This window comes from Burkholderia sp. BKH01 (genome assembly GCF_025685725.1).
GTDB lineage: Bacteria > Pseudomonadota > Gammaproteobacteria > Burkholderiales > Burkholderiaceae > Burkholderia > Burkholderia pyrrocinia_C.
In genome coordinates this window covers 1-45,478 of the sequence record NZ_JAOTQT010000039.1, presented here as the reverse complement: position 1 = coordinate 45,478, position 45,478 = coordinate 1, and the positions used below count along the sequence as shown (strand labels likewise).

Annotated in this window: 39 protein-coding genes and 1 pseudogene; 16 read left to right on the top strand and 24 right to left on the bottom strand. The window is 68.7% G+C overall.

Annotated features, from left to right (window positions below; all coding sequences use genetic code 11):
- Window positions 1-84: 84 nt before the first annotated feature.
- On the bottom strand, window positions 85-645 hold the full coding sequence (msrA, locus tag OEJ37_RS33215; protein WP_175919193.1) for a peptide-methionine (S)-S-oxide reductase MsrA: 561 nt from the start codon (window positions 643-645) through the stop codon (window positions 85-87).
- Window positions 646-1,224: 579 nt separating this feature from the next.
- Here msrA and OEJ37_RS33210 point away from each other — a divergent pair.
- The 3 genes from OEJ37_RS33210 (at window position 1,225) to OEJ37_RS33200 (ending at window position 4,112) form a co-directional block, all read left to right on the top strand.
- Complete coding sequence (locus tag OEJ37_RS33210; RefSeq protein ID WP_263349223.1) at window positions 1,225-2,631, top strand: selenium-binding family protein; 1,407 nt, start codon at window positions 1,225-1,227, stop codon at window positions 2,629-2,631.
- Entirely contained in the window at window positions 2,628-3,293 is a 666-nt protein-coding gene (locus OEJ37_RS33205; RefSeq protein WP_072442840.1) for a hypothetical protein, read from the top strand. The genes OEJ37_RS33210 and OEJ37_RS33205 overlap by 4 nt, the downstream gene beginning before the upstream one ends.
- Before the next feature lie 309 nt (window positions 3,294-3,602).
- A complete protein-coding gene (locus OEJ37_RS33200; protein WP_034178871.1) occupies window positions 3,603-4,112 on the top strand; it encodes a flavin reductase family protein in 510 nt (169 codons plus the stop codon).
- On the opposite strand, the gene OEJ37_RS33195 is transcribed toward OEJ37_RS33200, so the two are convergent.
- Complete coding sequence (locus tag OEJ37_RS33195) at window positions 4,099-4,599, bottom strand: Lrp/AsnC family transcriptional regulator (RefSeq protein WP_006477992.1); 501 nt, start codon at window positions 4,597-4,599, stop codon at window positions 4,099-4,101. The two genes, OEJ37_RS33200 and OEJ37_RS33195, sit on opposite strands and share 14 nt — an antisense overlap.
- A gap of 130 nt (window positions 4,600-4,729) precedes the next feature.
- Here OEJ37_RS33195 and kynB point away from each other — a divergent pair, with 130 nt between their 5' ends.
- The 3 genes from kynB to kynA all read left to right on the top strand — a co-directional run bounded on the left by kynB (window position 4,730) and on the right by kynA (window position 7,678).
- Window positions 4,730-5,371, top strand: a complete 642-nt coding sequence (kynB, locus tag OEJ37_RS33190; RefSeq protein ID WP_263349219.1) for an arylformamidase — start codon at window positions 4,730-4,732, stop codon at window positions 5,369-5,371.
- Between the two features lie 25 nt (window positions 5,372-5,396).
- Complete coding sequence (kynU, locus tag OEJ37_RS33185) at window positions 5,397-6,650, top strand: kynureninase (protein ID WP_217443140.1); 1,254 nt, start codon at window positions 5,397-5,399, stop codon at window positions 6,648-6,650.
- Window positions 6,651-6,742: 92 nt separating this feature from the next.
- Window positions 6,743-7,678 carry a tryptophan 2,3-dioxygenase gene (gene kynA, locus OEJ37_RS33180; RefSeq protein WP_174419837.1) on the top strand — a complete coding sequence of 312 codons (936 nt, stop codon included), beginning with the start codon at window positions 6,743-6,745 and terminating at the stop codon, window positions 7,676-7,678.
- Between the two features lie 30 nt (window positions 7,679-7,708).
- Here the strand turns inward: kynA and OEJ37_RS33175 are convergent, their stop codons facing one another.
- The 4 genes from OEJ37_RS33175 to mdlC all read right to left on the bottom strand — a co-directional run bounded on the left by OEJ37_RS33175 (window position 7,709) and on the right by mdlC (window position 13,398).
- Complete coding sequence (locus OEJ37_RS33175; protein WP_263349217.1) at window positions 7,709-9,106, bottom strand: MFS transporter; 1,398 nt, start codon at window positions 9,104-9,106, stop codon at window positions 7,709-7,711.
- A 244-nt stretch (window positions 9,107-9,350) separates the two neighbouring features.
- The gene (locus tag OEJ37_RS33170; protein WP_263349215.1) at window positions 9,351-10,295 is read right to left on the bottom strand and encodes a ketopantoate reductase family protein; all 945 of its coding nucleotides are present in this window, start codon (window positions 10,293-10,295) and stop codon (window positions 9,351-9,353) included.
- Window positions 10,296-10,309: 14 nt separating this feature from the next.
- On the bottom strand, window positions 10,310-11,761 hold the full coding sequence (locus tag OEJ37_RS33165; protein ID WP_263349213.1) for an aldehyde dehydrogenase: 1,452 nt from the start codon (window positions 11,759-11,761) through the stop codon (window positions 10,310-10,312).
- Between the two features lie 29 nt (window positions 11,762-11,790).
- Window positions 11,791-13,398: a benzoylformate decarboxylase gene (gene mdlC / locus OEJ37_RS33160; RefSeq protein WP_263349212.1), complete on the bottom strand. Its 1,608-nt coding sequence runs from the start codon at window positions 13,396-13,398 to the stop codon at window positions 11,791-11,793.
- Between the two features lie 99 nt (window positions 13,399-13,497).
- Here mdlC and OEJ37_RS33155 point away from each other — a divergent pair, with 99 nt between their 5' ends.
- The 4 genes from OEJ37_RS33155 (at window position 13,498) to OEJ37_RS33140 (ending at window position 18,699) form a co-directional block, all read left to right on the top strand.
- Window positions 13,498-14,409 (top strand): LysR family transcriptional regulator, encoded by a 912-nt coding sequence (locus tag OEJ37_RS33155; protein WP_174419781.1) that lies wholly within the window; start codon window positions 13,498-13,500, stop codon window positions 14,407-14,409.
- A 253-nt stretch (window positions 14,410-14,662) separates the two neighbouring features.
- Entirely contained in the window at window positions 14,663-16,057 is a 1,395-nt protein-coding gene (dalD, locus tag OEJ37_RS33150; protein ID WP_175941145.1) for a D-arabinitol 4-dehydrogenase, read from the top strand.
- A 104-nt stretch (window positions 16,058-16,161) separates the two neighbouring features.
- Window positions 16,162-17,643 carry a xylulokinase gene (xylB, locus tag OEJ37_RS33145; protein WP_175919185.1) on the top strand — a complete coding sequence of 494 codons (1,482 nt, stop codon included), beginning with the start codon at window positions 16,162-16,164 and terminating at the stop codon, window positions 17,641-17,643.
- Between the two features lie 57 nt (window positions 17,644-17,700).
- Window positions 17,701-18,699: a sugar-binding transcriptional regulator gene (locus OEJ37_RS33140; protein ID WP_174419784.1), complete on the top strand. Its 999-nt coding sequence runs from the start codon at window positions 17,701-17,703 to the stop codon at window positions 18,697-18,699.
- 75 nt (window positions 18,700-18,774) lie between these two features.
- Here OEJ37_RS33140 and OEJ37_RS33135 read toward each other — a convergent pair whose 3' ends face one another.
- From OEJ37_RS33135 to OEJ37_RS33120, 4 genes are all read right to left on the bottom strand, one after another.
- Window positions 18,775-19,488, bottom strand: a complete 714-nt coding sequence (locus OEJ37_RS33135) for a LuxR family transcriptional regulator (RefSeq protein ID WP_174419785.1) — start codon at window positions 19,486-19,488, stop codon at window positions 18,775-18,777.
- A gap of 38 nt (window positions 19,489-19,526) precedes the next feature.
- Complete coding sequence (locus OEJ37_RS33130) at window positions 19,527-22,643, bottom strand: efflux RND transporter permease subunit (RefSeq protein WP_175919184.1); 3,117 nt, start codon at window positions 22,641-22,643, stop codon at window positions 19,527-19,529.
- Window positions 22,640-23,731, bottom strand: a complete 1,092-nt coding sequence (locus OEJ37_RS33125; protein ID WP_411859305.1) for an efflux RND transporter periplasmic adaptor subunit — start codon at window positions 23,729-23,731, stop codon at window positions 22,640-22,642. Before OEJ37_RS33125 ends, OEJ37_RS33130 begins: the two co-directional genes overlap by 4 nt.
- Window positions 23,732-23,811: 80 nt before the next feature.
- A complete protein-coding gene (locus tag OEJ37_RS33120) occupies window positions 23,812-24,429 on the bottom strand; it encodes a TetR/AcrR family transcriptional regulator (RefSeq protein WP_152862872.1) in 618 nt (205 codons plus the stop codon).
- Between the two features lie 104 nt (window positions 24,430-24,533).
- Here OEJ37_RS33120 and OEJ37_RS33115 point away from each other — a divergent pair, with 104 nt between their 5' ends.
- Window positions 24,534-26,012 carry an efflux transporter outer membrane subunit gene (locus OEJ37_RS33115; RefSeq protein ID WP_263349207.1) on the top strand — a complete coding sequence of 493 codons (1,479 nt, stop codon included), beginning with the start codon at window positions 24,534-24,536 and terminating at the stop codon, window positions 26,010-26,012.
- A gap of 209 nt (window positions 26,013-26,221) precedes the next feature.
- Here OEJ37_RS33115 and OEJ37_RS33110 read toward each other — a convergent pair whose 3' ends face one another.
- From OEJ37_RS33110 to OEJ37_RS33100, 3 genes are all read right to left on the bottom strand, one after another.
- On the bottom strand, window positions 26,222-27,961 hold the full coding sequence (locus tag OEJ37_RS33110; protein ID WP_263349205.1) for an L-tyrosine/L-tryptophan isonitrile synthase family protein: 1,740 nt from the start codon (window positions 27,959-27,961) through the stop codon (window positions 26,222-26,224).
- Entirely contained in the window at window positions 27,958-28,428 is a 471-nt protein-coding gene (locus tag OEJ37_RS33105) for a protein tyrosine phosphatase family protein (protein ID WP_263349203.1), read from the bottom strand. The genes OEJ37_RS33110 and OEJ37_RS33105 overlap by 4 nt, the downstream gene beginning before the upstream one ends.
- A gap of 94 nt (window positions 28,429-28,522) precedes the next feature.
- On the bottom strand, window positions 28,523-29,539 hold the full coding sequence (locus tag OEJ37_RS33100) for an isocyanide synthase family protein (RefSeq protein ID WP_175919179.1): 1,017 nt from the start codon (window positions 29,537-29,539) through the stop codon (window positions 28,523-28,525).
- A gap of 596 nt (window positions 29,540-30,135) precedes the next feature.
- Here OEJ37_RS33100 and OEJ37_RS34975 point away from each other — a divergent pair.
- Window positions 30,136-30,567 (top strand): annotated as a pseudogene (locus tag OEJ37_RS34975) (LysR substrate-binding domain-containing protein); the annotation flags it as partial.
- Here the strand turns inward: OEJ37_RS34975 and OEJ37_RS33090 are convergent.
- From OEJ37_RS33090 to OEJ37_RS33055, 8 genes are all read right to left on the bottom strand, one after another.
- Window positions 30,542-31,651, bottom strand: coding sequence for an ABC transporter ATP-binding protein (locus OEJ37_RS33090; RefSeq protein WP_175919178.1), 1,110 nt, complete (start codon window positions 31,649-31,651; stop codon window positions 30,542-30,544). The pseudogene OEJ37_RS34975 and the gene OEJ37_RS33090 sit on opposite strands and share 26 nt — an antisense overlap.
- Window positions 31,652-31,709: 58 nt before the next feature.
- Complete coding sequence (locus OEJ37_RS33085) at window positions 31,710-32,408, bottom strand: HAD family hydrolase (protein WP_174419793.1); 699 nt, start codon at window positions 32,406-32,408, stop codon at window positions 31,710-31,712.
- Window positions 32,405-33,256, bottom strand: coding sequence for a carbohydrate ABC transporter permease (locus OEJ37_RS33080; protein ID WP_175919177.1), 852 nt, complete (start codon window positions 33,254-33,256; stop codon window positions 32,405-32,407). Before OEJ37_RS33080 ends, OEJ37_RS33085 begins: the two co-directional genes overlap by 4 nt.
- On the bottom strand, window positions 33,253-34,200 hold the full coding sequence (locus tag OEJ37_RS33075) for a carbohydrate ABC transporter permease (RefSeq protein WP_174419795.1): 948 nt from the start codon (window positions 34,198-34,200) through the stop codon (window positions 33,253-33,255). Before OEJ37_RS33075 ends, OEJ37_RS33080 begins: the two co-directional genes overlap by 4 nt.
- 114 nt (window positions 34,201-34,314) lie before the next feature.
- Window positions 34,315-35,640, bottom strand: a complete 1,326-nt coding sequence (locus tag OEJ37_RS33070) for an ABC transporter substrate-binding protein (RefSeq protein ID WP_174419796.1) — start codon at window positions 35,638-35,640, stop codon at window positions 34,315-34,317.
- A gap of 61 nt (window positions 35,641-35,701) precedes the next feature.
- Window positions 35,702-37,063: a D-tagatose-bisphosphate aldolase, class II, non-catalytic subunit gene (locus OEJ37_RS33065; RefSeq protein WP_174419797.1), complete on the bottom strand. Its 1,362-nt coding sequence runs from the start codon at window positions 37,061-37,063 to the stop codon at window positions 35,702-35,704.
- Window positions 37,051-38,007 carry a sugar kinase gene (locus OEJ37_RS33060; protein WP_263349198.1) on the bottom strand — a complete coding sequence of 319 codons (957 nt, stop codon included), beginning with the start codon at window positions 38,005-38,007 and terminating at the stop codon, window positions 37,051-37,053. The genes OEJ37_RS33065 and OEJ37_RS33060 overlap by 13 nt, the downstream gene beginning before the upstream one ends.
- A gap of 96 nt (window positions 38,008-38,103) precedes the next feature.
- Window positions 38,104-38,880 carry an L-iditol 2-dehydrogenase gene (locus tag OEJ37_RS33055; RefSeq protein WP_034178892.1) on the bottom strand — a complete coding sequence of 259 codons (777 nt, stop codon included), beginning with the start codon at window positions 38,878-38,880 and terminating at the stop codon, window positions 38,104-38,106.
- Between the two features lie 328 nt (window positions 38,881-39,208).
- Here OEJ37_RS33055 and OEJ37_RS33050 point away from each other — a divergent pair, with 328 nt between their 5' ends.
- Genes OEJ37_RS33050 through OEJ37_RS33035 form a run of 4 tightly spaced genes read left to right on the top strand, consistent with a single transcriptional unit; the run spans window position 39,209 to window position 42,309 of the window.
- Window positions 39,209-39,670 carry a Fur family transcriptional regulator gene (locus OEJ37_RS33050; RefSeq protein WP_174419799.1) on the top strand — a complete coding sequence of 154 codons (462 nt, stop codon included), beginning with the start codon at window positions 39,209-39,211 and terminating at the stop codon, window positions 39,668-39,670.
- 47 nt (window positions 39,671-39,717) lie between these two features.
- On the top strand, window positions 39,718-40,632 hold the full coding sequence (locus tag OEJ37_RS33045; protein ID WP_174419800.1) for a metal ABC transporter solute-binding protein: 915 nt from the start codon (window positions 39,718-39,720) through the stop codon (window positions 40,630-40,632).
- 14 nt (window positions 40,633-40,646) lie between these two features.
- Window positions 40,647-41,534, top strand: coding sequence for an ABC transporter ATP-binding protein (locus OEJ37_RS33040; RefSeq protein ID WP_263349195.1), 888 nt, complete (start codon window positions 40,647-40,649; stop codon window positions 41,532-41,534).
- Entirely contained in the window at window positions 41,527-42,309 is a 783-nt protein-coding gene (locus OEJ37_RS33035) for a metal ABC transporter permease (protein WP_174419802.1), read from the top strand. The genes OEJ37_RS33040 and OEJ37_RS33035 overlap by 8 nt, the downstream gene beginning before the upstream one ends.
- A gap of 111 nt (window positions 42,310-42,420) precedes the next feature.
- Here OEJ37_RS33035 and fghA read toward each other — a convergent pair whose 3' ends face one another.
- From fghA to OEJ37_RS33020, 3 genes are all read right to left on the bottom strand, one after another.
- Window positions 42,421-43,269, bottom strand: coding sequence for an S-formylglutathione hydrolase (gene fghA, locus OEJ37_RS33030; RefSeq protein ID WP_263349194.1), 849 nt, complete (start codon window positions 43,267-43,269; stop codon window positions 42,421-42,423).
- A 16-nt stretch (window positions 43,270-43,285) separates the two neighbouring features.
- Window positions 43,286-44,392, bottom strand: a complete 1,107-nt coding sequence (locus OEJ37_RS33025) for an S-(hydroxymethyl)glutathione dehydrogenase/class III alcohol dehydrogenase (protein WP_006483756.1) — start codon at window positions 44,390-44,392, stop codon at window positions 43,286-43,288.
- Window positions 44,393-44,716: 324 nt separating this feature from the next.
- On the bottom strand, window positions 44,717-45,478 hold a 762-nt coding region (locus OEJ37_RS33020; RefSeq protein ID WP_263349188.1), incomplete at its 5' end, for an FGGY-family carbohydrate kinase.

The following is a 45,478-nucleotide window of genomic DNA, read 5'->3' as shown; positions in this document are numbered from 1 at the left end:
CGGTCTCGTCGGTCTCGTCGGTCTCGTCGGTCTCGTCGGTCTCGTCGGTCTCGTCAGTTTCGCCGGTTTCCGCCGTTCACGCGCTCACGCGCCGCGCAGCGACTTCAGCCGGTGCGAGAACTTCTGCCGGAATTTCGCGAGCTTCGGCCCGATCACGACCGAGCAGTAGCCCTGCCCCGGGTTACGCGCGTAATAGTTCTGGTGATAGTCCTCGGCCGGCCAGTAGTTGCCGTCGAGCGGCACGACCTGCGTGACGATCGGCTGCCCGAACACCTGCTCGCGCTCCAGCTCGCTGATCACGTCCAGCGCGGTGTCGCGCTGCGCATCCGAATGCGTGAACACGACCGACCGGTACTGCGTGCCGACGTCGTTGCCCTGCCGGTTCAACTGGGTCGGATCGTGCGTCGCGAAGAAGATCTCGAGGATCTCGCGATAGCCGACGCGCGCCGGATCGAACGTCACGTTGACGACTTCCGCGTGGCCCGTGTCGCCTTCGCAGATGTCGCGATAACCCGGATTGCGCGTGTGGCCGCCCGCGTAGCCCGACTGGACAGCAGTCACGCCGTCGACGTCGAGAAACACGGCCTCCGTGCACCAGAAACACCCGCCTCCCAAAGTCGCGGTTTCAAGCATTTCGTTCCCCATGAAATCAGACCCTCGTTGATGACGGCGGCCGGCACGCGTGTGCCGGCGCCACCGTTCCGTCTCGCCGCTGCGCGTCCGTCGTACGGGACGCAGCGGCACTTCGGCAAGTATCTCACTCGCGCGCGAACCTGGCCGATCGTACAGGTGCCGCGCGCAACCGGCCGCCCGTTTCTCGACTACACTTAGGCACGCGTGAGCGCGACGGCAAACCCGGCCGGCGACGCAAAGCGCCCGATGCACACCCGCCCCTGATGTACCCATCATCTGCCGGAACATCGATATGCCCGTCTTGACAGACATCGCCCGCGTCGCGGGCCCGGTCGCCGCCACGTCGCGAGCCGACGCTTCAACCTCACCTTCGCGATATCGTGCACCCGTGTCACACAGGGCGTCGCGATCCGGTTCATCGTCTTCACCCGCTTTCACGATCTGATGCACGGCGCTGCACGTGTCGTCGACGCGTGCAGCCGCCTGCCGATCGCGCCCGCCGGCGAGATGCGCGCCGCGCGGCCACCTCGACCCGCACGCCCGCAACGCACGGCCGTGCGTCAGTAGTCCGATAACCGAGAGGGCATCACCATGAGCATGCGGCCTGACCCGACGTTTCACGCTTCGCCCGAGCTTGCGATGCAGGCGCCGGCGGAAGAGTTTGCCTATACGTTGTTGCTGAGCCCCGATTTTTCCAGACCCGACGCGCTCGCCGTGATCGACGTGAAGCCCGGCTCGCCGACCTACGGAAAGATCGTGCACACGGTGACGATGCCGAACACCGGCGACGAGTTTCACCATTTCGGCTGGAATGCGTGCTCGTCGGCGCTGTCGCCGCTGACCGGCCATGCGTTCCTCGAACGCCGCTTCCTGATCATCCCCGGCCTGCGCTCGTCGCGCATCTACGTGATCGACACGAAGCCGCATCCGACCCAGGCACGGATCCACAAGATCATCGAGCCCGACGAGATCTTCGCGAAAACCGGTTATTCGCGGCCCCATACCGTTCACTGCGGCCCCGAGGGCATCTACGTGAGCACGCTTGGCGGCGCGGGCAAGGACGGCACCGACGGCGCGCCCGGCATCTTCATCATGGATTGCGAAACCTTCGACGTGCTCGGCCGCTGGGAGATCGATCGCGGTCCGCAGGACAAGCACTACGATTTCTGGTGGAACCTGCCGCGCGACTACATGGTGTCGAGCGAATGGGCGCTGCCGCCGCAATTCGAGAACGGCATCGTGCCCGAAGACCTGCTCGCGAACAAATACGGGCACCGGCTGCACTTCTGGGACCTGCGCGCGCGGCGCAACGTGCAGACGATCGATCTCGGCGCGCAGCACCAGATGGCGCTCGAGGTGCGGCCCGCGCACGACCCGGTGCGCGAATACGGGTTCGTCGGCGTCGTGGTCGATACGACGAACCTCGAAGGCTCGATCTGGACCTGGTGGCGCGAGGACGGCAAGTTCCATGTGAAAAAGACCGCGACGATCCCGCCCGAACCGGCCGCGGCCGACGAACTGCCGCCGCTGCTGAAAGCGTTCGGCACGGTGCCGCCGCTCGTGACCGACATCGACCTGTCGCTCGACGACCGCTTCCTCTACGTGTCGTGCTGGGGCACCGGCGAGATGCGCCAGTACGACGTGTCGGATCCGCATAACCCGGTGCTCGCGGGGTCGGTGCGGATCGGCGGCATCGTGCGCCGCGCGCCGCACACGAACGGCCGCGCGTTCGCGGGCGGCCCGCAGATGGTCGAGATCAGCCGCGACGGCCGGCGCGTGTACTGGACCAACTCGCTTTATTCGACATGGGACGACCAGTTCTATCCGGACGGCGTGCCGGCCGCGCAGGTGCTCGCGCACGCTGGGCCGGACGGCGGGCTGACGCTCGCCGACGATTACTGGGTCGAGTTCCCCGACGGCTATCGCGCGCACCAGATCCGGCTCGAAGGCGGCGACTGCTCGACCGACTCGTTCTGCTACCCGTCGGTCAAGCGTTGAACACCGGACTTCACGCGCAGTTCGCGCTGTGGGCGGCCGTGCTCGCGAGCGGCGTGTATCACGGGCTCAACCCCGCGATGGGCTGGCCGCTCGCGGTGTCGAACGCGCTGATGACACGCCGCGGCGGCGCGCTCGTCGCGGCGCTCGGCTATCTCGCGCTCGGCCATGCGCTCGCGGTATTCGCGGTGATGCTGCCGTTCGGGCTGCTCGCGGCGCTGCTCGCGTGGCAGTCGGCGATCCGGATCGGCGCGAGCGCGCTCGTGATCGGCTTCGGCGCCGTGCTGCTGATCCGGCGCCGGCATCCGCGTGCGCTCGCGCGGATCCCGCCGGCGCGGCTCGGCCTGTGGTCGTTCGCGGTCGCGATCGCGCACGGCGCGGGGTTGATGCTGGTGCCGATCTACCTCGGACTTTGCGGGCTCGACATGGATGCCGGCCACCGCGCGGCGGCCACGCTCGTCGATGCGCATCTCGGGATGGCGCTCGTCGTCGCGGCCGTGCATGCGGCCGCGATGATCGCCGCCGGCGGCGGGCTCGCGTGGCTCGTGTACCGCTATCTCGGGCTGAAGTTCGTGTCGCGGAGCTGGTTCAATCTCGATGCGGTGTGGGCATCGAGCCTGATCGTGACGGGCGCGCTGTCGCTCGGACTGGCGGCGACGCGATAACGCGGGCATCGATGGCGCGCGTGGGGGATCGGCTGATCGGCAGGTGGACACGCCGGCGGCACCGCACAAAACGCGACAGAACGGCCATGCCGACCGCGCGCCATCGTGAACCGGGCAGCGCGCCGCAGTGTTCGCTACGTCACCCTATCCCCGCGATGCGCCGTCCGGCCGGGCCCGGCGGCCCCGATTCCGCTAAAATCGGACCATGCGCACCACTTCCCAACCGACCGCCTTGTCGCCTTTCGTCCGCCGCGCCCGTCACACCCGCGTCGCGCCGCGCCTGCCCGTTTCGTTCCGGATGGCCGCCCGATGAGCCGCGCCAATCCGCCGGATTTCGACGCGGCCGCCTTCCGCCAGGCGCTTGGCCAGTTCGCAACGGGCGTGACGGTGATCACGACGCGCGCGCCGTCCGGGCAACTGATCGGCATCACCGCCAGCTCGTTCAACTCGGTATCGCTCGATCCACCGCTCGTGCTGTGGAGCCTCGCGCACAAATCGGCGTCGACGCCCGTGTTTCGCGGCAACAGTCATTACGTGGTGAACGTGCTCGCGGCGTCGCAGCTCGACCTGTGCAAGCGCTTCTCGACCTACAAGGGCGACCGCTTCGAAGGGATCGCGCACGTGGCCGGCAACTCGGGGATGCCCGTGCTCGACGGCGCGCTCGCGTGGTTCGAATGCCATAACCGCAGCCGCTACGACGAAGGCGACCACGTGATCTTCGTCGGCGAAGTCGAACGCTGCGGCGTGCGCGCCGCGTCGGACGAGACACCGCCGCTCGTGTTCCACGGCGGCGGCTTCCACGGCCTTACACCGCTTTGATCGCGCCCGTGCGCGCCAGCCCGACCGGCGCGCCGGCTTCGTCCTTCAGCGTCTGCAGCACGATGTTCGAACGGATGTCCATCACGCCGGGCGCCTTGTAGAGCCGGTTCAGCACGAAATCCGAATAGTGCTTGAGGTTGTGCGCGAGCACGCGCAGCAGATAGTGGCTCTCGCCCGTCACGACGAACGCGCCGACCACCTCCGGCCATTCGCGCAGCGCTTCCGCGAAGCGTTCGTGCCATTGATTCTCTTCGTTGCGCATCGATACCTGCACGAACGCCTCGAGTTCGAAGCCGAGCTTCTCGCGGCTCAGGCACGCGCGATAGTGCTCGATCACGCCCTGCTCCTCGAGCAGGCGCATGCGACGCAGACAGGCGGACGGCGAAAGCGAAATCCGTTCCGCCAGGTCGAGATTGCTGATTCTGCCCTCCTCCTGCAATACCGCCAGAATCCGGCAGTCGGTGGCATCGAGCGTGATCGCGTGCATTTTTGGTCCCCGTTTTCCCTCTAAGTCGAATTATCTGCCAATCCGGCGGATTGTCCATGTTTATTTCGCAAGCACTTTCTGCGAGCGTCCACCTATCATTCGAAGCATCGACTCACCGCTTCGTCATGCCATGGACACACTCTGGGACATCTCGCCGCCTGTCAGCCCCGCCACTCCCGTGTGGCCGGGCGACACGCCGGTTTCCGTCGAACGCGTATGGCGGATGGAGGCCGGCTCACCGGTCAACGTCGCGCGCGTGACGCTGTCGCCGCATACGGGCGCGCACTGCGACGCGCCGCTGCACTACGACGCCGACGGCGCGCCGATCGGCGCCGTGCCGCTCGACACCTATCTCGGCCCGTGCCGCGTGATCCATTGCATCGGCGCCTCGCCCGTCGTGCAGCCGGCCGATGTCGCGGCCGCGCTCGACGGCGTGCCGCCGCGCGTGCTGCTGCGCACCTGTGCGCAAGCGCCGGTCGCGCAATGGGACCCCGGTTTCTGCGCAGTCGCACCTGAAACGATCGACCTGCTCGCCGCACATGGCGTGAAGCTGATCGGCATCGATACACCGTCGCTCGACCCGCAGGAATCGAAGACGATGGATGCGCATCACCGCGTGCGTGCGCACCGGATGGCGATCCTCGAAGGCATCGTGCTCGACGACGTACCGCCCGGCGACTATGAACTGATCGCACTGCCGCTGAAGTTCGCGACGCTCGACGCGAGCCCCGTGCGCGCGGTGCTGCGCGCGCTGCCCGCGCGTGCTTCCTGATTACCCCGACCTACGACCCCACATCATGATCAAGACCCGTGAAGACGCGCTCGCCCTCGACCGCGACGACCCGCTCGCCCCGCTGCGCGACCAGTTCGCGCTACCCGACGGCGTGATCTACCTCGACGGCAACTCGCTCGGCGCGCAGCCGCGCGCATCGGCCGCCCGCGCGCAGCAGGTGATCGGCGCCGAATGGGGCGAAGGGCTGATCCGCAGCTGGAACACGGCCGGCTGGTTCGCGCTGCCGCGCCGTCTCGGCGACAAGCTCGCGACGCTGATCGGCGGCGCATCCGGCGAAACGGTCGTGACCGACACCATCTCGATCAACCTGTTCAAGCTGCTGTCGGCGATGCTGCGCCACCAGGCCGAGCGCGCGCCCGAGCGCCGCGTGATCGTATCGGAACGCTCGAACTTCCCGACCGACCTGTATATCGCGCAGGGGCTGATCGAACAGCTCGGCGGCGGCTACGAGCTGCGCCTGATCGACGACCCTGCCGACCTGCCCGACGCGCTCGGCGCGGACACGGCCGTCGCGATGATCACCCACGTGAACTACCGCACCGGCTACATGCACGACATGCCGGCCGTCACGCAGCTGGTGCACGATGCGGGCGCACTGATGCTGTGGGATCTCGCGCATTCGGCCGGCGCGGTGCCGGTCGACCTGAACGGCGCGCGCGCGGACGGCGCAGTCGGCTGCACGTACAAGTACCTGAACGGCGGCCCGGGTTCGCCCGCGTTCGTGTGGGTGCCGCAGCGCCATCACGCGCATTTCTCGCAGCCGCTGTCCGGCTGGTGGGGCCACCGGGCGCCGTTCGCGATGCAGCCGGGCTTCGCGCCCGATCCGGGCATCGCGCGCTTCCTGTGCGGCACGCAGCCGATCGTTTCGATGTCGATGGTCGAATGCGGGCTCGACGTGTTCCTGCAGACCGACATGCAGGCGATCCGCCGCAAGTCGCTCGCGCTGACCGACGCGTTCATCGCGCTCGTCGAAGCGCGCTGCGCGGGCCTGTCGCTGAAGCTCGTCACGCCGCGCTCGCATCACCAGCGCGGCTCGCAGGCGAGCTTCGAGCATCCGCACGGCTACGAAGTGATGCAGGCGCTGATCGCGCGCGGCGTGATCGGCGACTACCGCGAGCCGTACGTGCTGCGCTTCGGCTTCACGCCGCTCTATGTGCGCTTCGTCGACGTGTGGGATGCCGTCGAAACGCTGCGCGACATCCTGGCCACCGACGCGTGGAAGGCGCCCGAGTTCGCCGCACGCGGCGCGGTGACCTGACCGGCTTTGCCCGGCGCGCGCCGCGGTGACGTGCGGATAACGCGCCGCGCCCCCGTCATTCAATCCTGGAGAAAGTCGTGAATTCTGGTCATATGCAGCCACCCGGCGGCGACGCACCGGCGGGCTGCCCGTTCTCGGGCGCACGCGCCGCGCAACCGGTACATTCGGCACACGAAGCGCCGCACGTGCCGGGCGATGCGTCGAGCCAAGCCGGCTGGCACAACGCGCAGCTCGATTTCTCGAAGTCGATGAGCTACGGCGACTACCTGTCGCTGAATTCGATCCTCGACGCGCAGCACCCGCTGTCGCCCGATCACAACGAGATGCTGTTCATCATCCAGCATCAGACGAGCGAGCTGTGGATGAAGCTCGCGCTGTTCGAGCTGCGCGGCGCGCTCGACGCGGTGCGCTCCGACGCATTGCCGCCCGCATTCAAGATGCTCGCGCGCGTGTCGCGCATCCTCGAGCAGCTCGTGCAGGCGTGGAACGTGCTGTCGACGATGACGCCGTCCGAGTATTCGGCGATGCGGCCGTATCTCGGGCAGTCGTCGGGCTTCCAGTCGTACCAGTATCGTCAGCTCGAATTCCTGCTCGGCAACAAGAACGTGCAGATGCTGCAGCCGCATGCGCACCGGCCCGACATCCTCGAACAGGTGCGCGCGACGCTCGATGCGCCGTCGTTCTACGACGAGGTCGTGCGCCTGCTCGCGCGGCGCGGGTTCCCGATCGCACCGGAGCGGCTCGAGCGCGACTGGACGCAGCCGACGCGGCACGACGAGACGGTCGAAGCCGCGTGGCTCGAGGTGTACCGTCACCCGCAGCAGCACTGGGAGCTGTACGAGATGGCCGAGGAACTGGTCGATCTCGAGGACGCGTTCCGCCAATGGCGCTTCCGTCACGTGACGACCGTCGAGCGCATCATCGGCTTCAAGCAGGGCACGGGCGGCACCAGCGGCGCGCCGTATCTGCGCAAGATGCTCGACGTCGTGCTGTTCCCCGAGCTCTGGCACGTGCGCACCACGCTCTAACGCACGCGATGCACGTGATGCGCCCGCACGTCACGGCGACGTGCGGGCCAGCTCCTCCCCTTCGCGCGGCAGCGACTGCGCGCGCGACAGCCGCGGGATGTGCCGCCGCACCGCGAGCAGCGCGATGCACACGACACCCATCGCGGCGGCCAACATCGTCAGGTACGCACCCGCACCGCCCGCCGTGATCACGATCGCGCCCGCGAACGCGCTGAGGATCGCGCCGAGCCGGCCGAACGCGAGCGCGCTCGCGGTGCCCGTCGCGCGCACCGCCGTCGGGTAGATGTACGCACAAAGCGCATACATCGTCGACTGCACCGCGTTGACGAACAGCCCGTGCAGGCCGAGCCCGACGATCAGCCAGTTCGTGTGGCGGCTCGCATCGACGCCCATCAGCCACACCGCGCTCACCGCGCCGCCGATGCTGCACAGCGCGAGCGGCCAGCGCGACCCGGCATGCGCGATCGCCCATGCGCACAGCAACGCGCCGATCACGCCGCCGAGGTTGTACGCGGTGAGCCCCGCGCCCGCGACCGACACGCTGAGCCCGCTCGCGGCCAGCATCGTCGGCAGCCAACTGAACGCCGCATACACGGCAAGCAGACACATGAAGAACGCGCACCACAGCGCGATCGTGTCGCGCGCCTGGCCGCTCGCGAACAGCGCGCCGAAGCCGCCGCGTCCGCCGGGTGCGCGTGCGTCTTTCGTATCGGTGAACACGGTGCCCGGTGCGACCGGCCGCTGCATCCGCGCGAGCAGTGCGCCGAGTTCCGGCCAACGCGCGGGGCGGCGCGCGAGATAACGCGGCGATTCGGGCAGCGCGCGCAGGAGCACGAAGCCGAGCACGAGCGGCAGCGCGCCGCCCGCGAAGAACAGACCGCGCCAGCCGTAGCGCGGCAGCACCTCGTGTGCGAACAGGCCGGCCAGCATCCCGCCGAGCGGCACGCAGACGATCGTCGCGGTCACCATCATCGTGCGGCGCCGCGCGGGCGTGTACTCGGCCGTCATCGTCGTGGCCGTCGGCAGTGCGCCGCCGATCCCGAGCCCCGCGCAGAAGCGCAGCATCGCGATCGCCGCGACGTCGGGCGCGAAACCGATCGCGCAGGTCGCAACGCCGAACAGGAACACGCTGCCGATCACCGCCTGGCGGCGGCCGAAGCGGTCCGCGACGATCCCCGCGCACGCGCTGCCGATGCCCATCCCGATCAGCCCGGCAGCGACGGCCGGCGCGAACGCGCCGCGCGTGATGCCCCATTCACGGATCAGCACGGGAATCGCGAAACCGATCAACTGGCCGTCGAAGCCGTCGAGCACGATGGCGAGCGCGGCGAGCAGCACGACGCAGCGCTGCATCGTCGTGAACGGCCCGTCGTCGAGCGTCGTGCCGATGTCGACCGACGGCGGCGGCAATCCGTCGCGCGTGCTCATGCGACCTCCCGTGCGCCGCGCGTCGGCGGCAACGCGCGCGAACGGCGCGCGGCAAGACAACGGCATTCGATAGCTTTCATGGCGTCTCCAGTTGCCCGGGCTGGCGCGTCGGCGCGTGCCCGGATCTCGTACTGCGCGGTCGGCCGGCGTCAACGCGTCGGCGCTGACTCCGGTGTCTTGTCCAACCCGTCTCGATCCGGCGCCATCGTCTACGTGCGACGCGCTCGTATCGTCAGTCTGATGCTCAGTTCACCCGCGCGTCGATCAGCCGGACGAGCGCGAGCAGCGTCTCGGTGTGCGGCACCGCGACGCCCGCTTCGCGCGCGGCCGCGACGACCTTGCCGCTGATCGCGTCGATTTCCGTGCGGCGGCCCGCGAGCACGTCCTGCAGCATCGACGGGCGATGGCCGCGATGCTCGCCGATTGCATGTTCGACGTTGCGCGCGATGCGTTCGCCGTCGACCGCGATTCCGTTCGCGCGGGCGACGGCGGCCGTCTCGGCCGCGATCGCGAGCGCGAGCCGCGGACCGTCGTGATGGTTGCCGAGCTGGTCGACCGTGCAGCCGGTCACCGCGCACAGCGTGTTGAGCGCCGCGTTGAACGCGACCTTCTCCCAGATCGCGGCCCACACATCGGCGTCGAGCGTGCATGCGAGCCCCGCGCGCGACAGTGCATCGGCCACGGCCGTCGCGAACGGGTGTGCGTGGCCGTCGGCCGTCATCATGCGGACCGTGCCCGCGCCGTGCGAGCGAACGTGCGCGGGCCCCGCGGCATCGGCCGGCCACGTCGTCACGCCGATCAGGATGCTTTCGAGCGGCACGAACGCATTCAGCGTCTCGACGTTGCCGAGCCCGTTCTGCAACGTCAGCACGTGCGTGTGCGGCGTCAGCAGCGCGCGCACGCCATCGAGCGCGGTACGCGTATGCAGCGATTTCGTGAAAACGATCAGCAGATCGAACGATGCGTCAGGCGATGCGGCCGCGTCCGCATTCGCGGCTTCCGGCCGCACGGCCTGCAAATCGCGGATGCGCCGTTCGCCGCGATCGTCGTCGATGCGCAGCCCGTCGCGGCGGATCGCATCGAGATGCGCGTCGTTCACGTCGATCAGCGTGACGGCCTCGCCGCTTTCGGCCAGCAGCCCGCCGAACAGCGAGCCCATCGCACCCGCGCCCAGAATTGCGATTCTCATCGTCGGTGGCCTCGTCAGAACGGATAGTGGCGCGGCTCGGTCTGCACGGTGATCCAGCGCAGGTCCGTGAAGGCCGCGATACCGGCCTTGCCGCCGAAGTGGCCGAAGCCGCTGTCCTTTACGCCGCCGAACGGCATCTGCGCCTCGTCGTGCACGGTCGGGCCGTTCACGTGGCAGATGCCCGATTCGATGCGTGCCGCAACGCGCATCGCGCGCGCGACGTCGCGACTGAACACGGCCGACGACAGCCCGAACGCGTTGTCGTTCGCGCAGCGGATCGCCGCCGCCTCGCCGTCGACGCGCACGATGCCCTTCACCGGGCCGAACGATTCCTCGGCATAGATGCGCATCGCCGGGCTCACGCGATCGAGCAGTGTCGCCGGGAACAACGTGCTGTCGGCCTTGCCGCCGCACAGCAGCGTCGCGCCGTGCGCGAGCGCATCGTCGATCAGCGCGTTGCAGCGCTCGACGGCTTTCATGTCGATCAGCGAGCCGAGCACGACGGGGCCCTTGCGTGGATCGCCGAGCGGCAGCGACGCAGCCTTGTCGGCGAGCTTCGCGACGAACGCATCGGCGATCGATGCGTCGACGATGATCCGCTCGGTCGACATGCAGATCTGCCCGGAATTCGCGAACGCGCCGAACGCGGCGGCCGCGACCGCCGCATCGAGATCGGCATCGTCGAGCACGACGAACGGCGCCTTGCCGCCGAGCTCCAGCACCGACGGCTTCAGGTACCGCGCGCACGCTTCGGCGACGATCCTGCCGACGCGCGTCGAGCCGGTGAAATTCACGCGGCGCACGGCCGGATGCGCGATCAATGCGTCGACGACGGCGCCCGCGTCGTCGGGCGCATTCGTCACGAAGTTGACGACGCCCGGCGGCAACCCGGCCTCCTGCAGCGCCTCGACGATCAGCCCGTGCGTGACGGGACACAGCTCCGAGCCCTTCAGCACGACCGTGTTGCCGCATGCGAGCGGCAGCGCGAGCGCACGAGTCGCGAGGATCACGGGCGCGTTCCACGGCGCGATGCCGAGCACGACGCCGGCCGGCTGCCGCACGCCCATCGCGAGCGAACTGGGTACGTCGGACGGGATCAGTTCGCCGCCGACCTGCGTGGTCAGCGACGCGGCCTCGACGAGCCCGCTCGCGGCCAGGTGCACGTTGAAGCCGGCCCACAGCGCGGATGCGCCCGTCTCGGCCGCCATCGCGGCGACGAACTGCTCATGCTTCGCTTCGAGCGCGGCAGCCGCCTTCAGCAACAGCGCACGGCGCGCACCGGGGCCGAGCGCGGCCCATTCGGGAAACGCGCGCGCGGCCGCGTCGGCCGCCGCGCGCGCATCGTCGACGGTGCACGCGGGCGCGACGGACGCGATTTCGCCGTCGAGCGGGTTGCGGCGCACGAAGGTCGCGCCGCTGGATGAATGGCGGCGTTCGCCGCCGATCAGCATCGATACGGTTTGCATGGAGTCTCCGGAAAGACGCGCGTCGCGCGTCAGGCAATCTCGACTTCGACGACGACCGGCGTCGCGGCATGCAGCGCGTCGGTCAGCGTGTCGCGCAGGCGCGCCGCATCGGCGACGCGCACGCCGCGGCAACCCATCCCTTCGGCGAGCGCGACGAAATCCAGATCGGGCAGATCGGTGCCCTGCACGGGGTCGCCGGGGCCGAAGCCGAACACCGGCGCGAAATCCTGCAGCGCCGCGTAGCGCCGGTTGTTCAGGATCACGAAGGTGATCGGCAATTTCAACTGCGCGGCGCTCCACAGTGCCTGGATCGAATACAGGCTCGACCCGTCGCCGATCAGCCCGATCACGCGCCGGCCCGGCTGCGCGAGCGCGACGCCGACGGCGGCCGGCATCCCGTAGCCGAGCCCGCCGCTGTCCATCGTGTAGAACGTGCCGCTGCGCGTGAACGGCAGGTGTTCCTGCATCACCGGCCGAGCGCTCGGTGCTTCCTCGACGACGATGTCGTGCGCGTCACGCACGTCGGCGAGCGTCTGCAGCGCGAACGCGACCGACATGCGCTCGCCGGCGGCCGGAGCGTCGACGCGTGCGCGCGGCGGGCGCGGCGCGGGCATCGGCCGCTCGGGCGGCGCCGGCCGCGCCAGCAGGTCGCGCGCCGCGAGCCGCAGGTTGCCGACGACCGCATCGCCCTCCGGCGTCCACGCGGCGACGCCCGGATCGTCGACGAGCTGCACGAGCGTCGCACCCGGCGGCACGTGCGGGCCGAAGCCTTCGATGTGATAGGTGAACGCGGGCGCGCCGAACGCGAACACGAGGTCATGCACGTCGAGCCGCGCGACGATCTTCTCGCGGATCGCAGGCAGGAAGCCGGCGAACAGCGGATGGTCCTCGGGGAAGCTGCAGCGCCCCGACATCGGCGCGACGTACACGCGCGCACGGTGCCGTTCTGCGAGCCGCACGACGTCGTCCCACGCACCCGCGCGATCGACGGCCGCGCCGACCACGAACGCGGGACGCCGAGCGGCGTCGAGCGCGTCGCCGAGCCGCGCGAGCGCATCGGGATCGGGCCGCACGACGCTGCTGACGTCGCGTCGCGGCAGCAGCTCGGCCGGCTGGTCCCAGTCGTCGACCGGGATCGACACGAACACGGGCCCGCGCGGCTCCTGCATCGCGATGCGGTACGCCCGCGCGATCGCGGCCGGCACGTCCTGCGCACGCGCAGGCTCGATGCTCCATTTCACGTACGGTTTCGGCAACTCGGCGGCCTGCGTCGCGCCGAGGAACGGATCGAACGGCAAGATCGCGCGCGCCTGCTGGCCTGCCGTGACGATCAGCGGCGTGCGGTTCCTGAACGCGGTAAAGAGATTGCCCATCGCGTTGCCGACGCCCGCCGCCGAATGCAGGTTGACGACCGCCGCATTGCCGGTGGCCTGCGCATGGCCGTCGGCCATCCCGACCACGACGGCCTCGTGCAGGCCGAGCACATAGCGGAAATCGGCGGGGAAGTCGCGGAACATCGGCAATTCGGTCGAGCCGGGATTGCCGAACACGCGGTCGATGCCGAACTGGCGAAGCAGGTCGATGACCGCATCGCGAACGGTGATCGACGCGGCGGATGGGGGCGAATGGCCGGGCATGCTCAGGTGTCTCCTCGATGGCTTGGCGGTTTCCACAGTATCGAAGCGCAAGCCATTCTCGGATACTGTATTTTCTGCAAAAAGCCATTACGTTCCGACATGACTTTCGACCTCCGACAATTGCGCGCCTTCACGACGATCGTCGCGTGCGGCAGCCTCGGCCGCGCGGCCGACGCGCTGCATGTCACGCAGCCGGCGCTGAGCCGGATCCTGAAGCGGCTCGAGGAACAGGTCGGCGCGCCGCTGTTCGAGCGCCATTCGAAGGGCGTGCAGCTCACCGCGTTCGGCGACGCGCTGCTGCCGCACGCGACGCTGCTGCAGCACGAGGCCGAGCACGCGCGCGAGGAGCTCGACGCGATGCGCGGATTCGCGAAGGGCACGATCAAGGTCGGCGCGGTGGGCAGCATCGCGAGCCTCGTGCTGCCGGTCGCGGTCGGCCGCGTGCTCGACCGCTGGCCGAACCTGCGCGTCGAGATCCTCGAAGGCGTGTGGGACCGCCTCGCCGACGCGCTGAACAAGCACGAGATCGATCTCGCGCTGTCCGCGCACGGGCCCGACACCGACGAGATCGTCGCGATTCCCGAGTGCCGCTGGGAAGATCGCAGCCATATCGTTGCGGCGCCGCACCATCCGCTGCGCGCGCTCGGCCGCGCGCCGACGCTCGTCGACACACTGCACGCGCGCTGGGCGATCCCGCCGCGCGGCACCGCGCCGTTCGACCACATGCGCGCGACCTTCGACGCGCACGGGCTCGCGCTGCCCGACATCGCGGTCGAGACGCGCTCGGTCACGACCCTGAAGAGCCTCGTCGCGCATGCCGGTTTCCTGAGCTGGATGGCCGAGCCGATGTACGGCGCCGAGCAGGCGGCCGGCACGATCGACACGCTGCCGGTGCGGGAGGTCGTCGCGGTGCGCACGCTCACCGCGTTCCGACGCCGCCACGGGATCCTGCCTGGGCCGGCCGGCAAGCTGCTCGACGAACTCGTCGCGCTCACGCGCGAGGGGCGCTGACGCCCGTTTCCGGCTGGCCGCCTGTTCGCGCCCCTTCGCGCGCTTCCCGCATTTCCCGCATTTCCGCACTTCCCCCGCTTCCCTCGCTTCCCTCCGTCCCTCGCTTCCCGCACCGCCCGCGCGCCGCCGCAGCGCACCATCGAAATGCCGTCTCCCCGCCTTGACTTTCGCTCGCCCGAATACGATCATTCGCTCACATGACGAGCAAATGATCTAGTCGACAGGAAAGACTGGCACGAACAGGAGACACCGGATGAGCGAATCGCCCTCCGCCCGCGCGCCCGTGCTGCTGCACATCGGCGCGGGCTCGTTTCACCGCGCGCACCAGGCGTGGTATCTGCATCGCGTGAACGCGGCCGTGCCGGCCGACGAACGATGGTCGCTGTCCGTCGGCAACATCCGCGACGACATGCGCGCGACGATGGACGCGCTCGCCGCGCAGCACGGCGAATACACGCTCGAAACCGTCACGCCGCAAGGTGAGCGCGCGTACGAGACGATCCGCGCGATCACGCGCGTGCTGCCCTGGTCGATCGACCTCGCCGCGCTGATCGACGCCGGCGCCGATCCGGCCTGCCGGATCGTGTCGTTCACCGTCACCGAAGGCGGCTATTACCTCGACGAACACAACCGGCTCGACGTCGCGAACGCCGATCTCGCGGCCGACCTGCAGGGCGCGCGCACGACGCTGTACGGCGCGCTCGCGGCGCTGCTCGCCGAACGCATGCGGCGCGGCGCGGGCCCGCTCACACTGCAGAGCTGCGACAACCTGCGCAACAACGGCGCGCGCTTTCGCGCGGGGATGCGCGAATTCCTCGACCGGCGCGGGGCAGCCGACCTGCTCGCGTGGTTCGACGCAAACGTCGCGACGCCGAGCGCGATGGTCGACCGCATCACGCCGCGCCCGACCGCCGACGTGCGCGAACGCGTGCTGGCGGCCACCGGCATCGACGACGCATGCCCGGTGATGGGCGAATCGTTCATCCAGTGGGTGATCGAGGACCGCTTCGCGGCCGGCCGCCCGCGCTGGGAGCTGGCCGGCGCGGAGCTCGTCGACGACGTGCACCCGTACGAGGAAGCGAAGATCCGCATCCTCAACGCGACGCACAGCTGCATCGCGTGGGCCGGCACGCTCGCGGGCTACACGTACATTCACGAAGGCACGCACGACGCGGCGATCCGCCGCTTCGCGCACGACTACGTGACGCAGGACGTGATCCCGTGCCTCACGCCGAGCCCGCTCGATCTCGCGCGCTACCGCGACGTCGTGCTCGAACGCTTCGGCAACCCGTACGTGCTCGACACGAACCAGCGCGTCGCGGCCGACGGCTTCTCGAAGATCCCCGGCTTCATCGCGCCGACGCTCGTCGAATCGTTCGCGCGCGGCGCGGCGCCGGTCGCCACCGCCGTGCTGCCCGCGCTGTTCCTGCGCTTTCTCGAACGCTGGGCGCGCGGCACGCTGCCGTATGCGTACCAGGACGGCGTGATGGACGAAGCCGCCGCGCGCGCGATCGTAGACGCAGACGACCCCGTCGTCGCGCTGTGCGCGAACCGCCCGCTGTGGGGCTCGCTCGCCGGCAACGCGGCGCTGTTCGAGGCGCTGCGCGCCGCGCTCGCGCGCGTCGACGCATGGCTTTCGCAGCGCTGACGCGCGACAGCCGGCGCCCGGCCGCGCAGCCGGGCAAACCCGCTTGGCACATGCGGCGCGGCACGGCTAAAGTAGCGGCTCCTCTCTGACGGAACGGATCGCTCATGTATCTCGGCATCGACCTCGGCACCTCGGAAGTGAAGGTGCTGCTGCTCGCCCCGGACGGCGCGGTCGTCGGCACCGCCGGCTCGCCGTTCACCGTGTCGCGGCCGCATCCGCGCTGGGCCGAACAGCATCCGGACGACTGGTGGCAAGGCACGCTCGCCGCGCTCGCGGCGCTGCGCGAACGGCATCCGCAAGCGTTCGCGCAGGTGCGCGGCATCGGCCTGTCGGGCCAGATGCACGGCGCCGTGCTGCTCGGCCGCGACGACCGCGTGCTGCGCCCCGCGATCCTGTGGAACGACATGCGCAGCGCCGACGAATGCGCGCTGCTCACCGAACGCGCGCCCGATCTCCACGCCCTCGCCGGCAATCTCGCGATGCCGGGCTTCACCGCGCCGAAACTGCTGTGGGTCGCGAAGCACGAACCCGACGTGTTCGCGGCCACCGCATGCGTGCTGATGCCGAAGGACTACCTGCGGTTCCGGCTGACCGGCGCGAAGGTGTCCGACCCGTCGGATGCGGCCGGCACGCTGTGGCTCGACGTCGCGCGCCGCGACTGGTCCGACGCGCTGCTCGCCGCATGCGGGATGACGCGCGACCAGATGCCCCGCATCGTCGAGGGCAACGCGCCGTCCGGCACGCTGCGCGCCGATGTCGCGCGCGAACTCGGGTTGTCGGAGGCAGTCGTGGTGGCGGGAGGCGGCGGCGACAACGCGACGAGCGCGCTCGGCATCGGCGCGATCCATGCGGGCGACGGCTTCGTGTCGCTCGGCACGTCGGGCGTACTGAGCGTGGTCGGCGACCGCTTCATGCCGAATCCCGCGTCGGCCGTGCATGCGTTCTGCCATGCGATTCCCGATCGCTGGCAATTGATGAGCGTCGTGCTGTCGGCCGCGAGCTGCCTGCGCTGGGTCTGCAAGCTGACGGGCACCGACGAGCCAGCGCTGCTCGCCGAAGTCGAGGCGCTCGACGCCGACGCGCTCGCGACGGCGCCGCTGTTCCTGCCCTACCTGTCCGGCGAGCGCACGCCGCACAACGATCCGTATGCGCAGGGCGTGTTCTTCGGGATGACGCACGCGACCGAACGCGCGCATCTCGGCTATGCAGTGCTCGAAGGCGTGACGCTCGGCCTCGCCGACGGCCTCGACGCGCTGCATGCGGCCGGCGTCGAAACCGACCAGCTGTCGCTGATCGGCGGCGGCGCCCGCAGCGCGTTCTGGGCGCAACTGATCGCCGATGCGCTGAACGTGCGCACGCGCCAGATCGGCGGCGGCGAAACGGGCGCGGCGCTCGGCGCGGCTCGGCTTGGCTGGCTGGCCGTCGGCGGCGATCCGCAGATGGTGTTGACCAAGCCGCCGGTGCGCGCCGAATACGCGCCGGACGCGGCCCGCCATGCGTTGCTGCGCGAACGCCTCGACGCGTTCCGCGCGCTGTACCGCCACGTGCGACCGCTGTACGAACCGTCGCGCACGCGGCTCGCGTAAGCGCCGCCGCGGCGCGCTTGCGGCCGTCTGCCGCGCGCACGACATGCGGTACAGTGGATGCCGTCGCGCGGCCCGCCGGCCGGCCCAGATCCGAACCGAATCGCTATCGTGTCCAAGTCCTCAGAAAAACTCGATCTCGCCACGCGTGCCGCGTGGCTCTACTACGTCGCGGGCGACACGCAGAACGAAATCGCCGAAAAGCTGCAGGTGTCGCGCCCGGTCGCGCAGCGCCTCGTCGCGTTCGCGGTCGAGAAGAACCTGATCCGCGTGCGCGTCGACCACCAGCTCGCCGACTGCCTCGATCTCGGCGCGCAGTTGTCGAAACGCTACGGCCTCGCGATGTGCGAAGTCGTACCCGTTGATGCCGATGCGCCCGAAGCAATCGACCGCAAGCTCGCGGTCGCCGGCGCGCAGGTGATGGAGCGCTACCTGGGCGAGACGCGGCCGATGGTGATTGCCGTCAGCAGCGGCCGGACGCTGAAGGCCGCGGTCGCGCAGATCGCGCAGATCGACCGCCCGCAGCACCGGCTCGTGTCGATGGTCGGCGCGATCGCGGCCGACGGCTCGTCGAACCGCTACGACGTCGCGCAGTACATCTCCGAGAAAACCGGCAGCAAGCACTTCCTGCTGCCCGCGCCGCTGTTCGCCGACAGCGCCGCCGAGCGCGCGCAGTGGTGCAACCACCGGCTGTACCGGATCGTCGAGGCGCTGTCGGGCAAGGCCGACGTCGCGTTCGTCGGGATCGGCAACACCGGCCCGCACTGCCCGCTGTACGAAGACGGCTTCATCACCGAACAGGAGCGCGACGAGATGACCGCGCTCGGCGCGGTGGCCGAACTGCTCGGCATGCCGATCGATGCGCAGGGCAAGCTGATCGACGTGTCGACCAGCGCGCGCGTGACGAGCGTATCGCTCGCCACGCCGCCGAAACGCCCGACGATCGCGTTCGCGGGCGGCCCGAAGAAACGCGACGCGGTGATCGCCGCGCTGCGCGGCGGCTGGGTGTCGGGGCTCGTCACCGACGAGACGTGCGCGAGGGCTGCGCTGGACGCGTAGGCGCCGTGCCGGCTTCCCGCTGACGCATGCGGTCGCCGCACACCGGATTGCCGTCGCCTCCGGACAAACCGGACATCACTGAAGAAACCCGAGCATCGTGGCCTTCATCACGGCCTCCGCCTTGTTGGCCGCACGAAGCTTGCGCATCACGTTCATCAAGTGAAACTTCGCAGTCCGATCGTAGATGGACAGGATCAACCCGATATCGGCATACGTCTTGCCCGCAGCAGTCCATTTCAGCACCTCCTTCTCGCGGGCCGTCAGCGTCTGGCACACCTCGGGCATCGCCGTGGCGACGACGAGACGCGTCATCGCCCGGTGAGCCAGCGTCGTCAGCCACAGTACGTACGGCTCCTTGGACAGGAGTTCGTCCCGGAGGATCGGCGCGGATTTCCTCAGCAGCGACAGCAAGCCGATCGTGCCGAACTGCCCGCGCAGCGGCATGCTCCACGCGTGACGGAACCGCTGCTGCAACGGATCGCCCCAGAAATCCGCCGCCTCCCCGCTAACGGCGGACCACAGGAACGGAACGCTTTCCCGCAGCCCGCGCTGCACGGCCGGATCGGCCCTGAAGCCGTCGCGCTCGACGTAGCTCCGGATCCACGTGTCCGGGCAATCGGAAAAGATGTAGTTCCTCGGGTTCGAGATCGGCAGCGGAATGCGCATCACATAGTAGAAATGCTCGAAGCCGAGCTCGCGCGTCACGTACGTCATGCGCTCGATCAGCTCCGATTCCGAATTCAGCTCGGAAAACATGTTTCCGTAGCACATGCTCGAATGGTTCGTCATTTTCTCGCCTCCCTGTTTTCCGGTTCGCACATGCGCGGTCAGGAACCGACGGACGTCTGTTCGCGCCGATATGCCGGGAGAGACGTGTGCGCCGCTTCGTCGGTCGCCTTCGGGGCAACGCGGAACCAGATCGCGTACAGCGCAGGGAGAAACACGAGCGTCAACGCCGTGCCACCGATCGTGCCGCCGATCAGCGTGAACGCGAGCGCCCCCCAGAACACCGAGAACGTCAGCGGAATGAAGGCGAGCGCAGCCGCGAGCGCCGTCAGAATCACCGGGCGCGCACGCTGCACGGTCGCTTCGATGATCGCGTCGTACGGATCGAGGCCGTCGGCTTCGTTCTGATGGATCTGCCCGATCAGAATCAGCGTGTTGCGCATGATGATGCCGGCAAGACCGATCAGCCCAAGGATCGCGTTGAAGCCGAACGGCTGACGGAACAGCAGCAGGATCGGCACGACGCCCACCAGCGCGAGCGGTGCCGTCAGCAGCACCATCGCCATCGCCGCGATCGAGCGCACCTGGAAGATCACGACAATCATCATCAGAATCAGCATGATCGGAAACACGGCGGCGAGCGCGGCGTTCGCCTTGTTCGCTTCCTCAAGGGCCGCGCCGGTCTCGATCCGGTACCCCGGCGGCAACGCGGCGACGATCGGCCGGATCGCCTGAATGATTTCGTTCGAGACCTCGGGCGGCTGGAACTCCTCGCCGATGTCGCCACGCACGGTCATCGTCGTCAGGCGGTCGCGACGCCGCAAGATCGGGTCTTCCATGCGAATCCCGACCTCGCCGAGCTGGTCGAGCGGCACCTTCTGGCCAGCGCTTCCCGTCAGCGTGAACGCGCCGAGCTTCGCCGGATCGAGCCGGTCGGTGCCCGCGCTGCGCGCCACCACCTCGACCGAACGGATGTCCTCGCGCACCTGCGTGACAGGGGCGCCCGTCAGCAGGAACTGCAGCTGCTGCGACGCATCGTGCGTGCTCAGGCCGATCGCGCGCAGCCGATCCTGATCGAGCGAGATGCGGAGCGTCGGTACGCGCGGCCCCCAATCGGCGTTCACCTGCCGCATCGACGGGTTCGCACGCATCACACGCTCGACCTGTCCGGCGATCTCGCGGACCTTGCCCTCGTCCGGCCCCATCACGCGAAACGCGACGGGAAAGGGTGAATACGGCCCGAACACGATCTGCGTGGCACGCACCTGCGCGTCGGGCGCGAGGCCCTGCGCGACGGCGGTGCGCAGCTTCAGCTTCAGCGCCTCGCGGGCCTTCTCGTTCTGCGTCAGCACGACGATCTTCGCGAACGACGGGTCGGGCAGTTCGGGCGACATCGCAATGAAGAAGCGCGGCGCCCCCTGACCGATGTAGCTCGTGACCAGCCGGGCCTCGGGCTGCTTGCGCAGCCATGCCTCCACCTTGCCGGCCACCGCGCTGGTGGCCGCGATGCCGGTTCCTTCGCTCATCCGCACTTCCACCAGCACTTCCGGCCGGCTCGAGATCGGGAAGAACTCCTGCTTGACGAGACCGAGGCCGAGCACGGCGGCCGCGAACGAAACCACGACCGCGAACACGACGCGTTTCTTGTGCGCGACCGTCCACGCGAGCAGCGCGCGAAACCGACGATAGGCCGGCGTATCGTAGACGGCGGCATGCCCGCCCGCGACCGGCCGGATCCGCGGCAGCAGCTTGACGCCGAGGTATGGCGTGAAGGCGACCGCAACGACCCAGGACGTCAGCAGTGCAAAGGCCACGACCCAGAAGATGTTGCCCGCGTATTCGCCCGCACTCGACTTCGCGAAGCCGACCGGCATCAGCCCGATCGCAGTCACGAGCGTGCCCGCCAGCATCGGCGCTGCGGTATGGCTCCACGCATACGTGGAGGCCGCGATGCGGTCGAACCCCTCCTCCATCTTCACGACCATGGTCTCGATCACGATGATCGCGTCGTCGACGAGCAGCCCGAGCGACAGGATCAGTGCGCCGAGCGTGATGCGATCGAAATCGCGCCCGGTCGCGAGCATGATGATGAAGACGCCCGCGAGCGTGAGCGGCACGGCGGCCGCGACCACGATCCCCACCCGCCAGCCGAGGCTGATCAGGCACACGGCGATCACGACGGCCAGCGCGACGAAGAACTTCAGCATGAACTCGTCGTACGCTTCCTCGATGTTGACCGCCTGATCGGTGACTTTCGTCAGCGACAGGCCGAGCGGCATTTCCGCCGAAATCGCCGCCACCTCCTTGTCGAGATCCTTGCCGAGCTGCAGGCCGTTGTAGCGCTCCTTCATCACGACGCCAAGCAGCAGCGCCGGCTCGCCCTGGTTGCGGATCAGGAAGGTGGCGGGATCCTCGTAGCCGCGCTTGACGTCCGCGATGTCGGACAGCCTGAGCGTGCGTCCGCCGGCGACGATCGGCGTGTCGCGGATCTTCTGAAGATCGTCGAACGCGCCGTCGAGGCGAATCAGCACCTGCGGCCCGGCCGTGTCGATCGAGCCGGCGGGTGTCACGAGATTCCGGTCGTTCAGCGCGGCAAAGATGTCGCGCGGCGAGATGCCGAGATTCGCGAGCCGTGCATACGAGAACTCGACGAAGATGCGCTCGGGCCGCTCGCCGACGATATCGATCTTTTTCACGCCCGGCACGTGCAGCAACCGCTGGCGCAGCGCTTCCGCCTCACGCACCAGCACGCGCGGCGGCTCGCCGCGCGCCTTCAGCGCGTAGAGCGCGAACGTCACGTCCGCGTATTCGTCGTTGACGAACGGGCCGGCCACGCCCTGCGGCAGCTTCGCCGCCTCGTCGCCCAGCTTCTTGCGCGCCTGGTAGAACTCTTCCTGCACGGCCGACGGTGGCGTGTCGTCGCGCAGCGTGACGGTCGTGAAAGCGAGCCCCGGCCGCGTGAAGGTTTCCGTGCGGTCGTACCACTTCAACTCCTGCATCCGCTTCTCGAGCGGCTCGGCGACCAGATCCTGCATCTCCTGCGCGGTCGCGCCGGGCCACGCGGACATGAAGGCCAGCTCCTTGACGGTAAACGCCGGATCCTCCGCGCGCCCGAGCTTGAGGAACGCGAGCGCGCCGGCGACGGACACCGCGACGATCAGGAACAGCGTGACCGCGCGTTCGCGCACCGCGAGCGCGGAAAGATTGAAGCCGCTCATTGCAACGCTCCCGCGATGCGCACGCTCTCGCCGTCGTGCAGCAGGTGCGCGCCGAGCGCGACGAAGCGCTCGCCTGCCTTGAGCCCTTCCGCGACCGTGGCGGTCTCGTCGCCGATCGCGCCCAGCCGCACGCGCCGCCAGACCACCCGCGGCTTCGCCCCGTCGACGATCCAGACACCCGGGCCGTTTCCGCGATCGTAGACCGCCGCGAGCGGCACCCGCATTGCGGCCTCGCCGGTCGCGGCATGCGCGTCGGGCACATTGACCGTCACCGTCGCGCCGAGCGGCGCGCGCGCGATCGGCCCCTCCAGCACGTAGCGCGCCTCGAATGTCCGCGTCTGCGGATTGGCCGCATCGGAAAGTTGTCGTAGACGTGCGCCGCCCGCCAGGTCGGCGCCGCCATACAGCGTCGCGCGGCCCATGGAGCCGAGCGCGGGTCGGAACGTTTCGGGCAGGTCGACGACCGCTTCACGCGGGCCGGAACGCGCGAGCCGCACGACCGTCTGGCCTGCGGCCACCACTTGTCCGGGCTCGCCGAGCGTGCTCATCACGACACCGTCCGCATCGGCGACCAGCACCGCGTAGCCGGCCGCGTTGCGCGCGACGTTCGCACGCGCCTGCGCGGCACGAAGCTGCGCCCGCGCGGTGTCGGCGGCAGCCCGTATCTGGTCGTACGCGGATGCCGACACCGCGCCGGCGGAAACGAGCCCGCCGTAGCGCATTTCGTCGGCCGCGGTCTGGCTGGCGCGTGCCTTCGCCGCGGCCACGGCGTCGTCCTCGGCGCGCGTCGCGAGCTGCAGGTCGGTTGCGTCGATCCGCATCAGCGGCTGCCCGCGACGCACGGCCTGGCCGGCATCCACCAGGCGCTCGACGATCTTGCCCGGCACGCGGAAACCGAGGTCGCTTTGCACCCGCGCGACGACGGTACCCGTGAAGGTCCGGCCGACGCCCCCGGCGTCACGCGCGATGTCCGTCCGGACGAGCGGCGTCGCGGAGCGCGGATCGTCCTGTTTCGCGGGACCGCAAGCGACGAGGCCGAACGCAATCGAAGCGGCGAGAACAGCCGGCGCGGCCGCGCGAATGAGCAACATGGGCAATCTCCAGACTGAAGGAGGCCCGAGTGTGAATCATGTGACCAATATCGTCAATGGTCACAACGAAAACGACATCAAGGCGACAGGCTGCGCAGCACCAGGTTGCAGACGGCCTTCGACGCGTCCTCGGCGTGGTCGAGGTGGTACTGCAGCATCACCGGATTCACGAACGGCTGCAGCACGAGAAAGATCGCGCGGCAGGTCTCGTCGAGCGGCGTCTTGCGCTCGAACTCGCCGCTTTCCCGCCCTTCGCGGACGATCCGCACGATCGCACCCCTGATCTTCTCTTCGTGTTCGATCGTGGTCTGCCAGCCTTCCTCGATCGCATACGCGGCAATGTCGTACAGCTTGCGATCGGTGAAGAAGAACCCCACGCAGGCGGCGGTCATCGCCTGGAACATCCCGCGCAGCCTGTCGGTCGCGGACTCGGCGCCGGCGATCGCCTGATCCGCCGCCACCATGATCGTGCCGAGGCTCGTCGCGCAGATCGCTTCGCCGATCGCGCGCTTCGAATCGAAGAACTTGTAGATGTACGCCTTCGAGAAACCGATCGCCTTCGCGAGATCGGACACCGTCGTCTTGCCGTACCCGTAATGCCGGAAATGTTCGTTCGCCGCATTCACGATCTGGTCGCGGACGGCGTGGTCCGCTGGGCCGCGCCGGCCTGCGGGGAGAGACACGCTTTCAGTCATGGTTGGAAATCTGGAACATCAGGACGTGATTGACACCATGTGACCAATTCGTACAATGGTCACACTCGAAACATCGCCTCTATTCTCTACCCTGAAGGGCCGTCATGCCGGTTTCCCATCGATTTTTTGCATCGTTCCTCGCCGTCGGCGCGCTGGCCGGCTGCGCGGTTGGCCCCGATTACCAACGGCCGGCCATTGCCGCACCCGATCGCTTCATGGGGCAAGCCGCCGTCGAACAGCGTCCCGTCGCGACGGTCGCGGACCTCGGCGCGTGGTGGACGGGCTTCGACGACCCTCTGATGACGCACTTCGTCGATCTCGCGCTGGAACAGAACCTCGACATCGCCCAGGCAACCGCGCGTGTCGCGCAGGCGCGCGCCGCGCTGGGCGCCGCCACCGCGGCGCTGCTGCCGAGCGGCAGCGTGACCGCCCAGGGCCAGAAGGTCTACCAGTCGATCGATACGCCGCTCGGACGGCTGCTCGACTCGACGCCCGGCTTCTCCCGCAACGCCGCCTATTACGAGGGCGACGTCGGCGCGAGCTGGGAAATCGACCTGTTCGGCGGATTGCGGCGCAGCCGCGAGGCCGTGCGCGCCGAATACGAAGCGTCGGCGGCGGCCGCGGTCGCCACCCGGCTTGCCGTCGCCGCGCAGACCGCGGATACCTATGTGACGATCCGCGGGCTGCAGGCGCGCCTCACCGTCGCAACGCAGCAGGTCGACACTCGCCGGCGCCTGCTGGCAACCGTGCAAATGCAGCACCGCAATGGCGTTGCGGCCGAATTGCAGGTTCGCCAGGCGGAAGGCGCGCTGGCCCAGGTCGAGGCCACCGTGCCGGTGCTCGAAACCGGGCTCGACGCAGCGCAGAACGCACTCGACGTGCTGGTCGGCGCGCAGCCCGGCACCCATCGGCCCGAACTGGACACGGCCGCGCCGATTCCGGTCGCCCCCCGTCTCGCGGATGCCGGCACGCCGGGCGACCTGCTGCGCCGCCGCCCGGACCTGATCGTCGCCGAACGGCGGCTCGCGGCCGCGAATGCGCGCATCGGCGCGGCGATCGCCGAGTACTATCCGAAGCTGTCGCTGAGCGGCCTGATCGGCACGGCCGCCACCGCATCCGGCGACCTGTTCACGTCTGGCGCGACGCAGGCGCAAGGGGTCCTCGGCCTGCGCTGGCGCCTGTTCGACTTCGGGCGCATCGATGCGCAGATCGCGGCTGCGCGCGGGCAGACTTCCGAGGCGCTCGCCGCCTATCGGCAAGCCGCGTTGCGCGCGTCGGAGGATGTCGAGGATGCGTTTTCGGCGCTCGTGAAGCGCGAGGCCCAGATGCGTACGCTCGCACGGGGTGAAACCGCGCTGGCGCGTGCGCGGGAAACGTCGTTCGCTGCGTACCGGAGCGGCGTCGTGAGCCTCATCGAAGTGCTCGACGCCGACAGCGATCTGCTGCAGACGCGCGATGCGAAGGCCCAGGCGCAGGCCGAGGCGGCCCGCGCGGCCATCGCGTCGTTCCGCGCGCTGGGTGGCGGCTGGGAAGCCGCGCGGAACGCGCAAGACGATGCCCCGTTCAATGTCTCCGCTCGCTGACTTCGGCGTCGTCACGTGCCGAGCGCTCGAGCCGCACGCGCGCTGCACGACGCGGGCGCGCATGGTGCACCGACGAACGAATGCCGCGGCCTGCGCCGCGGCATTTCCGTTCTGATGCCCACCGTGCCGGCCCGTCGCGCCGGGCCGGCGACGATGCAGCCAGCCGGTCCGCCGGCAATCGCCGGACCGGCCGACACGCGACAGCGCACTCAATACACCTGCACCCGCCACAGCTCGCGCGCCGCCGATTCGCGCGACATCGCACGGCGGCCGTGCAGCACACTGTAGTTGTCGACCAGCACGATATCGCCGTCCACCCAGTCGTGCTCGACCAGGTACTCGCGTGCGTACGCGAGCGCATTGATCTGCTGCACGCTGTCATCGGGCACCGTGCCCGGCGTCGCGATGCTCACTTCGAAACGCTGCAGCGTCGATTCGCTGCCCTCCTGATAGCGCAGCACCTTTTCGCCCGTATCCGGGTGCGTCGCGATCAGCGGGAACGTCCGCGGCACGCCGCCGAAGTAGGTCATCTTCGTGTCGTAGGTCAGGCTCGTCCGCTCCCACGCGGCCAACGTGCCTGCGTCGAGCTGACTGACGATGCGACGCGCATCGACCAGCGTCGTCATGCCCTCGCCCCGCTTCGGCGCGGTCTTGCAGTAAAGCGCGAACATCTTCGCGGAGAAGTATTCGTCCTGCTGCACGAGCGGATGCGTGAGCGGCAGCATGCTCAGGTCCCAGTGCAGCGGCACCGCCTCGAACGAATGCACGTAGCCGTTCGCATCCTCTTCGGGCTTCACCTTGTGCACCGGCCCGAACTTCCAGACGTATAGCTTGCCGAACTGCTCGGTGAACTTCACGAGCGCCGCCTCGTCGTCGACACGAAAACCACGCAGCACGACGAAACCGTGACGCCGCAGCATCGTTGCGAGCGCATCCTTCGACAACGCGCAGCAATCGATCCGGCCTGCTTCGTCAGCATTCGGCTCGACCAGCAGGCCGAAGTCGTCGCGATGCACGACACTGATCGCACAGCGATTCAGGACCGGATCGTCGCCTTCCGCGAAATACCATGGTTCGCCGCCTTTCGTGACGAGCGCGGCGTTGACGGTTTGGTTGACCTGCGATTTGCTCAGCATGGCAAATTCTCCATTCTTTGTTTGAAGTAGCACGTTGCGCCAGGGCAGCGCACCATCGCCGCCCCCGGCATGCAACCTGATCGGAATCTTCTTGCTCCCGTGCGGCGCCGCGTGGACGGTCAGCCGCAGACCGGCAGGCAGCTTCGCGTCGAGAAAGCCGTCCAGCGCGACGCCGCGCTCCGCCATCCGTTGCGCGGCCCGCGAGAGCCGCGCACGCGTCGCGGTGTCCGCGTCGGCCAGCACGATCCGCCGTTCGCCGGCGAGCAATGCCGTCAGCTCGGCGACGCGTTCGCCGCGGGCATCGCAACGCTTGTCGTCGTCGGCAGGCCAGTACGGCGCAAGCGCGGCGTCGACATCGGCCGCATCGCGATCGAACGACGGATCCACCGTCGAATACGAATGCCAGACGATGTTGCGCGACACGACCAGTTCACGCAGCGCGCGGTGATACGCATTCGCGTCGGCCCGGCGCACGTCCAGCAGATCGAAGAACGTCAGCCCATCGCTGAACAGGTCGACCACGCATCCCGGCGCGTAGAACCGGCGCACCGTCTCGCAGAACGCGTCGAGATAGCCGAGCGCAAGTTGTTCGCCGCGGTCAGGCAGCATGCCAAGCACCCTGCCGCGCCGGTCCGGCGACTTGAGCGGAAAACCCGGCAACGTCAGCCGGATCGGCTGCCCGCGCGTCACGCACGCGCCGACCTGCGCATCGAGCGCGTCGCGCTGCGCGGCAGACAGGCGGTCGACATCTCCGTCACGGCACAGCTGTCCGAACGCGAGCCGGAATCCGGCCACCGCCGATGCGCCGCTCATAACGCACCGCGCGCGCTCAGGCTCGTACGCAGCGTCTGGATGAAGGTTTGCCAGACGGGAAACTCCGCGGCATTCCAGATGCCGGCGATCCATTCGTCCGCCTGCGCGGCGGACCAGCCGTCATGCATCATCTTGTAGTGCGACACGAACACCGAGACCCGGTAGTTTGCCGCGCAATGCACGAGCGTCCTGCCGCCGGCCACCTGCCGGAAGAGGTCGGCGAAGCGGTCGAAGTCCTCCAGCGCGGGCTGCTTGAAATCGACCGGCAGGAAGTGATACTGCAAGCCGTTGCGCCGCACGCAGCCTTCCTCGTCGTCGATCGAGTAGCGCGTGTCGAACGGCGCGAGGTTGATGACCGTCGTCACGCCGTCCCGTGCCAGCTCGGCAAACTGCGCCTCGGTCGGCTGGCCGGCCGTCAGCGTATGCGCATCGATCCATTTCGCGTTGCGCATGTCGGAAAGATTCACGTTGTGTCTCCATTGCAAATGGAACGGGTTCGTCGCCCGCGGTGCGACGCGGCTGCCGACGAACCCCAATCGGGTGGAATGCGCCTCGCGCCGCTCAGGAAGAAACGGCTTCGGTCGCGCCGGCGAACAGTTGCGGGTGATGGACGAAATGGCAGGGCACGCCGTCCGAGAACACCAGCACCGAATTGCGCTCGTCGACCTCGGAGCGCTTCTTCAGCACGATCCGGTTGTTCTCGCGCACCGCCACCGAATGCCACGGCGTGAGCCACACGTCGTCGCAGTCGACGAGGCGGATGCCGATCTTCTTCGACACGCGGAACTGCGGATGAATGGACAGCCGCAGGCTGTTCGGAAACGCGTCCTCGATCAGCCGGCTCCACGCATTGCTGCGCTGGATCACGCGATACGCGTTGCAGCGGCTCATTTTCTGGATCGCCGTGTTGCTCCACGTCCGAAACCGCTCGATGCCGAGCGAATCTTCGTACAGGAAGCGCGTGATGCCGCGATACATCGCGCTCATCGCCGGATCGTCCTGGCATTGCCGCCGGATCCGCTCGACCGGATCGCTGTATGCGATCAGCAGCTCCTCGCGTTTCGACGTGAGGTCGTCGAGATAGCCGAAATGGCTTTTCAGGTCGAAGAACTCGAAGCAGCCTTCGAAATGCGCGGCCGCATGCTCTTCGAGGCTCTTCAGGTATTGCGCGACTTCGTCGTCGCCGATGCTGACAACGTCCGAGAAACAGTAGCCGTCCGAGCAGATCACGAACTTCACGCCCGGCTTGTAGATCTTGCCGATACGCATGCACAGCGCGGCCAGGTTCTTCAGCGCGTGCTTCTCCGCGAGATCAGGCAACACACCGAGCGTCTTCATCCGGTTCGGCGACTTGCCCGGAAACGCGGGCAGGATCAGCCTGACCTGACGATCGCTCGCAACGACGGGCAGGATCGCCTCGACATGCCAGTCCATCTCGGCTTCGATGTCGCCGGGTCGACTGTCCTCCGTCGGATGCAGCTTGCGAAGCTTGAACACTTCGCGCACGATCGCGCGGGCAATCGAAAGCGCGTCGCACTCCTCCGCGCGTGCTTGGATCTCGTATAAATCGCACGACATTTCGGCCCTCTCGTGAATGGCTGAGGATGTGCTTTTCCCAGCATCGGCAGGCGGTCGCGCAACCGCTGCACTCCTCGTAGTTTTTGACATCGCGCGCTGGCGCTGGCACTGGCACGATCGACCGGCTGGACGCTGCGCGTCCTGGTGTGCGGAACGCGATATAAGCGAATTCGCCAATCAAACGCCGGCGAAATTACAAAGCAAACGCTTCCCGCGCGATAGCTGTCCTTTCGGGCAGGATTTGTCAAAAAGAAGCGTGCTACTGAGCGTGATTGTTTCCGCGCGGTGCGGTGCGGTGCGGTGCGGTGCGGTGCGGTGCGGTGCGGTGCGGTGCGGTGCGCAAGCGTCGATCACACCGGACGGGTGATGGGTGATGGGTGACGGGTGACGGGTGACAGTCGGGAAAATCGGGAGGGGTCGTCCGCCGGCGGCGCCGGCTGTGCGCACGGCGGGGTTCAGGAGCGGCGGAGCGCACGACCGAATGCCGGGCCCGACTATCCGCGCTCGGCAGCGACACGCGTCGCGCAAGGGTTACGCCGGACGTTCAGGTATCCTGAATCCAGGCCGCACTTGCACACCGCAATCCCACGCGGCCCGCGGCACCCGACTACCTCGCACGGCAAGGCACGCCGCGCACGCCGGCCGATCTCGCGCTGCACCGCCGCCTGCACTACCGCTTTCCGTGCAGCGGCAAGCTCGAAACCTGGTCGCTGCGAGTGCCGCGATCGGGCACGCCGCCCGAGGTGCCCGTCTCGGTGGTCGGCAACAGCGCGTAAGCGCGCCTGTGCTTCACGCAGCGCGGGCTCGGCATCGCGTGCCTGCCCGCGTTCTTCGTGCGCGACGCACTCGACAACGGCACGCTATGCGCGTTGCTCGACGAACACGTCGCGAGTTGCACGCCGTTCTACGTGCTGCGGCCGTCGGGCCCCTATCCGACGCCGAAGCTGCGCGCGTTCGTCGACTTCATGGCCGCAAACCTGCGCTTCCGACCGATCCCGGCCGTCACGCGGCCTTCGCATGCGCGCTGAGCCGCCGGAACGCCTGCCCGTGCTCGTCGAACAGATGGCAGTGCTCGGCCTGCGCGTGCACGTGCAGCGCCTCGCCGGTGCGATACGTGTCGAGCGGCGGAATCCGCGCGATCAGCCCGTCCGGCGCAACCGCCGACTCCGCGTACAGATACGCGGCATCGCCGAGCGACTCGACGGCCATCGTCCGCGCGGCGACGCCCGTGGCCGCCGTGCCCACCAGCAGGTGCTCGGGCCGCACGCCGACGGTCACCGCCGCACCGCGCTGCAACCCGGCCGCTTCGACCGCGACGCGCTGCGTCTCACCGCTGTCGAAGCGCACGAGCACGCCGCCCGCGTCGACCGATTCGACCGTGCCCTTCAGGAAATTCATCTTCGGCGAACCGATGAAGCCCGCGACGAACTGGTTCGCCGGCGCGTGATACAGCTCGTTCGGCGTGCCGACCTGCTGCACCGCGCCGCCCGACAGCACGACGATCTTGTCGGCGAGCGTCATCGCCTCGACCTGGTCGTGCGTCACGTAGATCATCGTCGTCTTCAGCTCGTCGTGCAGCCGCGCGAATTCCAGCCGCATCTTCACGCGCAGCGCGGCGTCGAGGTTCGAAAGCGGCTCGTCGAACAGGAACACCTTCGGCTTGCGCGTGATCGCGCGGCCGATCGCGACGCGCTGCCGCTGGCCGCCCGACAGCTGCTTCGGCTTGCGGTCGAGCAGGTGATCGATGTGCAGGATCTTCGCGGCCTGCTTCACGGCCTGGTCGATCTCGGGTTTCTTCGCGCCCGCGAGCTTGAGGCCGAACGCCATGTTGTCGTACAGCGTCATGTGCGGGTACAGCGCATACGACTGGAACACCATCGCGATGCCGCGCTTCGCGCTCGGCACGTCGTTGACCTTCGCGCCGTCGATCAGCAGGTCGCCGCTCGAAATATCCTCGAGGCCCGCGATCATCCGCATCAGCGTGGATTTGCCGCAGCCGCTCGGGCCGACGAACACGACAAATTCGCCGTCGGCGATGTCGAGGTTCACGTTGCGCAGCACTTCGGTTTCGTCGTAGCGCTTCGCGATGTTGCGCAGGAGCACGCTTGCCATGATCTGTCTCCGTTCGTTCGTGATGCGCCGCATTCAGGCATGCGGCGCGCAATCGTTGCTAGTTCGGCAGCACCGCGCCCGTCGCCTGCCAGCGCGTGACGTAGCCGGGCAGCTCGTGCATGTCGTCGAATACGTGACGCGCGCCGATGCCGCGCAGCGCGTCGATCTGCGCGGCCGACGCATGCCCGCCGCCGACGAAGCCGAGCACGGTCATGCCGGCCGCGGCCGCCGCGGTGATGCCGGTCACGCTGTCCTCGACGACGAGGCACTGCGCGGGCGCGACGCCGAGTGTGCGCGCGGCCGAGAGATACACGTCCGGCGCCGGCTTCGGCCGCGCGACGGAATCCGCGCAGAACAGCCGTTCGCCGAAGAAGCGCGCGAGGCCCGTGCGCGCAAGCGCCGCTTCGACGTATGCACGGTAGCTGTTGCTCGCACAGGCCGTCGTCAACTGAATCGCGCCGAGCGCCGCGTCGATGCCGTCGACCATCGGCGCATTGACGGCCGCCGCCTCGACCGCGCGGCGGATCGCATCGACGTCGTCGGCCGACAGCGTGCGGCCGACGACGTCGGCAGCGCCCGCCAGCACGCGTTCGATGCGCAGCCCGAGCAGCGGCATCACGGCCGGCCGCGCATCGACGCCCGGCCAGCGCATGTCGAGCTCGCGCACGATCACGTCGGCGGCGACGGCCTCGCTGTCGATCAGCACGCCGTCGCAATCGCAGATCAGCACATTCGCACCTTGGCCGGCCGCGCTCACTTGACCGCTCCGAACGTGAGCCCGCGCACGAGCTGCTTCTGCGACAGCCAGCCGACGATCAGGATCGGCGCGACCGCGAGCAGCGACGCCGCGGACAGCTTCGCCCAGAACAGCCCCTCGGGGCTCGAGTACGACGCGATGAACACCGTGAGCGGCGCCGCGTTCGAGCTCGACAGGTTGATGCTCCAGAACGCCTCGTTCCACGACAGGATCACGAGCAGCAGCGCGGTCGATGCGAGCCCCGGCAGCGCCATCGGCATCAGCAGGTAGACGATCTCCTGCCACGTCGATGCGCCGTCGATGCGCCCGGCTTCCAGGATGTCCTTCGGGATCTCGTTGAAGTACGTGAAGGTCATCCACACCGCGATCGGCAGGTTGATCAGCGTGTAGACGATCACGAGGCCCGACACCGTGTCGAGCAGCCCCGCGTTCTTCCACAGCAGGTAGATCGGCACGAGCACGCCGACCGACGGCATCATCTTCGTCGACAGCATCCACAGCAGCACCTTCTGCGTGCGGTGGTTTGGGAAAAACGCCATCGCATAGGCGGCCGGCACCGCGAACAGCAGCGAGATCACCGTGACGCCAGCCGAGATCAGCACCGAATTCCACGCGAACGAGAAGTAGTTGCTGCGCGCGAACACCTCGCGGAAGCTGTCGAGCGTCGGCATGAAGAACAGCGTCGATGCGTATGCCTGCTGCTCGGTCTTGAACGCGGTGATCGCCATCCAGAAGATCGGGAAGAACAGCAGCAGCGCAATCAGCCACGCGAGCGCGCCGGGCAGCGCGCGCCGCACGAGGTCGAACGCGGCCGGCACGCGCCGGCCTTCGAAGGTCAGGTCGCTCATTTCTCGTACTCTCCCTTCAGGTTGCGCGCGAGCATCCGCACGAGGAAAAACGACACGACGTTCGCGACCACGACGGCGATGATGCCGCCGGCGGACGCGAGGCCGACGTCGAACTGCTGCAGGCCGAGCGCGTAGATCAGGTACGACAGGTTGGTCGTCGCGTCGCCGGGGCCGCCGCCGGTCGTCGTATAGATCTCCGCGAAGATAGACAGCAGGAAAATCGTCTCCATCATCACGACCACGGCGATCGCGCGCTTCAGGTGCGGCAGCGTGATGTAGAAGAACATCGCGATCGGGCCCGCGCCGTCGATGCGCGCGGCTTCCTTCTGTTCCTGGTCGAGCGACTGGATCGCGGTGAACAGGATCAGGAACGCGAACGGCAGCCATTGCCACGCGACGATGATGATCACGGCGGTAAGCGGGTAATCGGCGAACCAGTCGATCGGCGTCATCCCGAGCGCGCGCATCGCGTTCGCGACGAGCCCGTACACCGGGTGCAGGATCATGTTCTTCCAGATCAGCGCGGATACCGTCGGCATCACGAAGAACGGCGCGATCGCGAGCAGCCGCGCGATGCCCTGCCCGTAGAACTTGCGGTCGAACAGCACGGCCATCAGCACGCCGCCGATCACCGTGATCGCGAGCACCGCGCCGATCAGCACGAGCGTGTGCCAGATCGCGGGCAGGAACGACGGATCGGTCGCGAGGAAGCGGTAGTTGTCGAGCCCCGCGAAACCCTTCACGTCCGGGTTCAGCAGGTTGTAGCGCGAGAACGAATACCAGATCGTCATCGCGAGCGGAATCGACATCCACAGCAGCAGCACCGCGACGGACGGCGAGACGAGCCAGCTCGCGCCGCCGCGCGCGCGGCGCGGCGCGCCCGGCGGCGACGACGCGTCGCCGACCGACGAAGCGTGGCTCAGGGGAAGACGCAGGTGACGCATGATCGGGGTCCCTCCGGTTGATGCGCGGGCGCGAACGGCCTGCCCGCCTGTCAGCTTCGCCGACCCGCACCGTGCGCGACGGCACACGGCGCGGGCCGCGCGACTGCTTGCGCGTTACTTCTTGTAGCCGGCCTGCCGTACCGCGCGGTCGGCGGCGGCCTGCCCGGCGGCAAGCGCCTGGTCGACCGTCATCTGGCCCGCGACCGCACCCGCGATCGACTGCCCGACCACCGTGCCGAACGACTGGAATTCAGGAATCCCGACGTACTGCACGCCCGTGTACGGCACCTTCTTCAGCGACGGGTCGTTCGGGTCGGCCGTCTCGATCGCCTTCAGCACGAAGTCCGAGAACGGCGCGGCAGCCTTGTACTCGGGGCGCTGATAGGTCGACGCGCGCGTGCCCGGCGGCACCGACGCCCAGCCTTCGTCCTTGCCGACCATCTCGATGTACTGCTTCGACGTCGCCCACGCGATGAACTTGCGCGCGGCGTCCTGCTGCTTCGACGTCTTCGGCACGGCCAGCGCCCACGCCCACAGCCAGTGCGAGCCCTTCGGCGTGGCGGCGACCGGCGCGGCCGCGAAGCCGATCTTGTCGGCGACCTGCGACTGCTGTTTGTTATAGAGCATCCCGGCCGCGACCGTCGCGTCGATCCACATCGCGCACTTGCCAGACGCAGTCAGGGTCAGGTTCTCGTTGAAGCCGTTCGAGCTCGCTCCCGGCGGGCCGTCCTTCTTCAGCAGGTTCACGTAGAACGTGATCGCCTTCTTCCATTCGGGCGACGTGAGCTGCGCGTTCCAGTTCTCGTCGAACCAGCGCCCGCCGAACGTGTTCACGACCGTCGACACGAACGCCATGTTCTCGCCCCAGCCGGCCTTGCCGCGCAGGCAGATCCCGTAGGTGCCCTTCGACTTGTCGGTGAGCTTGTCCGCGAACTCGGCGATCTGGTCGTAGGTCGGCTGGTCGGGCATCTTCAGCCCCTTCGCCGCGAACAGGTCCTTGCGGTAGAACGTCATCGAGCTTTCGACGTAGAACGGCAGCGCATAGAGCTGGCCGTTGTACGACAGGCTGTCGCGCGCGGTCTTCACGATGTCGTTCAGTTCGTAGTCGGCGGGCAGGCCCGTGATCGGCGCGAGCCAGCCGCGCTTGCCCCACTGCGGCGTCTCGTAGGTGCCGATCGCCATCACGTCGAACTGGCCGCTGCCGGTCGTGATGTCGGTCGTCGCGCGCTGGCGCAGCACGTTTTCCTCGAGGATCACCCAGTTCAGCTTGATGTCGGGGTTCGCCTTCTCGAACGCCGGCGACAGCTTCTTCAGCTCGATCATGTCGGGGTTGTTCAGCGTCGCGATCGTCAGCGTGCCGGCGGACGCGGCGCAGGCGGCCGTCGCGAGCGCGGCTCCGGCGAAGCAGCGTGCGGCGGCGTCGAGCATCTTTCGTTGCATGGCATGTCTCCTGTGTTTGTTCGAAGTGTCGTCGGTCTTGCGTCGTTTCCTTCGCGGCCCGTTACGCCGGCCGCTGCATTCCGCACGCGCGCGCATAGTGCGCGATCACGTCGCGTATCCGGTGGCGCACCCATGCGCGCGGCTCCTTCGCGAGCCCGCCCGCGCGGCACGCCGCGTAGACATCCGGCAGCCACTGTGCGACGAGCGTCTCGGGCACCGGCTGCCGCGCGAGGTTGCCGAACAGTTGCTCGACCGCGGCCGCGACGGCCGGCTGCAGCCAGTAGTAGCGAATGCGGTCGCTGTAGCTGAACTGGCGCGCGAGCCGCTGCTCGGTTTCGTCGCCGCGGTAATACGGCGCCCAGTGCTCGGGCTGCGCGCGCATCGCGGCGTCGACGACGTCGCGCAACCGCGAACGCTGCGCGACGTCGTCGGTCAGCGCATCCTCGATGAACGTCAGCGCGAACAGCGCCTCGCGCAGCGCGAACGTCAGCGCGGGGCCGACCTTCAGCACCGCGAAGTGGTCGCGCACGAGCGCGGCGAGCGCGCCCTCGGTCTGGTAATCGGTCGAATGGGCTTCGAACACGAGGCCCGGTGTATGCAGGATACTCGCGCCGAGCGAGGCCGCCTTCGCGCTGTCGTAGTCGAGCACATGGCGGTCGTCGAAGTCGACACCCGGCTGCGCGACGATCGCGACGACGCGCGACCATGCGTCGTCGAGCCCGGCCGCCGCGAATGCTCTGCGGTGCGCGTCGAGCGTCGCCGCGATGCTGTCGCTGCGCGTGACCGCGATCTGCGCGATCGCCGCGCCGTTCGCATCGCCCGGATTGCCGCTGACCTCGCCGCCCGGCGTCGGCACCTCGGTGCCGATCACGTAGACGGGCGCGACACCGGCGCGCGCCGCCGCGTCTTCCGCCACGCGGCACAGTTCGGCCGCGCGTGCGGCGATCGTGCGGTCGTCGAGCCGCGCCGGATCGTCCGCGCACGCCATGCTCGCATCGAGGTGGATCTTTTCGAAACCGGCTTCGACATACGCGGCGACCATCGCGCCGGCCTCGCGCATCGCGTCGGCCGCGCGACGATGCCGCCACGGGTTCGGGCCGAGATGGTCGCCGCCGAGCACGAGCGCCGACGGCGCGAGCCCGCAGCGTGCGGCGATCGCATCGACGTCGCGGCGGAAATCGGCGGGCGTCATGCCCGTATAACCACCGAGATGGTTCACCTGGTTGCAGGTCGCCTCGATCAACAGCGGCGAGCCGTCCGCGCGCGCGGCTTCGCACGCGGCCTCCAGCACCAGCCGGTGCGCGCTGCAGATCGAATAGATGCCGCGCTGCGCGTCCGCGCGGTTCGCGTCGAAGATCATCCGCAGCACGGCGTCCGCGTGCGCGGTGCGCGGGCGTTCCGCGACGGTCGTCAGGCCGGGCATGCCACACCTCGTTCGGTCAGGAAGCGGTCGATCTCGGCCGCGCTGCTGTTGCCTTCCATCGGGCCGCGCCGCGTGACCGCGATCGCGCCGGCCGCGTTCGCGCGGCGCAGCGCGACATCGATCGGCACGCCCGCGACGAGGCTCGCGACCAGCGTGCCGCCGAAGCAGTCGCCGGCGCCGGTCGGGTCGATTTCGTCGACCTGAAACGCCGGCGCTTCGGCTCGGCTCGCGCGGTCGAACGCGACGCTGCCTTCCGCGCCGCGCTTCAGCACGACGCGCTCGAGCAGCGGATGCGTCGCGAGCAGGCCCGCGATCGCGCGCTCGGCCGGCTGCGGCCCGCAGAAGAACGGCAGGTCGGCCTCGCTCGGCAGGAACAGGTGGCAGGCGGCGAGCATCTCGTCGAGCGCCGCGCGCATCGGGCGGAAGCTCAGCATCTCGGGGCGCACGTTCGGATCGAACGACACCTTCGCGCCGGCGCGCGCGGCCTCGATCACGCCGCGCTGGACCGCGGCAATTGCCGATTCGCTCGTCAGCGACGAGCCCATCACGTGAAAATAACGACAGCCGTCGAACATTGCCGTATCGACGTCGGACGCGTCGACGCACGCGGCCGCGCTAGTGGAGAGACTGAAGACGAAACTGCGCGAGCCGTCGTCGCGATACGCGACGAACGCGGTGCCGGTCGGGCGCGCGACGCGGCGAATGCGCGCGACATCGACGCCGTCGCGTTCGAGCCGCGCGACGATCGCGTCGCCGAACGCGTCGCGACCGACGCAACCCGCATACGCGACGCGCGCGCCGAGCCGTGCTGCCTGATCGGCAAAGATCGCGGGCGCGCCGCTCGGGAACGGCCCGGCGAACAGGCCCGGCGTATCGAAGCCCTGGCCGCGCTCGGTGGCGACGAATTCGGCGAGCAGTTCGCCGGCGACGACGATCTCGGCCATCAGGCGTACCCTCCTCGTCCGAAGGCGGCCGCGGTGTGCGGCGATGCCGCGTCGTCGCGGGCCAGCCGGCAGGTTGCGCGTGCGAGCGGCGCCATGTCAGCTCATCCAGTTGCCGCCGTCGACGTTCAGCGTCTGGGCGGTGATGTAGTCGGCGTCGGCCGACGCAAGGAACAGCGCGGCGCCCGTCAGGTCGCCCGGCACGCCCATGCGGCCGAGCGGCACGGCTTCGCCGACAAGCCGCTTCTTCTCGCCGAGCGGCCGGTTCTCGTAGCGCGCGAACAGCGCGTCGACCTGCTCCCACATCGGCGTATCGACGACGCCCGGCGCGATGCCGTTCACGTTGATCCGGTGCGGCGCGAGCGCGAGTGCGGCCGATTGCGTATAGCTGATCACCGCGGCCTTGGTCGCGCAGTAGTGCGAAACGAGCGCCTCGCCACGACGGCCGGCCTGCGACGACATGTTGACGATCTTGCCGCCGCGCCCCTGCTCGACCATCCGCTGCGCGACGGCCTGCATCAGGAAGAACAGCCCTTTCACGTTGACCGCGAACAGCCGGTCGAACACGTCCCACGATTCGTCGAGGATCGGGCGCATGTCGAACAGCGCCGCGTTGTTGAACAGGATGTCGACGCCGCCGAAACGCTCGACGGCAGTGGCGACGATCCGCTCGATGTCGTCGCGGCGCGTGACGTCCGCGGTGACGGCCACCGCGCGGCCGGGGTTCGCTTCGATGAGCCGCGCAAGCGAGCCGCCTGCCGGCTTCACGTCGACGAGCACGCAGCGCGCGCCCTCGTCCAGATAGCGTTGCGCGACCGCCTCGCCGATGCCGCTTGCGGCGCCCGTCAGGATCGCGACCTTGTCTTCCAGTCTCACTGGCTGTCTCCGGTTCGTTCTGCTGTACGACGATCGCGAGGTGAGCGAACGCTCGCCGACCGATCAATTGCTCTGTTGTTGATCGAATGATCGGATACGCGATTCGCGCTGTCAAGGCGACGCGACGGCTTTCTATGACGCGCTGCGGCACAACGGCGCATGGCGACGGCCCGTGGCGCATGCCCGGCAAGGCGCGGCGCGCGCGGTGCGGTGCGGCCGGATCGACGATGAAGGGGACGGAGCGTGGACGGAATGGGGAATTCGCGCTGCACGGCGCGACGATACGTTATATCATCGCCGTACTCCGTTTCACTGCCTGCTTTACGCCATGGCTACCTCATCGCCCATTGACGCCCGGCTGTCCCGGGCCGACGCATTCGCCGCCGAGCACGGGCTCGCGTGGACGCCGCTGCGCCGCCAGGTCTACGAACGCGTGCTGGCCGCGCAGCGCCCGATCGGCGCGTACGACCTGCTCGCCGAACTCGAACCGCAGCGCGGCCGCGTGCCGCCCACGACCGTCTATCGCGCGCTGGATTTCCTCGTCGAGCACGGCTTCATCCACCGGATCGAATCGAAGAACGCGTTCTTCGCATGCTGCGAGATCGGCGTGCCGCATGAAGGCCAGTTCCTGATCTGCGATTCGTGCGGCGACACCGTCGAGATTCCCGGCGGCGACCTCGCGAAACAGTTGTCCGCGAGCGAGCCCGCGCACGGTTTCGAAGTCCACCATCAGGTCGTCGAGCTGAGCGGCCTGTGCGGGCACTGCAAGCGCAAGCCCGTACAACGCTGACGCCGCATCGCGCGGCGCATGCGCCGCCCCTTTCAACGAGGAGTTTCATGTTCATTGCCTTGAAGCGCGCGCCGCGGCGCGCCCTGTCGCCTGTCCGCTGGCTTGCCGCCGCTGCCGCCGCGCTGTCGCTCGCGGCGCCCGCATTCGCGCAGGCCGCGACCGTCAACGTCGTCGCCGCCGAGAATTTCTACGGCGATGTCGCGTCGCAGATCGGCGGCCGCCACGTCGCGGTAACGAGCATCCTCAGCAACCCCGACCAGGATCCGCACCTGTTCGAAGCGAGCCCGAAGACCGCCCGCGCGCTCCAGCATGCGCAGGTCGTGATCTACAACGGCGCCGACTACGATCCGTGGATGGGCAAGCTGCTCGGCGCGTCGAAGCAGGCGAAGCGCGCGACGATCGTCGTCGCCGATCTCGTCGGCAAGAAGGCCGGCGACAACCCGCACCTGTGGTACGACCCGGCGACGATGCCGGCCGCCGCGCGCGCAATCGCGGCCGAGCTCGGCCGCGCCGACCCCGCGAACAAGGCCGACTACGACGCGAACCTGCAGAAGTTCGTCGCGTCGCTGAAGCCCGTCGACGACAAGGTCGCCGCGCTGCGCGCGCAGTACAAGGGCGTGCCGGTGACGGCCACCGAACCCGTGTTCGGCTATATGTCCGACGCGATCGGGCTCGACATGCGCAACCAGCGCTTCCAGCTCGCGACGATGAACGACACCGAGGCGAGCGCGCAGGACGTCGCCGCGTTCGAGAACGACCTGCGCAAGAAGCAGGTGCGCGTGCTGATCTACAACAGCCAGGCCGAAGCGCCGATGACCAAGCGCATGCTGAAGATCGCGCGCGACGGCGGCGTGCCGGCCGTCAGCGTCACCGAGACGCAGCCTGCCGGCAAGACCTTCCAGCAATGGATGGCCGGCCAGCTCGATGCGCTCTCCAGCGCGCTGTCGGCCGGCAAGAAATAAGCGACTGCAACGACATGACCGCCACTCCCCACGCACTCGCAGTCGATCGCGTCACGCTCGAACTGGGCGGACGCACGATCCTGCGCGACGTCAGCTTCTCGATCGAACCCGGCGAATTCGTCGGCGTGCTCGGGCCGAACGGCGCGGGCAAGACGACGCTGATGCGCGCCGTGCTCGGCCTCGTGCCCGTCTCGGCCGGCACGCTGTCGGTCGGCGGCGTGCCGGTCGTGCGCGGCAACGCGTCGATCGGCTACATGCCGCAGATCAGGAGCGGCCTCGCGAACCGCCGGATGCGCGGCTACGACTTCGTCGCGATGGCCGCCGACGGCCACCGCTGGGGGCTGCCGCACACGAACGCGGCGACGCGCCGCGACGTCGACCGCGTGCTCGACCTCGTCGGCGGCCCGACGCTCGCGCGCCGGCCGCTGTCGGAACTGTCGGGCGGCGAGCGGCAGCGCCTGCTGCTCGCGCAGTGCCTGCTCGGCAGCCCGAAGCTGCTGCTGCTCGACGAACCGCTGATCAGCCTCGACCCGAACCACCAGCGCGGCGTGGTCGAACTCGTGCGCAACGTGCAGCGCGAGCTCGGCATCACCGTGCTGTTTTCCGCGCACGAACTGAATCCGCTGCTGAACGCGCTCGACCGCGTGCTGTATCTCGGCAACGGCGTCGCAGCGCTCGGCACCGTCGACGAGGTGATCACGAGGCCCGTGCTGTCACGGCTCTACGGATCGCCGATCGACGTGATGCGCGTGAACGGCAAGATCTTCGTGATGTCGGGCGACGTCGAGATCGAGAAGCACGACCACGAACACGAGGACGACGACGGCCACTCGCACGGCGGCGGCGGCCACGGCCATCACCACCACGGACACGCTCATCCCGGGCATTCGCACGATGTTTGAATACGACTTCATGATCAATGCCTTCGCGGCGTCGGGCATCGTCGCGGTGCTCGCGGGCATCGTCGGCTACTTCCTGGTGCTGCGCGGGCAGACCTTCGCCGGCCATGCGCTGTCGCACGTCGGCTTCACCGGCGCGACGGGCGCGGTGCTGCTCGGCATCTCGCCGATCTGGGGGATGGTCGGCTTCACGCTCGCGGCCGGGATCGGGATGGGCGCGCTCGGCGAACGGCTCGCGGGCCGCGACGTCGCGATCGGCGTGATCCTGTCTGGCGCGCTCGGCTTCGGCCTGCTGTTCCTGCATTTCTATACGTCGTTCGCGACGCAGGTGACCGCGCTGCTGTTCGGCAACGTGCTCGCGGTCAGCCACGACACGCTCGCGGTGCTGGCCGGCATCGGCGCAGTGAGCCTGATCGCGCTCGCGCTGATCGCGCGGCCGCTGCTGTTCGCGTCGCTCCAGCCCGAACTGGCCGAGGCCAAGGGCGTGTCGCTGCGCACGGTGTCGATGCTGTTCCTCGCGGTATGCGCGCTCGCGGTGGCCGCCGCGACGCAGATCGTCGGCGTGCTGCTCGTGTTCACGCTGCTGGTCGGGCCGGCCGCGGCCGCGCAGAACGTGTCGACGCGGCTGTCGACGGGCGTGCTGCTCGCCGCGCTGTTCGCGCTGTTCGAGGCGTGGGCCGGCATCACGCTCGCATATCACACCGACTGGCCGACGAGCTTCTGGATCACCGCGCTGTCGGCGCTCGTGTACGGCGCGAGCCTGTTGCGGCGCCACTGATCGCCGCTCGATGCAAATCAAAACGCCGGCGTGCCCGAGGGCAGCGCCGGCGTTTTTTATGCGCCCGCAATTGCGGGCGGCGATGCGTGCGTTATCGGTTTCCCTTCCCGCTCATCGTGCGAGCACACGCGCGTGATGCGCAATGTGATCCGCGATGAACGTCGAGATGAAGTAGTACCCGTGGTCATAGCCCGGATGGCGGCGCAGCGTCAGCGGCTGGCCGGCCTTCGCGCAGGCGGCTTCGAACACGTCGGGGTTCAGCTGGTTCGCGAGGAATTGATCGGCAAGACCCTGGTCGATCAGAATGCCGTCCGCGAACTTCGGCGCATCCGCACGCGCGACGAGTTCGCTCGCATCGTGCGCGTTCCACGCGTCGCGATCGTCGCCGAGATACCCCGAGAATGCCTTCTCGCCCCACGGGCAGCGCGTCGGCGCGGCGATCGGCGCGAACGCCGACACCGACCGGTACAGGCCGGGATGACGCAGCGCGAGCGTCAGCGCGCCGTGCCCGCCCATCGAGTGCCCGAAGATCCCGAGCCGCGCGCCGTCGATCGGCAGCTCGGCCGCGACGAGCTCGCGCAGCTCGCCCGTCACGTACGACTCCATCCGGTAATGCACGGACCACGGCGCTTCGGTCGCATCGACGTAGAAGCCCGCGCCGACGCCGAAGTCCCACGCATCGGTCTCGCCCGGCACGCCCGCGCCGCGCGGGCTCGTGTCGGGCATCACGAGCGCGACGCCGTGCTGCGCCGCGTATTGCTGCGCGCCGGCCTTGATCGCGAACGTCTCGTCGGTGCAGGTGAGGCCCGCGAGATAGAACAGCGCCGGCACGCGGCCATGCGCGGCCTGCGGCGGCAGGTACACCGAGAACTTCATCGGCAGGCCGATCGCCGTCGAATCGTGGCGATAAAAACGCTGCTCGCCGCCGTGGCACGCATGCGAGGAAACGAGTTCGAGCATGACGATGCGCTCCCGGTCAGTACAGCACGACCGAGCGGATCGACTCGCCGGCCTTCATCAGGTCGAAGCCTTCGTTGATCCGCTCGAGCGGCAGCGTGTGCGTGATCAGGTCGTCGATGTTGATCTTGCCTTCCATGTACCAGTCGACGATCTTCGGCACGTCGGTGCGGCCGCGCGCACCGCCGAACGCCGAGCCCTTCCACTCGCGGCCCGTCACCAGCTGGAACGGACGCGTGCTGATTTCCTCGCCGGCCGCAGCCACGCCGATGATGAACGACTGGCCCCAGCCCTTGTGCGTGCACTCGAGCGCCTGGCGCATCAGCTTCACGTTGCCGACGCATTCGAACGAGTAGTCGGCGCCGCCGTCGGTCAGTTGCACGATGTGGTCGACCACGTTCTCGACTTCGTTCGGGTTGATGAAGTGCGTCATCCCGAACTTCTTCGCGAGCTCGACGCGCTTCGGGTTGATGTCGACGCCGATGATCTTGTCCGCGCCGACCATCTTCGCGCCCTGGATCACGTTCAGGCCGATCCCGCCGAGGCCGAACACGACGACGTTCGCACCGGCCTCGACCTTCGCCGAGTAGACGACCGCGCCGACGCCCGTCGTCACGCCGCAGCCGATGTAGCAGATCTTGTCGAACGGCGCGTCCTCGCGCACCTTCGCGACCGCGATCTCCGGCACGACGATGTAGTTCGAGAACGTCGACGTGCCCATGTAGTGGAACAGCGGCTTGCCGTCGAGCGAGAAGCGCGACGTCGCGTCGGGCATCAGGCCCTTGCCCTGCGTCGCGCGGATCTTCTGGCACAGGTTGGTCTTGCGCGACAGGCAGAACTTGCATTCGCGGCATTCCGGCGTGTAGAGCGGAATCACGTGGTCGCCCTTCCTCACGGTGCCGACGCCGGGGCCGACGTCGACCACCACGCCCGCGCCTTCATGGCCGAGGATCGCCGGGAAGATCCCTTCCGGATCGGCACCCGACAGCGTGTAGTAGTCGGTGTGGCAGATGCCCGTCGCCTTCACTTCGATCAGCACTTCGCCTGCGCGCGGCCCTTCGAGATCGACTTCCTCGATCGTCAGCGGCGCACCCGCCTTCCATGCAATCGCGGCTTTCGTTTTCATCGTGTCACTCCTGTCTGTCAATTAGGTCGCCCCGGGGTGGCGCTGCGGCGCCTGTGTCGTCCGGGGTTAGTGCTTCAACACTCGTGTCGGCCGGAGTCGGTGCTTCAGCACTGACTCCGGCCCCATGCCTTGCATCCGGTCCCATGCTTCGCACCGGGCCCCGTTCAAAGCGGTCGACCCCATGCCGCGCGACATCGCGCGCGACACGGCAAAAGCATCTCGTGCTCGCCATGATGGCCGGTCCCGCCGCGCACCGCGTGCGGGAATCGGTCGCCGGCTTGCCACGATGCGTCATCGCTGACGCAAAAGAACAAGTGTCCGAGTTTAAACGCCCGTCGTGAACCACGCATCCGTGCGCGCATACAGATCGACGAAGCGTGCGTGGCGCGCGACCAGCAGGCGGTCGTCGCGCGGCGCGGCGACCGGCGACGCGGCCGGCGCCAGCGCGCGCAACGCATCTTCGCGCCAGTGTCCGATCGCGACGCCCGCGAGCAGCGCGGCACCGCGCGTCGCGGCGTTCGGGCAATCGATCGCGTGCAGCGACGCGCCGAGCGCGTCGGCGAGCAACTGGCGCCAGCGCGGATCGACCGAGCCGCCGCCCGCGAGACGCAGCGTCGTCACCGGGTCGCGACGATCCGCATCGCGGATCGCATCGAGCCCCGCGCGCAACGCGAACGCGACGCCTTCGAACGCGGCACGCATCATCGCGCCGCGCGTGTCGCCGAGCCCGAGGCCGAGCCAGCCGCCGCGCGCGTCGGGATTCATCCACGGCGAACGTTCGCCGGTCAGGTAGGGCAGAAAGCACAGCCGTTCCGACGCCGGTTGCGCGAACGCGTCGTCATACGCGTGAGCCCATTCCGAATAGCCGAGCCAGCCACGCACGGCTTCGAGCGCGAGCCCGACGTTCTGCATCGCGGCCATCGTGTAATAGCCGCCGCCGGCCGCCGCGCGATAGCGATGCAGCCCGCGCCGCGCGGGCGGCAGCGCGTCCGCGAGCACGACGATCTGGCCGCCGCTGCCCGTCGTCAGCAGCGCGTCGCCGGCCGCGGCGAGCCCGCTGCCGAGCGCCGCGCATGCGGTGTCGGC

What these genes read in the sequence shown, in the direction of transcription:
- OEJ37_RS33070 (WP_174419796.1), bottom strand. Translation starts at nt 35,640, where the DNA reads ATGCAACGAAAGATGCTCGACGCCGCCGCACGCTGCTTCGCCGGAGCC.
- xylB (WP_175919185.1), top strand. Translation starts at nt 16,162, where the DNA reads ATGTATCTCGGCATCGACCTCGGCACCTCGGAAGTGAAGGTGCTGCTG.
- OEJ37_RS33040 (WP_263349195.1), top strand. Translation starts at nt 40,647, where the DNA reads ATGACCGCCACTCCCCACGCACTCGCAGTCGATCGCGTCACGCTCGAA.
- OEJ37_RS33075 (WP_174419795.1), bottom strand. Translation starts at nt 34,200, where the DNA reads ATGCGTCACCTGCGTCTTCCCCTGAGCCACGCTTCGTCGGTCGGCGAC.
- OEJ37_RS33090 (WP_175919178.1), bottom strand. Translation starts at nt 31,651, where the DNA reads ATGGCAAGCGTGCTCCTGCGCAACATCGCGAAGCGCTACGACGAAACC.
- OEJ37_RS33080 (WP_175919177.1), bottom strand. Translation starts at nt 33,256, where the DNA reads ATGAGCGACCTGACCTTCGAAGGCCGGCGCGTGCCGGCCGCGTTCGAC.
- fghA (WP_263349194.1), bottom strand. Translation starts at nt 43,269, where the DNA reads ATGCTCGAACTCGTTTCCTCGCATGCGTGCCACGGCGGCGAGCAGCGT.
- OEJ37_RS33170 (WP_263349215.1), bottom strand. Translation starts at nt 10,295, where the DNA reads ATGAGAATCGCAATTCTGGGCGCGGGTGCGATGGGCTCGCTGTTCGGC.
- OEJ37_RS33130 (WP_175919184.1), bottom strand. Translation starts at nt 22,643, where the DNA reads ATGAGCGGCTTCAATCTTTCCGCGCTCGCGGTGCGCGAACGCGCGGTC.
- OEJ37_RS33060 (WP_263349198.1), bottom strand. Translation starts at nt 38,007, where the DNA reads ATGGCCGAGATCGTCGTCGCCGGCGAACTGCTCGCCGAATTCGTCGCC.
- kynB (WP_263349219.1), top strand. Translation starts at nt 4,730, where the DNA reads ATGGACACACTCTGGGACATCTCGCCGCCTGTCAGCCCCGCCACTCCC.
- OEJ37_RS33165 (WP_263349213.1), bottom strand. Translation starts at nt 11,761, where the DNA reads ATGCAAACCGTATCGATGCTGATCGGCGGCGAACGCCGCCATTCATCC.
- OEJ37_RS33140 (WP_174419784.1), top strand. Translation starts at nt 17,701, where the DNA reads ATGCCGTCGCGCGGCCCGCCGGCCGGCCCAGATCCGAACCGAATCGCT.
- kynU (WP_217443140.1), top strand. Translation starts at nt 5,397, where the DNA reads ATGATCAAGACCCGTGAAGACGCGCTCGCCCTCGACCGCGACGACCCG.
- OEJ37_RS33195 (WP_006477992.1), bottom strand. Translation starts at nt 4,599, where the DNA reads ATGCACGCGATCACGCTCGATGCCACCGACTGCCGGATTCTGGCGGTA.
- OEJ37_RS33025 (WP_006483756.1), bottom strand. Translation starts at nt 44,392, where the DNA reads ATGAAAACGAAAGCCGCGATTGCATGGAAGGCGGGTGCGCCGCTGACG.
- OEJ37_RS33210 (WP_263349223.1), top strand. Translation starts at nt 1,225, where the DNA reads ATGAGCATGCGGCCTGACCCGACGTTTCACGCTTCGCCCGAGCTTGCG.
- OEJ37_RS33115 (WP_263349207.1), top strand. Translation starts at nt 24,534, where the DNA reads ATGCCGGTTTCCCATCGATTTTTTGCATCGTTCCTCGCCGTCGGCGCG.
- OEJ37_RS33050 (WP_174419799.1), top strand. Translation starts at nt 39,209, where the DNA reads ATGGCTACCTCATCGCCCATTGACGCCCGGCTGTCCCGGGCCGACGCA.
- OEJ37_RS33035 (WP_174419802.1), top strand. Translation starts at nt 41,527, where the DNA reads ATGTTTGAATACGACTTCATGATCAATGCCTTCGCGGCGTCGGGCATC.
- OEJ37_RS33045 (WP_174419800.1), top strand. Translation starts at nt 39,718, where the DNA reads ATGTTCATTGCCTTGAAGCGCGCGCCGCGGCGCGCCCTGTCGCCTGTC.
- OEJ37_RS33110 (WP_263349205.1), bottom strand. Translation starts at nt 27,961, where the DNA reads ATGAGCGGCGCATCGGCGGTGGCCGGATTCCGGCTCGCGTTCGGACAG.
- OEJ37_RS33155 (WP_174419781.1), top strand. Translation starts at nt 13,498, where the DNA reads ATGACTTTCGACCTCCGACAATTGCGCGCCTTCACGACGATCGTCGCG.
- OEJ37_RS33200 (WP_034178871.1), top strand. Translation starts at nt 3,603, where the DNA reads ATGAGCCGCGCCAATCCGCCGGATTTCGACGCGGCCGCCTTCCGCCAG.
- OEJ37_RS33100 (WP_175919179.1), bottom strand. Translation starts at nt 29,539, where the DNA reads ATGTCGTGCGATTTATACGAGATCCAAGCACGCGCGGAGGAGTGCGAC.
- mdlC (WP_263349212.1), bottom strand. Translation starts at nt 13,398, where the DNA reads ATGCCCGGCCATTCGCCCCCATCCGCCGCGTCGATCACCGTTCGCGAT.
- OEJ37_RS33175 (WP_263349217.1), bottom strand. Translation starts at nt 9,106, where the DNA reads ATGAGCACGCGCGACGGATTGCCGCCGCCGTCGGTCGACATCGGCACG.
- OEJ37_RS33120 (WP_152862872.1), bottom strand. Translation starts at nt 24,429, where the DNA reads ATGACTGAAAGCGTGTCTCTCCCCGCAGGCCGGCGCGGCCCAGCGGAC.
- dalD (WP_175941145.1), top strand. Translation starts at nt 14,663, where the DNA reads ATGAGCGAATCGCCCTCCGCCCGCGCGCCCGTGCTGCTGCACATCGGC.
- msrA (WP_175919193.1), bottom strand. Translation starts at nt 645, where the DNA reads ATGGGGAACGAAATGCTTGAAACCGCGACTTTGGGAGGCGGGTGTTTC.
- OEJ37_RS33065 (WP_174419797.1), bottom strand. Translation starts at nt 37,063, where the DNA reads ATGCCCGGCCTGACGACCGTCGCGGAACGCCCGCGCACCGCGCACGCG.
- OEJ37_RS33135 (WP_174419785.1), bottom strand. Translation starts at nt 19,488, where the DNA reads ATGACGAACCATTCGAGCATGTGCTACGGAAACATGTTTTCCGAGCTG.
- kynA (WP_174419837.1), top strand. Translation starts at nt 6,743, where the DNA reads ATGCAGCCACCCGGCGGCGACGCACCGGCGGGCTGCCCGTTCTCGGGC.